Annotated in this window: 39 protein-coding genes (1 of these 39 running past the window's edge); 6 read left to right on the top strand and 33 right to left on the bottom strand. The window is 61.2% G+C overall.

Annotated features, from left to right (window positions below; translation table 11 throughout):
- On the bottom strand, nt 1–502 hold the 5' portion of the coding sequence (locus ACFOTD_RS24290; protein WP_378122529.1) for a HAMP domain-containing protein. Its footprint begins 2,246 nt before the window's first position; only the first 502 of its 2,748 coding nucleotides appear in the window; the start codon lies at nt 500–502; its stop codon lies off the left edge, out of view.
- A gap of 202 nt (nt 503–704) precedes the next feature.
- On the opposite strand from ACFOTD_RS24290, the gene ACFOTD_RS24285 reads away from it, so the two are divergent.
- The gene (locus tag ACFOTD_RS24285; RefSeq protein ID WP_378122528.1) at nt 705–1,091 is read left to right on the top strand and encodes a DUF4280 domain-containing protein; all 387 of its coding nucleotides are present in this window, start codon (nt 705–707) and stop codon (nt 1,089–1,091) included.
- Nucleotides 1,092–1,093: 2 nt separating this feature from the next.
- A complete protein-coding gene (locus tag ACFOTD_RS24280; RefSeq protein ID WP_378122527.1) occupies nt 1,094–3,250 on the top strand; it encodes an MORN repeat-containing protein in 2,157 nt (718 codons plus the stop codon).
- A gap of 453 nt (nt 3,251–3,703) precedes the next feature.
- Here the strand turns inward: ACFOTD_RS24280 and ACFOTD_RS24275 are convergent, their stop codons facing one another.
- From ACFOTD_RS24275 to ACFOTD_RS24230, 10 genes are all read right to left on the bottom strand, one after another.
- Nucleotides 3,704–5,347, bottom strand: a complete 1,644-nt coding sequence (locus ACFOTD_RS24275; protein ID WP_378122526.1) for a hypothetical protein — start codon at nt 5,345–5,347, stop codon at nt 3,704–3,706.
- Nucleotides 5,348–5,396: 49 nt separating this feature from the next.
- Nucleotides 5,397–7,505 carry a phage tail protein gene (locus tag ACFOTD_RS24270; RefSeq protein WP_378122525.1) on the bottom strand — a complete coding sequence of 703 codons (2,109 nt, stop codon included), beginning with the start codon at nt 7,503–7,505 and terminating at the stop codon, nt 5,397–5,399.
- A 34-nt stretch (nt 7,506–7,539) separates the two neighbouring features.
- Entirely contained in the window at nt 7,540–9,831 is a 2,292-nt protein-coding gene (locus tag ACFOTD_RS24265) for a putative baseplate assembly protein (RefSeq protein ID WP_378122524.1), read from the bottom strand.
- A gap of 80 nt (nt 9,832–9,911) precedes the next feature.
- A complete protein-coding gene (locus tag ACFOTD_RS24260; protein ID WP_378122523.1) occupies nt 9,912–13,007 on the bottom strand; it encodes a baseplate J/gp47 family protein in 3,096 nt (1,031 codons plus the stop codon).
- Between the two features lie 30 nt (nt 13,008–13,037).
- Complete coding sequence (locus tag ACFOTD_RS24255) at nt 13,038–13,439, bottom strand: GPW/gp25 family protein (RefSeq protein WP_378122522.1); 402 nt, start codon at nt 13,437–13,439, stop codon at nt 13,038–13,040.
- A 48-nt stretch (nt 13,440–13,487) separates the two neighbouring features.
- Nucleotides 13,488–14,201, bottom strand: coding sequence for a phage baseplate assembly protein V (locus tag ACFOTD_RS24250; RefSeq protein ID WP_378122521.1), 714 nt, complete (start codon nt 14,199–14,201; stop codon nt 13,488–13,490).
- Nucleotides 14,198–15,295, bottom strand: coding sequence for a phage late control D family protein (locus tag ACFOTD_RS24245; RefSeq protein WP_378122520.1), 1,098 nt, complete (start codon nt 15,293–15,295; stop codon nt 14,198–14,200). The genes ACFOTD_RS24250 and ACFOTD_RS24245 overlap by 4 nt, the downstream gene beginning before the upstream one ends.
- A 6-nt stretch (nt 15,296–15,301) precedes the next feature.
- Complete coding sequence (locus ACFOTD_RS24240) at nt 15,302–15,928, bottom strand: CIS tube protein (protein ID WP_378122519.1); 627 nt, start codon at nt 15,926–15,928, stop codon at nt 15,302–15,304.
- Nucleotides 15,929–15,942: 14 nt separating this feature from the next.
- Complete coding sequence (locus tag ACFOTD_RS24235) at nt 15,943–16,560, bottom strand: flagellar biosynthesis protein FlhF (RefSeq protein ID WP_378122518.1); 618 nt, start codon at nt 16,558–16,560, stop codon at nt 15,943–15,945.
- 2,336 nt (nt 16,561–18,896) lie between these two features.
- Entirely contained in the window at nt 18,897–19,043 is a 147-nt protein-coding gene (locus tag ACFOTD_RS24230; protein ID WP_378122517.1) for a hypothetical protein, read from the bottom strand.
- A 1,294-nt stretch (nt 19,044–20,337) separates the two neighbouring features.
- On the opposite strand from ACFOTD_RS24230, the gene ACFOTD_RS24225 reads away from it, so the two are divergent.
- Complete coding sequence (locus ACFOTD_RS24225) at nt 20,338–20,547, top strand: hypothetical protein (protein ID WP_378122516.1); 210 nt, start codon at nt 20,338–20,340, stop codon at nt 20,545–20,547.
- Nucleotides 20,548–21,106: 559 nt separating this feature from the next.
- On the opposite strand, the gene ACFOTD_RS24220 is transcribed toward ACFOTD_RS24225, so the two are convergent.
- The 11 genes from ACFOTD_RS24220 to ACFOTD_RS24170 all read right to left on the bottom strand — a co-directional run bounded on the left by ACFOTD_RS24220 (nt 21,107) and on the right by ACFOTD_RS24170 (nt 30,913).
- Nucleotides 21,107–21,556: a phage tail protein gene (locus ACFOTD_RS24220; RefSeq protein ID WP_378122515.1), complete on the bottom strand. Its 450-nt coding sequence runs from the start codon at nt 21,554–21,556 to the stop codon at nt 21,107–21,109.
- Nucleotides 21,557–21,564: 8 nt separating this feature from the next.
- Nucleotides 21,565–21,816, bottom strand: a complete 252-nt coding sequence (locus ACFOTD_RS24215; RefSeq protein WP_350356218.1) for a DUF6760 family protein — start codon at nt 21,814–21,816, stop codon at nt 21,565–21,567.
- The gene (locus ACFOTD_RS24210; protein WP_277536612.1) at nt 21,756–22,136 is read right to left on the bottom strand and encodes a phage tail assembly protein; all 381 of its coding nucleotides are present in this window, start codon (nt 22,134–22,136) and stop codon (nt 21,756–21,758) included. Before ACFOTD_RS24210 ends, ACFOTD_RS24215 begins: the two co-directional genes overlap by 61 nt.
- Before the next feature lie 287 nt (nt 22,137–22,423).
- Nucleotides 22,424–22,858 (bottom strand): phage tail protein, encoded by a 435-nt coding sequence (locus ACFOTD_RS24205; RefSeq protein WP_090112549.1) that lies wholly within the window; start codon nt 22,856–22,858, stop codon nt 22,424–22,426.
- Between the two features lie 70 nt (nt 22,859–22,928).
- Nucleotides 22,929–24,638, bottom strand: coding sequence for a phage tail sheath family protein (locus ACFOTD_RS24200; protein WP_378122514.1), 1,710 nt, complete (start codon nt 24,636–24,638; stop codon nt 22,929–22,931).
- 306 nt (nt 24,639–24,944) lie between these two features.
- Entirely contained in the window at nt 24,945–25,745 is an 801-nt protein-coding gene (locus ACFOTD_RS24195; RefSeq protein WP_378122513.1) for a hypothetical protein, read from the bottom strand.
- Entirely contained in the window at nt 25,742–26,338 is a 597-nt protein-coding gene (locus tag ACFOTD_RS24190; RefSeq protein WP_378122512.1) for a Pvc16 family protein, read from the bottom strand. The genes ACFOTD_RS24195 and ACFOTD_RS24190 overlap by 4 nt, the downstream gene beginning before the upstream one ends.
- Nucleotides 26,339–26,434: 96 nt before the next feature.
- The gene (locus ACFOTD_RS24185) at nt 26,435–28,660 is read right to left on the bottom strand and encodes an AAA family ATPase (RefSeq protein ID WP_378122511.1); all 2,226 of its coding nucleotides are present in this window, start codon (nt 28,658–28,660) and stop codon (nt 26,435–26,437) included.
- A gap of 16 nt (nt 28,661–28,676) precedes the next feature.
- Nucleotides 28,677–30,041, bottom strand: coding sequence for a PP2C family protein-serine/threonine phosphatase (locus tag ACFOTD_RS24180; protein WP_378122510.1), 1,365 nt, complete (start codon nt 30,039–30,041; stop codon nt 28,677–28,679).
- Nucleotides 30,042–30,104: 63 nt separating this feature from the next.
- Nucleotides 30,105–30,446: an STAS domain-containing protein gene (locus tag ACFOTD_RS24175; protein ID WP_378122509.1), complete on the bottom strand. Its 342-nt coding sequence runs from the start codon at nt 30,444–30,446 to the stop codon at nt 30,105–30,107.
- 14 nt (nt 30,447–30,460) lie between these two features.
- Nucleotides 30,461–30,913, bottom strand: coding sequence for an ATP-binding protein (locus tag ACFOTD_RS24170; RefSeq protein ID WP_378122508.1), 453 nt, complete (start codon nt 30,911–30,913; stop codon nt 30,461–30,463).
- 168 nt (nt 30,914–31,081) lie between these two features.
- Here ACFOTD_RS24170 and ACFOTD_RS24165 point away from each other — a divergent pair, with 168 nt between their 5' ends.
- From ACFOTD_RS24165 to ACFOTD_RS24155, 3 genes are all read left to right on the top strand, one after another.
- Complete coding sequence (locus ACFOTD_RS24165; RefSeq protein WP_378122507.1) at nt 31,082–31,711, top strand: eCIS core domain-containing protein; 630 nt, start codon at nt 31,082–31,084, stop codon at nt 31,709–31,711.
- A gap of 89 nt (nt 31,712–31,800) precedes the next feature.
- Complete coding sequence (locus ACFOTD_RS24160) at nt 31,801–33,795, top strand: hypothetical protein (protein ID WP_378122506.1); 1,995 nt, start codon at nt 31,801–31,803, stop codon at nt 33,793–33,795.
- 64 nt (nt 33,796–33,859) lie between these two features.
- The gene (locus ACFOTD_RS24155) at nt 33,860–34,378 is read left to right on the top strand and encodes a YbjN domain-containing protein (protein ID WP_378122505.1); all 519 of its coding nucleotides are present in this window, start codon (nt 33,860–33,862) and stop codon (nt 34,376–34,378) included.
- A gap of 592 nt (nt 34,379–34,970) precedes the next feature.
- Here ACFOTD_RS24155 and ACFOTD_RS24150 read toward each other — a convergent pair.
- The 11 genes from ACFOTD_RS24150 to ACFOTD_RS24100 form a co-directional block, all read right to left on the bottom strand.
- Entirely contained in the window at nt 34,971–35,786 is an 816-nt protein-coding gene (locus tag ACFOTD_RS24150) for an MBL fold metallo-hydrolase (protein WP_378122504.1), read from the bottom strand.
- A gap of 63 nt (nt 35,787–35,849) precedes the next feature.
- The gene (locus ACFOTD_RS24145; protein ID WP_378122591.1) at nt 35,850–36,524 is read right to left on the bottom strand and encodes a GNAT family N-acetyltransferase; all 675 of its coding nucleotides are present in this window, start codon (nt 36,522–36,524) and stop codon (nt 35,850–35,852) included.
- A gap of 125 nt (nt 36,525–36,649) precedes the next feature.
- Nucleotides 36,650–39,352 carry a family 78 glycoside hydrolase catalytic domain gene (locus ACFOTD_RS24140; RefSeq protein ID WP_378122503.1) on the bottom strand — a complete coding sequence of 901 codons (2,703 nt, stop codon included), beginning with the start codon at nt 39,350–39,352 and terminating at the stop codon, nt 36,650–36,652.
- Nucleotides 39,345–42,416 carry a glycoside hydrolase family 2 protein gene (locus tag ACFOTD_RS24135; protein ID WP_378122502.1) on the bottom strand — a complete coding sequence of 1,024 codons (3,072 nt, stop codon included), beginning with the start codon at nt 42,414–42,416 and terminating at the stop codon, nt 39,345–39,347. Before ACFOTD_RS24135 ends, ACFOTD_RS24140 begins: the two co-directional genes overlap by 8 nt.
- 104 nt (nt 42,417–42,520) lie before the next feature.
- Nucleotides 42,521–44,317: an extracellular solute-binding protein gene (locus ACFOTD_RS24130; protein WP_378122501.1), complete on the bottom strand. Its 1,797-nt coding sequence runs from the start codon at nt 44,315–44,317 to the stop codon at nt 42,521–42,523.
- A gap of 97 nt (nt 44,318–44,414) precedes the next feature.
- Nucleotides 44,415–45,356: a carbohydrate ABC transporter permease gene (locus ACFOTD_RS24125; protein ID WP_378122500.1), complete on the bottom strand. Its 942-nt coding sequence runs from the start codon at nt 45,354–45,356 to the stop codon at nt 44,415–44,417.
- Nucleotides 45,357–45,382: 26 nt separating this feature from the next.
- The gene (locus tag ACFOTD_RS24120; RefSeq protein WP_378122499.1) at nt 45,383–46,327 is read right to left on the bottom strand and encodes an ABC transporter permease; all 945 of its coding nucleotides are present in this window, start codon (nt 46,325–46,327) and stop codon (nt 45,383–45,385) included.
- 600 nt (nt 46,328–46,927) lie between these two features.
- Entirely contained in the window at nt 46,928–51,517 is a 4,590-nt protein-coding gene (locus ACFOTD_RS24115; protein WP_378122498.1) for a chitobiase/beta-hexosaminidase C-terminal domain-containing protein, read from the bottom strand.
- 294 nt (nt 51,518–51,811) lie between these two features.
- Nucleotides 51,812–53,626: a cache domain-containing sensor histidine kinase gene (locus tag ACFOTD_RS24110; RefSeq protein WP_378122497.1), complete on the bottom strand. Its 1,815-nt coding sequence runs from the start codon at nt 53,624–53,626 to the stop codon at nt 51,812–51,814.
- Nucleotides 53,623–55,242 carry a response regulator gene (locus ACFOTD_RS24105; RefSeq protein WP_378122496.1) on the bottom strand — a complete coding sequence of 540 codons (1,620 nt, stop codon included), beginning with the start codon at nt 55,240–55,242 and terminating at the stop codon, nt 53,623–53,625. Before ACFOTD_RS24105 ends, ACFOTD_RS24110 begins: the two co-directional genes overlap by 4 nt.
- Before the next feature lie 231 nt (nt 55,243–55,473).
- Entirely contained in the window at nt 55,474–57,372 is a 1,899-nt protein-coding gene (locus tag ACFOTD_RS24100) for a DUF2961 domain-containing protein (protein ID WP_378122495.1), read from the bottom strand.
- Between the last annotated feature and the right edge of the window lie 299 nt (nt 57,373–57,671).

Raw genomic sequence — 57,671 nt, 5'->3', positions numbered from 1 at the left:
GCTTGTCGGCATCCGCCTCGTAGAAAAACAGCGCGCCGCCCGACAGCTGCAAGCCTTCGATGTGTCCGATCCGCTTGCTCGTACCGTCTCCTTTGCGCTCGTAGAGCACATGGCCTGCCTTCCCGCTGCGGTCGTAACGGACGATGCGCTCGCTTTGCACGTATAAACCGTACGAGTCCAAAACAGTGACCAACGCGTAAATGCGGCCGTCCTCGTCCGCTACCGCTTCATTAAAGTCGACTCGCGCGCCGCGTTCGGCAGGCGAATAAGTCATCTGCCCCAATAGCGTCCCGTCCGCGCCGAGTCGCTTGATCTTCTGCTTGGAATCGCTCACCACCGCAAGCGAGCCGTCACCGCCGGCAGCCGCCAGCGACAAGTTTTGCAGATTATCGGACGACTTCCACGGCGCCGCGCTCCGGTCTACGCGTTCCGCAAGCACGAAGCCGGACCATCCGGACATAATAAGTGAAGCCAACAACAGCAGTACAGCAAGTTTTTTCATCGAAGATCGGCGCCCGCCTTTGTATGCGACTGTTCTTTTTCCATATGAACTTACGACATTTTCTAACTATTTTCATCGTACTACAAGTTCTTCCTTAATTCACCCCCTTACAACTCAAAATGACAGATTTCGAGAATTGAGTTACTATGAATATAGCGTTGACAGCTTCCACCATTTTTCTTAAAGAGAGCGTGAACCGGGCGTGGGACAACTAGTGTGCGGCGGAGCATCGATGCAATGCTCGTTTGGGGCTGCCCCTTCTGTATTAAATGTGCTTCCGGCCAATCGGACGATGACCGCCATGCCGATCGCCAACATCATGGATAACAAGCCTTTCGTGAACATCATGCCGTTCGGAATGTGCAATTCAATGGCCAACCCCATCGTCGCTTCCGCGACTGCCGCGGCGCTAGGCGTCCTGACGCCGATGCCCTGCACGCCGATGACGGCCGCGCCTTGGGCGCCGGGCGCGCCGACCGTGATGGTCGGCAACATGCCGGCCTTGAACAACTCCTCCAAGTGCATGTGCAGCTACGGCGGCGTCATCCAGTTAACCTCGCCAGGACAATTTACGATACAGGTGCCCTAACTATGATCGAGACGATTCTTAAGCCGTTTATCAAGCCGATCCAACGTAAGATCATGCGGCCAATCAAGCAGTCCGCGAAGCTGCCCAAGATGCTGCTCAAATGGCTCATCCAATGGGCGAGGAGCGTGCTCGGCAGCGGACTGCGTTCGCTGGACAATTATTGGAAGATCGGCAGCTACTATATCGCCAAAAAACTCGTCGTACTGATCGTGCTTATCGGCCTCGCGATCGCCTACTTCGGGTTCATTAATCCGCCTGCGTTCGTCGACCGGTGGTTTTCCCGGACGCCTTCGATGGAAGCCTCGGCCGCACTCGAGAAGGGCTATACCGGCAACGCCAAAATCGTGGACGGCGCCGGAAATCTCGTGTATGCAGGCCCGCTCGCCAGCGGTCAGTTCAGCGGCGTGGGCAAGCTTTACAGCGACGGCAAGCTCGTCTACTTCGGCGATTTCGACAAAGGCGTGCGCGCCGGTTCGGGCGAAGCTTATGCCGCCGACGGCACGCTGCTGTACCGCGGCGCATTCGCTTCCGACGCTTACAATGGCGCGGGTACGCTCTACGCGCCGGACGGCAGCGTACTATACGAAGGCGGCTTTGCCGCCGGCAAATACGAAGGCGAAGGCACGCTCTACGCCGACAAGGACAAGCCGCTTTATACCGGCGCATTCGTCAAGGGATTGTACGAAGGCGCAGGCAAGCTTTACGGCGACGACGGCAAGCCCGTCTACGAAGGCGCCTTCGCGGGCGGTCTTTACGCAGGCGCCGGCAAACAGTACAAAGGCGGCGCGCTGCTGTACGAAGGCTTGTTCGCAGGCGGGCTGCTGTCCGGCGAAGGAACCGAATACGCGGCATCCGGAGCGCCGGTGTACAAGGGCGGGTTCGAGCGCGGGCGCTACCAGGGCGCCGGCTCGCTGTTAAGCGAGCAAGGCGTTGCGTTATATACCGGCAACTTCGTGGCCGGCCAGCGCGACGGCGAAGGCGAAGCGTTTAACGCGGACGGCACGCCGCTTTACAAAGGCACATTCCGGGCCGATCAATATCAGGGCTTCGGGGCGCTGCTCGACTCCAACGGCACCGTCGTCTACAAAGGCTTGTTCAGCGCCGGGCAAGCGGATCCAGCCGGATTCCTGGCGATGGCTGCGGCGACGCTGCAAGAGAAGCTTGGCGCGCCGGACGCGCCGGCGACGGGCACGGATGACGGAACGAATGCAGAGCCCGAAGCCGGTGCCGATGAAGAGACCGCAGTGCCTGATGGAACGGACGGCACTACATCTGGCACGGGTACGGGCGGAGATGCCGCCGCAGGCGCAAACGGCGGCACAGCTGCCGGTACAGGCGTCGGGAGCGGCGACGGCGGAGCGACAGCCGGCGCGAACGGCGGTGCAAGCGGCGGCGCGGCTGCAGGCACTGGGGCAGGCAGCGGCGGAGCCGCTTCGGGCGCAGGCGGCGGCGAAGGCGGCGCGGCCGCAGGCGCGAGCGCTGGTGCGGGAACCGGCGCGGACTCCGGGACCGGCAAAAATAGCGGCGCTGCTGCTGGCGCAAGCTCCGGTTCGGATGCCGGCGCCGGAACCGATACAGGCAGCGGGACGGGCTCCGGGTCGAACGGCGGCACGGGAACCGACGCAGGCAGCGGGCAGCAGGGTGCTGCAATGAAAACGGGAGCAAGTGCCGGAACGAGCGGACTTGCCGTCACCAAGACAAATAAAGTCGTCGCGCTGTCCAAATCCCTCTTGGGAACTGCTGCCGCCAACACGCCAACCGCAAGCAGCGGCACCGCCGCTAGCGGAAGTTCGGGCAATAACGCGGCCGCCGCTAACACAGCTCTGCCTTCGACAGACGGCTTGAGCGAAGATCCGGGAACAGTTCCCTCGCTCGCTGCGCCTATCGAACTCGTTTATAGCGGCGTCCAATTCAGCTTTAAGCTGGAGTCCGATCCCGACAATCCGGAAGCATATGCAGTCACGCTCGTCCGCACCTGGAACAAATACGTCATGACGACGCTTCTCGACCGTCTGCAAAAAGCGGCAATCAAAGGCGTTAAAACCGAAAGTAACGGAAAGCTGTACACGATGTCCTACGAATGGAACGGTTATTTATATAACTTCAATTACAACAACGATAAACCCGTTCGATTGACCATCGGTCCGTTTCAGGTTTAAGTACACATTTTCATTTTACCGATGTCCCCTTGTCTCAGGAGCGATCGCGGCTCCTGGGGCAAGGGGATCTATTTGTCATTGATGATTCCATGTACCATCTCTCTCCGGCGGCGGGTTTTGCGAAGTTGCACGGTTTTTCCGTGTACCTCGCCTCTCCCGAGGCGGTTATTGCGGAGTTGCAAGGTTTTTCCGTGTAACTCGCCTCTCCCGAGGCGGTTATTGTGGAGTTGCACGGTTTTTCCGTGTAACTCGTCTCTCCGGCGGCGGTTTTTGCGCTTACGGTCATCGGCACTTGCTTGGGTTCCCCGGACCAGTCTCGGACACAGATGCCGCTAAATCCACTATTCCATCGAGTTTCTCCTCCATTCCAAAACAAGCTAAAATAACAGAGGCTGTCTCTCGGGGACCTTTGCCCCTTAAGACAGCCTCGCCATTGCGAAACCGTTATCTTTGCTATTCCCTGCCTGGCGCCGCCTCTCGATACAGAGCCCGCTCGGCGGATGTCTCGCCGGCTCCGTTCGCCCCCGCGCCTTCCTGCAGTTTTTTGAACGCCCACCAGCGAATGTTCAGCTTGTCCGCCTCGGCCGAGCCGTTGAGACGCATCCCGATGCGGAAGCTGCCGTGCTCGGGATACACGATCGTGCCGAAGTCGACGTTTGGCACGTCCGATTCGTATTCGGTCCCCTTGAACACGTCCTGGACGCCGTAATAGGTGGAAGCCTTTAACGTTTCCTGCGGCGTCAGCCCTACGAGAATCGTTACTTGACCGGTACCGAGCCCATGCTTGATCTCATCCGTCACATAATTGCGACGGCCTCGCGAGAAGAACTTAAGTCCCGTCTTGGCATTAAGCTCGAGCGGAATCTCGATCGTTCCCGTCGCGATCTCGTCCTGAATCGCCTGCGGACGCGGTATGCCGAGTTTGAAGTCGAACGTGTTCCGCTCCGGATGATAGTGGACGTCGAGCTTCGGCCTCGCGTCGTACGCGAGATCGTAAGCCTCGGACTCCGCAAAGAAACGATGAAGCGAGCCCGCGCGGTCCGTATGCGAAAGGCGCTGCAGCAGCGAAGCGTTCGGAACGTACTCTCCGAACGGAACGCGCTCGACCTGCTCGATCATATAGGTCGATCCAAGCTGAAGCAATCCGATTTTCGCGAGACACAGGTCCTGATCTGCCGAGCCTTCGGCCGCCTGATCGAGCGACCGTTCGTACCAGGTTTTCAAAATGCGTTCCATCACCGGCTGAGAAATAATGTCTACGCGGTGCACAGCGGCATGGTCAATCGGCACGCGCTGATCGCCAATCGTCAGCGTTACGGACTGCGGCGGCAAAGCCAGTTTGGCGACCGTATCCGGCCTGTCCTTTACCTTAACGCTATAAGTCAGACGATATTCTGTATCCTGGCCGTCGCCCGGCTCTATGAATTCGACATGCGCGCCATCTCCGCCGACCGGGTCAAAGCCATCGGATTCATAGTCGAAGCTGACCGCCACTCTGGCCGTCTGCAGCGTTTTTTCAACGACCAGCGTTACGTCGACGACGTCGCCGGGATTGACGTATTTGGGCATGCGCTGCGAAATACGGACATGCGCGTCCTGATAGAGAACGGCGACATCCTCCAGCAAGCGCACTTGCTCGAAGCTGGTCGGCGCCGGCGCTTCTTCTTTGACGAATAGCCGGTAAGATTCCAATACGCGATTGTACTCGCTGACCTCCTCGCCCCGGATCGACGAGTTGCCGACGGAATGAACGGGCTCGCGGCCTTTTTCGTCATAGGCGACATACAAATAAACATTCTTTTTGTACTCGTTGTTCGTGAAGCCTTCGATCATGGACAGCTTAAGCGTGACCGGCGAAGGAATGACGACTTCGCGACCCGAATAGTCGATGGCCAGTCCCATCTCCACCGTTACCGTCTTGTCGTCGACGGCGACAACCTGCATGCCAGCGACGACGCCGCTTCCGAACAGCAACCGGTTGAGCAGCCTGCGCTTGTCGTTCAAATATTTTTGCTCCGACTCGAAGTCCCGCACCGTCAACAGCTTGCCGTAAAAATACCGATTGCGCTCGAACGGGTACATCCTCGCTTTTCTCATCCTTCAAGTCCCTCCTCATCATCGGACCCGCGAGGCGGCTCCGCTGTCGTCATTCCATCTCCGAATCCAACCCGAGACGCATATGCGCGTCAAGCCGGCGATTCATATTCGCATCCACGATCAACGTATCGTTAGGCATCGAGCGATCGTCGCCAAGCGTAAAGATCGAAGGCTCGGCCAGTACCGTATTGACGCCCAGATACGTATGCAGATCCAGATACATCCACGGCTGCAGCCACTCGAGCTTCGCTTCCGCATGCGCAGGCTTGATGTCGTCCACCAGCTGTCTGAGCAGCACCTTCTCCATGTCGCTGCGCGCCTGGTCCGGATGCAGCAGCACAGAGAAGGTGAATGGATCGTTCCCGTACAGCCGGTCGACGACTGCGCGCCAATCTCCGCGTTCGCGCAGCGCCTTGTATTGCGCCGGCTCGACAATGATCGGCTTCATGCCGGTCAGCGTCTCGATCGCCCGTTCGATGCCGCGCCGCGTACCGCGGTACCGGTACATATCGGGCGCGGCGCGGATGAGGCGCCGGATCGCATCGTCGCTCCAGTACTCGTTGGTATCGAGCCCGAGCCACGAAGCCAGCCATCGAAGCTGTCCGCCGCCGACCGTCTCCCGGTCGAACTGCCTGGCCATGCCGTCGATTCGTTCCTCCATCTCGTCGAACAGCGTGCCGAATAACGCCAGATAACGCTCCAGAAATCCCCGCCCGCCAGTCTCCTGCTGATAGACCGCGGGCAAGTACGATAGCAGCGTCTGTCTTGGAAAATGAACGCGCAGCCGGCTCAGCGCAGGGGTACTGCGTTCGCTGCCGATCCATTCGACCAGCATCCACAAATACCTTCCCTTCGCCCCGAAAAACAGAGCGTCTCCCGGATTGACGACCGGCTCCGACCAGAATTCGCGCAAGCCCCGAAGCTTTTCGGAAGCCCCGAGATCGGTTCGCGCGATCCAATCGTCGATCCGCCAGATGTTGCCGGCGATCGTCCTGACGCCCGTGTCGTCCGCGAAATAACGCACGCGAAGCTGCGTCCCGTCCGGAATGTCGGCTGCAAGCGTAAACTTGTGCCAAACCGTCTCCCGGTCCGCGCTGTCGAACGCCGAGGAGAGCCAAAAGCCTTCGAGCGCGCCTCCGCCCGGCATCGCGAGCGTCTGGGGCTGCAGATCGAGCACGGCCAGCGTCTGCTGCTCGCCGTTCAAAATGTACATCCGATCCTTGCCGTCGATCAAAATCGCGTCCGCTTTGCCGCGAAACCCGCCGACCTTGCCGATCAGCTCGCCCGACTCCTCGAACTGCAAAATAAAGCGGTCGTCTTCGCCCTCGGATTCCATGCTGCGCGAATCGCCCACGTAAATTTGCCGGCTGGAGTCGACGGCCAGCCCCGCGAAGGACAGGGGCGGCAGCATCATGCGCGTGAGCAGCTCGCCCGCGGCCGAAAAGGCGAACAACGTGCGGCCGAGGCTGTCGTAAACGTACATATCGCCTAGCGGCGATACGGTCAAAAAGGGCTGACCGTGCTTGCCGCCGTCCGGGGGCAGCTTCAGGGCAAATCGATCGTCCTCGATGGCGGCGATCAACCCGCCGGACAGACCCAGCCTTAAAATGCGAAGCGGCGCCTTCCCCGACAGCGTCGTCGATGCCGCCTCCGCCTCAGACGGCTCCTCCGCGAGCGTCAGTACATAGATGCCGCGGTTGTCGGCATAAAGAGCGAGCGGCCGGCAATAGACGCCGTCCATCCACTCTCCCGTTCGGCTCCATCGCGTCTGCCCGCTGTTCACGTCGTAAGCGGCCAGCATCCGTTCGCCGTCCGGATCCGCGACAAGCAGCGTGTCGCCGGTCGACGAAAGCATCGCCGAGGCGGAAAACAAGCCGTGCCTGGAGACGAACAACCGCTCATGATGACGGCTATGCCGGTCATAGGTCCACAGATCGCCGGCGTCGTCGAGCAGAATCAGACGCCCGAACAAGCCGACTGCAAACGCGCTTACCGTGCCTACGCCCTCGAGCTCGCCGAATGAGGCCGTATCCAACACGCCGTACCGCGCGTCGCTGCGCAGCCGCACCGCGTCGCCGATGTCCAGATTTTCCGTCACGCCGCGGCGGCTCCAATGCTCGGGTCTATTTACTGAAAAATATAACGCTTCGTCCTCCATCCGCTCGCCTCCTCTCCGGTTTCTGACGACCTTTTTACAGCTGGGTGCGGCTTAGCAGTTCAATCCGATGCTCGCCGGAATAGACGAGTCCGTTCGGGGGCAGCAGCACGTCGCCGCCCTGGCTCTTGGCGGCATACCGGCCTTCGCCGTCCAGCCATAACTCCTGCACGTACGCCACGCCGCCGATCCGGCTAAGCGCCGCGAACACGTCGCCGCGATAAACCGGCCTTCCGAAGGGCCAGCCCGTCGCGGACTTGAGGCTTCCAGATGGACTGAGCAGCTCATTTAAAACGGCGGCGATCCGCTTCGTTTCGTGCGCGAATTGGGGTTCGACGACGATGACGGCATGGACGGTCACTTTGATGTATTCGGGGGCGATCACATGAACCTCTGTCCCGATGAGCCGGCGCTCGTCGAGATGGCGGGCGACCGTCTGCAAAAATCCCCGGCTCGGCTTCGGCGTCGTCTGACGGCTGAACGGCATCGCCACGACCGTCACCGCATGGGGCACGGGATCGGAACGACCTGGCGCATATCCGGCGATCACATGCACTCTGGCGACTCTGAGTCCCGGCGTCGACTTCGCAAGCGCCGCGTAATCCTCGTCCGTGACGGCGCGGTAAGGCTCATGCCATCGCCGCTGCAGGCGCTCGATGCAGTCGCCCACGCTCTCGCTCTCGGCGCCGCCATAACCATAGCCGGCATTGTTTACGGTCACGCCGTACGCCCGCTGCTCCTCCGACACCCATCCGGTCAGCAGGCTGGGCTTGATATTGCCGCGTTCGCCGCCGCCGAGCACGCAGACGACCAGGCAAAGATTAGATTCTTCGCAGGCCGGCGGTATCGCGCCTCGTTCGTCGTTGCCGAAGCGGATCTCGCAGGTATCGGGATCGAACGTGTAGTGACGGTCGAGCGGACCCGAGCGGTCGAAGTTCTCGACCGGTAGCCAGTCCTCCCATATCCACTCGCCCGCCCGCTCGCCCGGCAAGCCGACCTGAAGCAGGAAGTGCTCTCTGCGGCGGCAAGCCAGATCGTAGACGGTAAACCTCTGCATCGGCAAGCCGTTGCTCCGCCCGATGAAGCGTTTATCCGAAAAAGTCTTGTCCGCATGAATGCGACGCACGGATCCCGGTCCGACCGGCGGACGCATCCCGTGCTCTCCGTTGCCGAAAACGATCTGCGTTCCGCCTTCTTGCGGCAGCCGCACCGCGTAAACGCGGTCGTCCGGCCCGGCTTCTCCGGCGTCCGGGACCTCCCGCCACTCCCGCCATCTGCCGTCCGGCTCGCGCACCTGCACGCGCAACAGGCCGTACCGCGATAAATAGGTAGCCGCGGAAAGCGCGACCTCGCCTTCTTCGGGCACGTCGTAATCGATGGTCTCGCTCAAGGTATCCCGCTGAACGACGAGCGCCGTATGGAGCAGAATCCGGTCAATGCGGGGCGGCTCCTCGTAACCTTCCTCCTCGAGCACGCAGCAGATCCACCAGCGCGGACGGTCGTTCGCGGGATGCACGAGCACCGGACGCAGCGGCGCAGTCAGCTTGATCGTCACCCGTCCGCTGAAGCTTAAATGCAGCGTCTCGTCGCAGGCGGTCTCGACCGGCAGCCACCCCGAGGCGCCGGTCTGCTCGTCGTACGCATAGCCCTTCCAGGCGATGCGCGCCGACGGCACGATGACGGGAGGCGCATAAGCCTCCGACGTATCGGCTGGCAGCGCCGCCAGGGCAGCGGTCAGCGGCATTGCATGCCGAGCATCCGGACTGCCGTGGTTTCCTTCCTCCGCAAGCAGAATCGTCAGCTCGATCGGCTCGCCGACAGGAGGCTCCCGGTCGAACGACACGTACAGCCTGCTGCCCGCCCTCGCATCCGCGCCGAACGCATAAAAAGCGACATCTCCTTGCGTATTGGACGCCGTGCGGTCGCTGGCTTCGCGTTCGGTGCGCGTGACGATGCGATCGACGGCGAGCGGTCTAAGCGTCGTAGACGAAGCCGTCTCGAAAGTTTGGTCCTCGGCGAGCAGCTTGGTTCCTTGCGGCAGCACCACCGTCTCGCGGATGTCGTCGAACGAAGCGAGCGCCGCTGCCGAAGTCGCCTGGCGCGGCGATTCGCCGAGCAGCTCGAGAAACTTGCGGCGGTTGCGGTCGGGTACCCGGCTCAAATAGAACTGCTGCATCTCGCTGATCCAAGCAAACAGCTCCAGCATCGTCATACCGGGATCGTGCGCGTTTTCGTCGGTCCACTCCGGCAGGCGCCGCTGAATGCCTTGGCGTGCTTCCAGCAGGATGCTCTCGTAAGTGCGATCGTCAAGCGGCAGCTTGGGCAGCATTGGCGCCTTGCCTCCTTTTTAAGCGAATTTGTATGAAGCTTCAACGTCGGTCTCGCAATTGACGTGCTCGCAAGTTTGTCCTATCTGAGACGCGCCGTCACCTGATGGCTGCCGGATACGACGATGCCGTGCGGCAGGTCGCGGAGCGCGGCTTCGGGCACCTCTCGCGCCTGGCCGTGCTCGATAACGACGACGCTCATATGGAGCAGTTCGACCTCGAGCACCGTACGTACCGATTGGAGCAGGCCGTACAGCGCCGATGAATGAACCGTTTCCCCGATTTGCCAGCCGCGCCCGTCAAGCTGTCCGCCGCGCGTATCGAGGTACCGTTCCAGCGTCTTGAGACAAGCGGCTTCGGTCGGCACGATATCGTCCGCGGCCTCGGTCCGCACGACAGCTTTGACCGATATTTCAAGCAGCGCCGGCGGCATGATCGCGAGCCGGCCGCCCTGCAGCAGCAGATTCGAGGCTTTTTCCCGCAGCGCGGCCTCAATTTTCTTTTTGATCTCCGGAAAAAAAGCGACGCCTTCGCGACCGCCGAGCGGCAGCGCCACGACGACGACCTTGCCGGGCGCGCGCTGCAGGCGGGCATCTCTTCCCGGCAGGCAGCGCACTTGCGCGATCGACGGATCGGCTTCCCGCACGATCCATTCCATATCGGAGGCGGATACCGCGCGTCCGCGGTGACGCGCATGCTGCGGCCCCCGCTCCATCGCGCGCGCGAGCGACTCCGCGTCGCCGCCGCCGACGGCTGCAGACGGATTGCCGACGCTGTCGACGAAGGCGAGCGGCTGCAGCAGCCCCCGAATCGCGCGCGCAGGCACGTTGCCCCTCGCTCCCTCGGTAACCCGGTAGTTCACACGAACTTTGTCCGTGCCCGCGAGCGGAAGTCCCATGCCGGCTTTGCCGTCTCCAAAACGCAGCCGACCGGATGCTTCGTCGATCGTATAATGACGATCGTGCGGCAGCGAGCCGGCCAGCGTCTCTACCGCCTGCCAGCGAATCCAAAGCCGGGTCTGGCGTCCTTCGCTGTCCCGATGCGCCTCGTAGCGGTCCTCGTCCATTTCGGCCAGCGTCTGCTCGTTGACGAATCCCGTTTCCTCCACCCATACCTCTTGAGCCACGACCGGCGCTTCGGACAGCAGCCAGCCGTCGCTCGTCTGCTCGGGATATTCGTCGCGCAGCGTACGACGCTGCACGACGGAGACCGCATTGCGGTCGACGCGCGCAAGCGTCGGGACCGGTGCGCCTATCGCTCCGAACCTCCCGTCCCGGTTGAGCGCGCGAAGCCATACGCGCTCGACGCCGAACAAACTTACCGGCTCCATGCCCGGGGGACCAGCGAACTGAAAAGCGCCGGACTCGGTAAATCCGTTAGTCGTATCCATCCCCTTGAGAGCTACCCAGACGTAGCGCAGACCGTCGCGGACGAGCGCTTCCCATTCGATCCATGGCGCGCCTCCGTCCGCCGGCACCTGCTTGCCGAGCTGAAACGACAGCCGGATCGGTCCTTTGAGCGGCGCCTGATCGAAGCCCAGGTAAACGGCCGGCGACGGACAATCGATCGGCACGAACGGCTTGAACGGCTCTCCGCCTTGGCGCAGCCAAGCGGTCTTGTCCGTCCATTCCGCATTGTTGAGCGTAAAAGCGCTGTCCGGCGCGAGCCGGACGTCGGATGAGTAGGCATACGTAAGCGACATCCGCGACAGATACGGCGTCATGTACTCGACGACCGGCTGATTAACCGTGTCCATCGAAGCGACTCGCACCCGAAGCCACCAATCCCAGGTGCCGTTGACGAACGTCCGCTCCCAATCGACCGGGCAGTCCAGCTCTATCGCGAAGCTGCCGGGATGCGCCTCGGGCAAATCGGCGAACAGCTCTTCGTAGCGGCCGCTTCCGGGCAGGCGCATCCAGCTCTCTCCGTTCCAATACTCCCATAACACGCGGCGAACATAGAGCCGCTGAGGCGGCTTGCGGGCGAAGTCGGCCGAGCGCATGACCATACGCCAGCGAACCTCCGGATCGGGCGCCATGCGCAGCTCCCACGGGTCCCAGCGGGCGTCGAACCGCAGCGTCAGACGGCTGCCATGCTTGCTGAACGCTTCTGGACAAGCCATATGAAACAACGAATACTGGAAAAACTGCTGCCCGAACGGGAAAAAGCCCGCACCGTCCAGACCCAGATCGCCAGAATACAGCAACGCCGGCGGAATTCCGCCGGGATCCGCCGCCGCGTCATGCTCGCCGCGAAGCGACAGCTGCTCGACCTCGGGCAGTCCGGCTAGCGCGGGGGACACGGCGCTTCCGCCTGGATCAGGCTTGACCCGCGCGCGTATCCAGCGACCTTCAGCGTCCCCGATCGCCGAGCTGCCGAAGCGCCCCTGGGACGTCTTCCACAAAGTCACTTCGTTGCGCACGCTCGTCACCCGGTCGAACAACCGCCAATCGCGCGCAGCCTCGTCGTACCAGGACCACTCGAGCCAATCCGTGTCCGCCATGCCGCGCGCCAGCTCGGGCTCGGCGTACCGCTTGGCGGAATTGAACCAGGAAAGCGTCAGCCGCGCAGGATGGTTCAGCTCGAACAACCCGTCGTGCCTGATATACAGCTCGTGCCGCTGAAGATCTTCCCCTTCCGTGCCAAACACCGCGATCTCAGGTGCGGTGCCGGCCGCGGCTTCCACCTCGTAAGCGCCGGAAGCGCGCACGATGATGTCTCGCTGCGGGTGGACGTTAATCCATTCGACGAGTCCGGCGGGCGTTACGAGCAGCGCATGCTCCGTCTCGAACGAGATGTCTTCTCCGCCGTCCGGCGCCTCGGCCGTTAGCTGCGTTCCTTGCGGCACGTAGACTGGTTCATAGGCGCCTTCCGCCAGGCGGAAAACGGCCGTCGCCCGCGCTGCGCGGGCGGGCTGAAGCTTGACGCCCATCAGCTCTAGGAAGGATATGAAGTTGTTCAGCGGCGCGCGGTTCAAGCGTTTGACGTTTTCCTCGAGCATCTCGGCCGCCAGGAAAAACAAAGCGGTGCCTGCGTCGGGATCCTCCGGCGAGAACCGCCATTCCGGCGTATAATGAGGCGCCATCGTCCTGAAACGCTCTTCGAACGCCGCGACGTCGCTGCCGTCGATCGGGGGAGGCAGGCGCATGCCCCTCCTCTCCGTTGAATCTGGCTTCATGCCCTTAAGTCCTCCCGCTGCGCTTGCACGTTATTTGGTGCCTTCGTCCAGATAAAAAGGGTAAACCTGGTTGAAAAGATTGTTCGTCGATCGGACAACGTAATCCACGGACAGCCGGATGCGGCCGGGCTGAGACGGGTCCGTCTCGGCCCGTACCTCCACATCCTTGACGCGAGGCTCCCAGACGACGATCGCCTCCCGCGCATCGCTCTCAAGTAGCCGCAGCGTCGTCTCGTCAAGTCCTGAGAACGCGTATCCGGACAATCCGCTGCCGAAGCCGGGACGCATGACGCGCTCCCCGCGCGAGGTCATGAGCACGATGCGAATCGCCTCCGCGATATCGTCCTCGCCCTCCGACATCAGCATGCGGCCGGTCGTAGCGTCGACCCCTACGGGAAATCGCCAGCCTTTGCCTAAAAACGAAGCCGACATGTCCATCCCTCCTTGCCGCGGACCGCCGGCAGGCGCCGGACGGCCGCGCTAGTTGATCTTGACCAGCGAGCCCTTGATATTGATGATGCCGTCGCTCTTCATGTCGATGCTGGCGGACGCCTTCAGTGTGAGCTGGGCGGAAGCTTCGATCTTCAGCTGCGTGCCTTTGATCTCGACGGCGTTCGGCGCTTCGATCGTAATCTTGCCGCTCTTGTCGAGGGTAATCTTGGCCCCCGCCGATTTGACGACGACCGTGCCTGTCCCGCCTCCGGTCAGCACGACCGACTGATTGCCGTCGCTTGTCGCCACCTCGACCTTGCTTTCCTTTTCGGAAATATCGACTTTAAAGCCCTTGGCCGTCTTAAGCGTAATCTTGCCGTCGCCGTCGGTATCCTGAAAAGACATTTCGTGGCCGCCGCGAGAGCGGATTTTGCGGATGTCGTTTTTGTCGTGCTTGGCCGGCGGCAGGTTGTTTTTGGTCCACAGGCTGCCGATGACATATGGGAGCTTGAGACTTCCCATCTCAAAAGCGACCAGCACCTCGTCTCCGACCTCCGGCACGAACAGCGTTCCTCTGCCGCCGCCCCCCATGAGCGAAGCGATCGGCACCCAGTCGGTTTCATTGTCGTTTTCCCGCACCGCGAACTTGAGCTTGACGCGATTGCGCTTTTCCGGATCGCTGTTGTTCGTAACGGTAGCTACCATAACGCCGTTCACGCTGCCCGCGTTGGGCCGCGAGCCCGAGTAGTCTTGCCCCATCATATGGCGTTCCCCTCCACGTTGAAGCTGGTGATGAATCCGCTCGTATCGATGGCATGCACCACATTGTTCAGCAGCATCGGCTGGTTAAACTGGCGGCCGACGTTTTGCAGCTTGATGAACCGGCCCGCGCGGATCTCGGGGAGTCCGATGCACGTGCCCGAGCCGGTCACCAGCTCCATCGCCTTATCGTTCATGATCGAGTCCGCCAGCTTCTGCGCGGCCGCGACAGTCGTATATTCCATAAATTCCGTTTCGATCAAATAAGACGAGAGAGCGCCCATAATATTCGGGCCTGAACGGCCGTTCGAGCCGATGATGTCGATTGCCTTAGACTTAGCTTCGATCGGCTCGTGCGTATCGGGATCGATGCCTCTCACAACGACCTGCGTCACCTGATTGGAAATGTCCACTTCCGCCGAATAGCTCAGCAAGCTCTTGCCGTACGTGAGCGTGAGCACCTCAGCTGCGGACGGATTGCGTTTTTTAAAATAAAGCTTCGATCCGACGACCATAAAGTCCCGTTCGTTGTCGAACGCTAGGGAGTGCAAAAAATGAAAGTCGCTCACCCGGTGCTGCTCGATTCGCGCGATCGGCGTCATCGTATCGTCGACATCGGGCGTTAGCCCGTATTTTGAAGCGATCTGCCGGGCAACGTCGCTCGCCTTTTTGTCCTTCCATTGACTCGACTGCTTGCTGCGCATCATGAGCATCGACTTGTCCATGCCCTTGACGCTTACGACCGGCAGTCCGCCTGTCGGATAATCGACGCCGACGCCGGTCACGAGTCCTTCGAATACCGTCTCGAACCGATCGGTATAGCCCATCTTGATCGTAATCGACTTGCCCACGTCGACAAGGGAGCCGAGCCAGCTCAGCGAACGGGCGACCGGGTCGAAGGCGTTGACGATGCGAAAGCTGAAGTGGTCCGAAAACATGCCCGTACGGGAAGTCACGCGCAGCCCTTGAACGGCCGCGCCGATCCGCACGAGATTTTGACCGTCGATGAGAATCTCGAATGCCGGCGCGAAAAAAGATCGATACTTGCTCTCAAGCTGCGTCAGATCGTAGGTTGTCGTATCGAACTTGACCGTCACTCGTTCTCACTCCAATCTCGGAATAATCAGCTTGCGCCCCGCCGGCAGCCGCCTCGGATTGTCGATGCCGTTGGCCTCGGCGATCGCCCGCCACTGGGACGGGTCTTCGTATTCTTCGGCCGCGAGCATCCACAGCTGTTCGTCTTGCTTCAGCGTTTTTTGCTTCGTTCGGTCGGCCGATTGGCGCGGCACCTGCTGGTACTGCTCCGTCATGCCGAGCACCGCGCGCAGCGTCACGTTAAGGGTCGCCCGCACCGGAATGCCCGAGTCCAAGAACATCGTAAAACGCTGGGACACCTTCTCCGCGACGCCTTTGAAGTTAAGCGAGCCCCACACGAACCTGCACAATGGCGGCGCGTGCAGATCGCTGTCGACCTGCAGCAGCCCGCTGATTTTCGCCGTATGCGCGCGGACGTCGGTCCCTTTTTCGTAGGTGTCGAAAAAAAGATCCATCGTCAGCGTCGTCGCCTCGCCGCTCACGAACTGGGCGATCGGCGACTGCAAACCGGGCACGGCATGCCACGAATAGCTGTTGCCTGCCTGCAGCATGTATTCGCCCGGATTGAACAGCACGTCGACCGTCTCCTGCGAATTGCTCTTGATGATGACGATTTTGGCTTTGGATAAGGCCATCGTGAATTCCTCCGTCAATATCCGCTAAGACGCTGCTCGAACTTCATTCGGCGCATCAGCGCCGTGTATACGGTGTCGGCCAGCCGCTCTGGATCGAGCTCCGGCATCTCGCGCACCGCCTGCTGGAGCTGCTCGGTGCTAAGTCGCGGCGGCTCCTGCGCGACGGGCTGCATCGGCTGCGGCTGCGCAGGAGCCGCAGCCTTGGGCGTTCGCCGCAGCTCCAGCTCCGCGTTCGGCGCGGCTTGGGGCTGCGGCGCCGGATGGCCGGCTTGCTGCGACCGGCGAAGCCGCAGTTCGGCCGCCGGCGCCTGCCGAGGCTGCGCGCTTGGCGCGCCGGCCTGCCGTGCGCTGCGCTGCAGGAGCGCGGCGGCTGGCGCCATCCCAGTCTCGTCCGCCGGCGCGGCGGTCCGGGACGCTGCGCGGTGAAGCTGCGCGGCGGCTGGGTCGGCGGCGGATACTGCCGCGACGGGTGGATGCGCTCGTGCCGTCGATTGCGCGGCGGCTAGCGGCTTCGCAAGCTCGGGCGGCGCAGCCAAGCGCTGCTCGATACGGCGCAGCTGGACAGTCGTGGCGCCCGCCGAAGCGGTGCGGACATGCAAGCCCGGTGAACGGGCGAATGCCGGCGATCGCACCGTCGATGGCTGACGCGCATTGATAAGCTGGCGCCCGGCGGTTCTCTGCGCTCCATCGATTGGCGAAATGGCATTAGCCGCGGGCGAGCTCGCGCCGCTCGGGACGGCTGCACGACGAGTCGAGCGCGCGGTCAACGCAACCGGCTTAACGGGGCGCAAACGCTCGGCAGCATGTGCATCCTGCCGGCCTGCTTGGCTTCGCGACGTTCGGCCGGCATCTTTCGGTTGCTCACTCGAGAATTTCGTCTCGAGCGGCACACTGGCGCTAGAAGCGCTTGGCGCCGGCCTGTTTGGTGCTAGCCGCTGCGCGGCTGGCGCGTAGGATGCGGTCCGGGCAATATGCGTTCGGTATGTGATCGCACCGTCCCGCCCCGTGTTCAAGACGTTCGCCTCCCGGCTTAACTTTAAGCGCTGTAAAGGACGTGTTTTCGTCCCGTCAAACACCAGCTTCGGTCTCGTCGTTCCTTGAGATGGCATCGCGTCCGCCGCCGATTCCGCCGCCGAATGGCGTTCATTGCCCCGCGCAATTCGATTAAGGTGGCTTTTCGTCCTATCGTTAATCGGCACGTTTGCGAATCCGGCCGCATTCTCGCCGATAATTCGCGTTTTCGGATAAATGACGCTCGGTGCTTCAGTCGAAGCGTTCGCGGCAACGTTCGGCGACGAAGGCAACGGAGGCCGCGTGCCGACCGAAGCTGCTGCTACGCGTAACGGCGCCGCGATCTGTCTCAATGGATCTCGCATCGTAAGCCGCGCCTTCGGCGCAGAAGCCGCTGAATCTTCGCGCCCGCTGCGACTCGGATCCGACGAACGCGTGCCGGCTCCGCTCGCAGCAGGACCATCGGCCTTTTTGGATCGATGAATCGGGTTCATCGTCCGACCTGCCGCATCTTGAAATGCGTAGGGCTTCCTCGGCGTTAAGGCGCCCGATATCGGAAGCGCTTCTCTCAACCCCACGTTGGCGTTTTCCGCATTCGTCACGCGCTTCCGATTTTCGATGACCATGTTTATGGCGCGGTTGCCTGGCTCCGACTGGCCGACCCGGTGCTTGGACCGTTGTGCCGCAATCCCCATCGGGGACGATCCTGCTGCGCCATCGCGTCCTCCTGATTGTCCGGTAGCAGCACCTGGAAAATCGGCCGTCCGGCTAGGCGTAACGCCTGCCGCGAATCGTCCAGCGGCCGCTTTCGTTCCGTCCGTACCGCCGGACGATATGCTGCGTACGGCGCCAAGCTTAAAAACAAGCCGCGGTGCATTTGTTGCTAAACCTTCGCCGGCTCGTTCAAGCGCCGAACGGCTCAGCGAGTCTTGAGCGCCGGAATGACGGATTCCTGCGCCTCTCGAAGCCCGAACGTCTGCGGTTCGACCGCTAATTGCCCTTGGAGCGTTAGACGCGTTTATTCGATCCTGCCTGCCGACGCGTTTGCTTACCGCAGTTCGCCCTTCGGTTGGAAGCCCAAGCCTGTCGTTACGTTTCAGGATCAGGGTCGGTGCCGGTTCCAAACGTAACCCTTCCTTGGAACGAGTCGTCTGTATGCCTCGGAGACGAGCGGATTGCAGCCGCGGTTGGCCGTTGCTTTGCTGAACCGCGGCACGAGTATCTCCCAAGGGAGACGACGCACCGGTCGATACATGCGGTATAGCCAGAGGCGACAGCGCCGAACTGCGAAGCGCTCCCGCCGCCGGCTGACGCTCCTCATTTAAGCCTTGTGACCGCCCCCGACGCGCACGGATGCTGCCCCTTAGTCGACTGCTTGAAGTCCGGTCTTCAGCATCCTCGTGAACGATAAGCGGCATAGGGTCTGATGCATTCGTTAAGTTAGCGGCTCTGGTCTCCGTTTGCCCGCTTGCGATATCGGACTTCGCCGACGCTGCGGCCGCTTCTCCAATCTGCAATGTGAGCGGAGCCTCCCAGGCAGATGGCCAGCGGGAGCCATAGGTTCGATTCAGGGCTGTCGACGGCGCTCCCTGCACGAATGCGCGGCGAGCGACATTATGCACCAATACCTCTCGTCCGGTTGCCTCTTCTCTATTAACTGCTTCTCTCTCAACCGCTCTCGCGGACAACGATAATCGAAACGGCCAGGTAAATGCTTGCTCCGAACCAGGCAGCCGATTTGGATCGGCATGATCGGCAACAAGACCGGAAATCGATCGTTCATTCCCTATCGGCTCTTGCTCGGACGAAGAAGACTCAGGAAGTCCTTCTCCATCGAAAGTCGCCTCCCCGATTTGAGTAAGGCTGCGATTAAACTCGTTTGATGTTTCGTTTCCGCGTCTTACCGACGCTGCGCGAGCAGCCGGATCCCTGTCGACAAACTCACGCTCTTCATGAGTCAGGTCAAAATCCCGCGCTTGTCCGTCCTCGCCCCTGCCGTCGAGTCTTCGTTCGCCCAGACGATGCTGATCCGTCTTCCCCTGCAAGCCGTGATCTCGTCCGGCAGCGGACATACGCTGCGAATTCGGCAGCTTTTGGTCTGCAATCTCGTCCTGTTTGAAAGGACCAAGAGAGCCAGGTCGCTCTTGCGCTATTTCCCCGCTATCCTTCGACTGCCGGCTGTCCGCAACTCCGTAAGCTTGTTCCGAATCATGGCCAGTAGCGGTAAGGCTCATGAATTCGGTTGCGTTCTCCACCGGACGAGCGTCAGCTTCGTAAGCCCCGGTAGTCTGGGCCTTTGAATTCGAAACGTTTGTTTGACTGCCGCTCTCCGGCGTTACCGAATAGCGTTGCAGCGGTTCTACCGGTGGAACGACATTCCAATCATTCCTTCGTTCCGAACTGTTCGCAGAACCGTTCCCCCGCGGATGAAGGACATCCGATTTCTCTCGCCGCGAATCTTCTGAATATTTTGGTTCGTTTGAAGCCGGCTTGCCTGAATGACTCACACGCTCGACTTGAGGTACCGCCGCCGTTCTTACATTAGAAGCGACAGCTCCGCGCCGTTGTCGACGGACGCGTGCATGAACGAATCCGGGCGAAGACAATGTCAGTTGCCGGATCGCGGACAAAGGAGTTCCCCCCGGGCCGGCAGACAGACGGGCAAGCAGCTGGCGAACGGCCGGCTGGGACACTGCGATGCCTTTCATAAGGGCCGGCGTCCTGGCGCCGATGCCGGGCAAGCCTTTATTGACCCGCGAAGGCCGCCGCAAAAATCTCGCGCGCACGCGATCTGCGTTGGAAACAGCTCGGGCCGCACCGAATCGATCCATCTGCCGAGCGTTCGGACTTGCCGATGCATGTTCAGAACCTTTGGAATACGGACCGTTTTCCCGCCCGTCACGGTGCGACGGCTTGTCCTCTGACTGCTTCGCGTCCGAATGGCGCACGCCGCTGCGATGGCCGTCGTCCGGCGTAGCACTCCATTCATTCGCTTCATCGAACGCTAGCTGAGGCTGCGCGCGCTCCTTGCGTTCGGCTTCAGCAGACGAATCATTCGCAGCCGCTTGTTCCGAATGCGAAAGCGGCAGCTCCTCCAGCTGGGATATATGCTCTAGACCCTCAGCTCGCTCCGATAGTTCCGGACCCAAGACAACGTTTTTTCCTTCTCGCCGTTCTGTCGGCTGCCGATCGCGGCCGTTCGAAGCTTCTTGACGAGCCTGCTGCTGCTGCTGCAATGGGGTGCCGTTTTTAAAGGTGTCCGAGCCTCGCTCTTGCGGTCCCCGTTCCTGTCTGTTCCGATCCGGCGTGCTCTCCTGTCGGCCGCGCTCCGCTCCGATACGACCTGGCGGTAGCTGAAGCTCACCTTGCTCGCGCGTCTGCGATTTAGGGAGCGGCGCTTGCGATCTATGCATTGGATCGCCCGCTTCAGGGCGACGCTCTTGTTGACGATGTTCGCGCAATTCCGCTTCCGGCTGCCTACGCTCCTGCACAACGCGTCCCTGTTCATTGCGTTTTTGCTCTATTGGGCGCTGCTGATCGTTGGGTACCTGCTCTTTGCGCAACTGCTTGTTGAACTCGCCCGGCTGCGTCCTTCGCTGCTGCTGTAACAGCTCGCGTTCGCCGTTTTCCGGCTGCCGCGAACCCGCTCGTTCTCCGACTTGCGAGCCGCCCGCGTCCTTCCGCACGCTTGCACGCCTTCCGGCATCCGTTCGCGGCTGCGCGGCCGTATACGGTTGACGGACAGCCTGCTCCCGTACGACGCGCTGCTCTCTCACAATACGTTCGACCTCGCGAACGACGATCGTATGCCGCTCGACCACGCGCTCCTTGACGATCGTACGGACCTCGCTGCGCATCGGAATCCCGGTCGGCTGCATGGAGGACGGAATGGGAAAAGTTCTCTTATGTTCAATCGGCGCATGAGCGGGCCGCGCTCGCTTGGAAGAAGTCGGAACCGCACGGAAAACAAGAGCGGGCCGGGACGATTGCGCCTGACCGCGAAGCGAAACGTATTTGCGCTTGATCGCGTCGGCAAAAGCCCCGTTCTCCGGCTTGGCGCCGGTCGCCGAAAGGCGACGAAGCCCCCCTTTGAATCGCTTCATGCTCTTCCTCCTTCCGCACGGAACGCCTGCAAGCAGCGCGGCCGTAAAACAAGAACGCCTTTTTTTATTTTTTGGAGAAAATCGCCTTTATGCCGTTGTGCACCAGCTCGACCGACTCAATGGCGACATCGCTAGAGCGCGCATCAAGGGACGGACCGGTCCACTTGACCGGATAAGCCTCAAAAAAATTCCAACGGCACAGTTCTTCTCCGTCCTGGCGGTACAGAATGATCGAGCCGCTCTTGCGCGTCACCGAGCCGCGAGAGGTCTGCGCGTACCAGTCCCACAGCGCGGACGACGAGGAAAAGCCGCGACGCAGTACGATTTGAGCGTAACGCGTCCCTTTGGGGAAACGATGCGTATAGCCGTTCACCCCGCCTTCGCGGTATTCCTCGTACTCCGTCTGCGATTCGAGCCCCTGCACGTCGGAGAAGCCGGCCACCAGCATCCCGTCCAGCTCGACGTCGAAACGGAAGCTGCCGAGCACGTCGCTGGTATTGCCGTTTGCCCCCATAGAGCCGGTCACCTCCTGCTGAATACGTCGAACGGGTTGTTTTTATCCGGCTCGTCGTTCAACTTCTTGTTGATCTTCGAAATCTCGTCGCACCAACGTCTGCGTTCGCGATGCTCCATATTCATAATGTCGTCGTGCGGCCAATGGAAGTAATAAGCGATAAAGCCGACCTCCTCGTACAACCGGTCTGCGGCGTACGTTACGAGAGGCCCTCCGCTACGGACAAAAAATCGACTTCCACCTCGAACTCGTGATCGCATTTCGGACATGCCGTTTGCAATTTCGGTGTTTCAAGATCGTTAATCTGACGGTATATATTTTGAAGATAGGACAAGTCTGCCGTAAAAAGCTTCTCGATTACCTTGGTGTCGACGTGCTTCAGCTCGCCAAGTCGCGTCACGACGCGCGCGAGCAGAATGACGGTCAAATAGCTGGCATTTTGCTGGACGCGAGGATCTCTCATGGGCAGGATCTCGTCGGCGGCCGTAGCCAGCCGCATAACGCCGCGTTTGTGCAAATTGCCGGCATCGTCGACATAACCACGGGGAAGCTCGAATTCATATTCGGTTTGAAAGGCCATGATGCTCCTCCAGTCTTAAAATCAATATCGCGATCAGCCATGCGGACAACTTGGTCCGCTGATGCATCCGGCGGTAACGGCGGACTGCAAGAAAAGCGGGTCCCGACAATCGCGACCTGCGCTTCTGGCAGCCGGCTACATAAGCATTGCGCCGCAACGTACAAAATTACGCCGGACATAGCGGTGCAAGCTTAAATCGCTCGGCTTAAATGCGGGAAAGCTGCCGGCAGACGAACATCGCAGCTGCCGGTCAGCTCTCCAGCCGCCCCGAGGGGCATAGGATATTATTATTGCGTGCGCGTCATGCCTTCGTGCGCCAGCTCGAGCAGCTCGATCGCCGCTTCGGAGCCTTGGCCGTTGAAGTTCGGCGCCGTATAACGAACCGGCCAGGCTTCGATAACCTGCCAAGTCGCCACGTCCGTGCCTTCTTCGTCGATGGCGATGATCGTCACCGTCTTGCGCTCGACCGTGCCGTTGACGCAGTCCTGGATCCATTCCCACAGCTCCAGGGAGTCGGTCGCGCCCCATTTGAGGCTGATGTTGCCATAACGCGCGAGCCCAGGGAGCTTGCGCGGCGTAATGACTTCGTTGCCTTCGCGGTATTGGATGACGTCGAACGAAGCGTCGAAGCCCGACACTTCGCTGAAGCCGGCTTGCTGCAAGCCTTCTAGCTCAACGCGGAATCTAAAATTGCGGTACGGATCTGTACGTTCTCCTGTCATGGGTATCCCCTTCCGTGAATATCATGCGCGCCTCCGGGCGGCGGACGGCGCTATGCTGCGTTGCCGTCCTTTATTCGGAGCCCGTCTTCTGCGTGATGCGGAAGATGACGAACTCGGCCGGCTTAACCGGCGCGACACCGATGACGCAGATGAGGCGGCCGTTGTCGATATCGTCCTGTGTCATCGTGGAGCGTCCGATATCGATGAAAAACGCCTCGGACGGGCTGGAGCCGACGAGCGCTCCATCGCGCCATACGCGCGTCAGGAACGCGTCGATCGTCCGCTGAACGCGAGCCCATAGCTGATCGTTGTTCGGTTCGAAGACGACCCAATTCGTGCCGGCCTTGATGGAACCCTCAAGGAAAATGAACAGACGGCGCACGTTGATATACTTCCAGAGCGAGTTGGAAGACGCGGTACGAGCGCCCCATACGCGGATGCCCTGGCCGGTGAACGAGCGGATCAGGTTGACGCCGGCCGGATTCAGGATGTCCTGTTCGCCCGTATTGTACTGAACGTCAAGACCTACGACGCCGCGCAGAACTTCGTTCGCCGGAGCCTTCTGAACGCCGCGCGTCGTATCGGAGCGCGAGTAAATGCCTGCCATCGTACCCGACGGAGGCACGAAAATGTTGCGCTTGTCGAGCGGATCGAACACCGACAGCCACGGATTGTAAAGCGCGGCATAGCTGGAGTCGAACAGGTCGCGGTGCGTCAGCACGTCGGCCACCTTCGTTTTTTCGCGCGGAATGTCAAGAATCGCGAAGCGGCTGCCGAGGTTCTCGCAGTGCGCAACAAGCGACAGCTGGACGTTCGGATCGGTCACGCCGGGAATGGCCATGATGCTGACCACGTCGTTGTCGATGAACGACTGGATGCCCGTGCGTCGGCCCGGACCGCGGTCTTCGCCGATGAAATCGGCGGCGGACAGATTGCCCACGGTGCCGTCGCTGCCGCCCGTCAGGACGAACTCGACCACGCCTTCGGCGTCGCCGGTCAGCTGTTCGAACGGAGCCGTCGCGGACGTCGATGTGACGAGCGCGGACACGTCGACCAGGTTGGAGCGGCTCGCTACCTTGTCCACGTAAGAAGGCGCTTCGGGATTAAGCGATACCTTTTCGAAAATCTCGACTTCGTCTCCGAATACGACGCTAAGCGTAAACTCGCTCGTCGACAGCACCTTGGTCGGCAGCAGCGCCGTATCGACGACATCGCCGTCAAGCGGCTCTGCCAGCTCGATGATATTGTCCTGGACGCTGACGATGCGGGCCAGCTGGACCTCGCCGCCGGCCGCGAAGGAGACGACGTCGCCCGCGTAAAAGCCGTTGGCGTTTTTAACGCGGTAGCGCTTGTCGTTCACTTCGTAAATTTGCGTCTTGGCCTTGCTGGCAGGCGCCAGCGATACGCTGACGAGATTGCCCCAAGCGCCAGGATTCTTAGCGGAGATGGAGATAACGTCCGCCAATTGCTCGCCGTTGGAAGCTGGCTTAGCGTCCGAAGGCGCTACCCGCGTGACGTAGCAGCGCGAGCCGCCGTTCATGAAAAACTGTTCGACCGCATAAGCCAAATAGCGATAGCTGCCGAAGGCGCTCTCGGACAAGTACGAACCGAACGCGCGCTGAAAATCGGCAGGACCGGTCACAAGCAAAGGCAGCCCCTCTACCGCGCCGCGCTGGGCAAGACCGATAAAACCGGCCGTGCTGGTGCTGACGCCCTCAAGCGGTCTGGACCCGCTCTCGAATTCCTCTACATATACCCCAGGCGACAAATAATCTGCCATACTCCCCGGCTCCCTCACGGATGCATCCTGATGTCGTTCTCGATGCGGCATCCGTCAGCGGCCAGTTCCTCCTCTCTGCTGGTGGGTTAAGCGCTGCGGACGAGTAGGCAGCTTGTCCGCAGCCAGAGTCCTCGTTGCCTAGACTCGGAATCTGCGCTCCAAACATGCCTCCCTGACTGCAGCCTTTCGAAAATCTATAACAATCGCCGCCGCGCATGCGGCCGTAGCCGCGTGCGCGACATCGTCATGCCCATTGTCTGCGCGGCAGCCGCCTCTTTGCAGGCGGCGGCCGCTATGGCAACGCCTTCATCCGGCGGGCCATGCGATGATGTCCTGCCGGATCACTGTCCCGCCCGTCGCGGTCCATTCGGCGCGGATGCGCTTCTTCCCAAGCGCGAGCTCCGCGTGAACGCGGAAACGCGTAGGATAAGCGCCGCGCAGCGCGAGCGTCGCGGCGCCATCGGTTCCGGTAAGCGCCACGGCCGCAGGCAGCAACAGCGCGCCGCGCCGCCAGTCGCGCGTTACCGGCGCTTCGAGGGACAGCAATCCTGGCTGTCCCGTGTCCGGACCGACGCCGCACCGCTCCGTCGCCTTCCCGCCGCGCTCCGCGAGGATAAAGTGATCGCCCGGCAGCAGCCGGCCGCCCTCCGCCGCGCAGCGCAGCTTGTCCGACCCGGCCGCCAAATCGTCGGCAAGCCGGCCTCTGCTGCAGCCTTCTTCTTCGGCCCAAGCGTAAATCCTGACGTCCGGAAGGGGCTTGCAGTCCGCGCCGATCACTTGCAGGCCGAGTCCTGTCGCTCCCGGCGGAGCCGGAAATCTGGGACCCGGCAGCACCGGCGCGACGACAACCGGGGACTGCCTCGGGAGCGCCGTCAGATCGACGATCCTGCGCAATAGCAGCCGCAGCGGCGCGGACACGGTCAAGCTGCATTCGGACGCCTGCACGTCCATAAATGCATAACCGCCGTCCGGCGTGCGCAGCGGCTTGTAAGGAAGCCCCTCGAGCCGCACCGTTACGTCGGGTCCGGCAAGCGGCCGTCCCGTCCAGGCGTCGACCGGATACACGACCAGCGAGCACCGCGAGACGAAGGTCGATTCGGCCCTCATCGCGGCTCTCCCTCGCCCATGTCGCGCAGCGTAATGCGCCGCTCGACGACGCGCGGTCCCGGCTTTACCCGGTTCGACTCCAGCAAAATCGGTCCGACCCGATATACGATCGATAGCTTGTAGGGCAGATCGCCGAACTGCCAGAGCCTCACCAGTTGATCCGTGTCCATGTTCTCTGCCGTAATGCGCAGCTCCTCGCCGGACATCGCGAGCGAGCCTTCGAGATAAGGCGCCCGCAGCACGGCGTTGTCGTACAGCGTCTGCATCACCTTGCCCAGCATGAGATGCTCGTCCAACGTTCGGGCGAGCGGCTCCGCGGCCGAATGCGCGGTGACCAGATATGTAAGATCCAGCGCCAGCGGAGGAAAGCGGAGCTGGCCGCCCTGCGCCTGCATCGCGTTTCTCCGGGCTTCCCCGCTCTCGCGGACGCCGACGAGATATAGAGACAAGCTAAGGTCTCCTTTGTCCGCCGGCGAAGCCAGGCCGATCAAGTCCGGACGGGCGATCGGATCGGGCGACAGCTGCTCGCGGAGCAGCTTCAAGAGACTTGCGCCGACCTCCGCGATCGCGGTATAGGAGCCGATGGATGACACCCCTCTCGAAGGCGAAATAATGATAAGCTTGGCCGAAAAGCAGATTGCTACAATTTTCGCCAATAAATTCATTATATCGGCATTTTCTCAAAGTGGCTATCCAAAACTTGCATCGGAATCGCCTTCATAGGGAGCAAAATTATCTTTGACCCAAATCTTCCCCATTTTGCGCAGCTCTTGCGCAGACGCTCGCACCAGATGCGGCATCCCGATCGGCTGATCTTCTCCTGCCGCCAAAAAGGCGGCGGTCAGTACGATATTTTTGATATGGCCGCCGGCCACGTCAAGCCTGGCGGCCAAAAAGGCCAAGTCCAGATCGTCCGCAGCCGGTACGGACGGCGGCAGATGCGTCCTGAAAATGCGCTCGCGGTCCCCGGCGTCCGGCGCGGGAAACTTGATGACCGCGCTCATCCGGCGCAGCAGCGCTTCGTCCATGTTCTGCAGCAGGTTCGTCGCCAAAATCGTCACGCCGTCGTACGCCTCGATCCGCTGCAGCAAGTAAGCGGCTTCCATATTGGCATACTTGTCGTGGGCGTCTTTGACCTCGGTCCGCTTGCCGAACAGCGCGTCGCCTTCGTCGAAAAACAAGATGGCCCCGCTCTGCTCGGCTTCGGCGAACAACTCCCTTAGTCGCTGCTCCGTCTCGCCGATATATTTGCTCACGATGCGAGACAGATCGATCCGGTACATCTCGAGCCCCAGCTCGCCTGCGACGATCTCCGCTGACATCGTCTTGCCGGTTCCCGGAGGTCCGGCGAGCAGCAGGTGAAGTCCGGTGCCGTACGGCAGCTTGTCGCGAAATCCCCACTCCTCGAGCACCCGTCCGCGATGCGCGAACCGGCCGCATGCTTCCCGCAGCAGCGCGAGCGGCTCGGGCGGCAGCACCAGATCGTCCCAGCTTCGCTTGGGCACGATGCGTTCCGCCATCTCGGACAACCTGTGGCGGAACTGGCCGCGCGCGGCTTCCTCCAGATCGGCCGCGGTCGGCCAGGCGCGGCCGGCGCCCGAGGCAAAGGTCCGCGCCTGGCGCCAAGCCTGCTCCGTCTGGCCCGGGGACAGCCTGTATTTCTCGGCGAGCGCCCGGAACTCGCCGTCCTCGTACCGGTGCGGCATCGGCCCCGATATGCCCTCGCGTCCGCCCGTCGCCGACGCCATCCACAGCGTCTCGAGCCTGGCCGCATCCGGCAGGCCGACCTCGGCCTGCCAGAACATCCGCCCTTCGGCGGCGGGCAGGCTATGCGGCGTACGCCGTTCGCGGCTGCACCAGGCGACAAGCGGCTGCGTGGCGTAGGCCGCATAGCTTGCGAGCGCATCGCCGTAGATGCCAAGCAGCGCCGGGTCTGGCGCCTTCGCGCCTTCGCCTTCCGCGAAGCATAACGCAGCGCCGTTCAGCAGCGCCTCCCGGACGAGCCGGGCAAGCGCGGCGGCGAGCTTGCCCGGCTCCGCCGGCAGCCGCTCGACTTGCGCGCAAACCAGCGCCTGTCTCCTTGACGCCGCCAATCGCCGCACGCGCAGCTGCTTGCCGGCGCCGGCCGGCCCCCACAGCTGCACCATCGGCCAGTGCGCGTGCGTCCGGGCTTCCCCCGCATCCGACAGCGGCGCCAGAATGCGCCACGCCTCGTCGCCCTCCGGCAGCTCGGGCAAATCTTCTGCGCTCGTTCCAAAGCCGCGGGCGATGCCGTCAAGACGCGCGTCCAGCGGCTCCGCCCCCAGCACGAAGCTGACGATGCGCGGATCGAGCCGCAGCGGATCGCGGAAGGCGGGCGTCCGCGCGTACGGCTCCTCGCCGGCCTCCAGCAGCAGGCGTCGCAGCAGCGGACTCGCGAGAGAGCGACGCGCCTCGGCGCGCTCGCCCGCGCTGTCGCACAGCAGCCGCAGCGCCAAATCCGGCGTCGCCGCCTTCAGCGTCACGTCGTCGTTCAGGTATCCGAACCACTTTTCATAGCGGCGGCTGCATTCGCCCGCGATCGCGAGCACGACGAGCCTACGCTCCCAGCGCGACAGCCCGAGCCGCGCTTGCAGCGCGGCCAGCGGCAGCGCGATCCCTTCCTCCGCGGTCTGCCGTTCGCGGTCCGCCATCCGAGCTTCCGCGTCGCGCCGCCGGGCGACATAAGCGGCCCACTCCGCCGAAGCCGGCTCATCTTCCGCAGGCTTGCGCAGCAGTTCTTCCGGCGTAACAACGAGCCCCCGCAGCGCAGCCAGCGGATCGGCGAAGGGGTCCTCGCCCGAAGGACCGAGAAGCGTCCGCATGCCTTCTTCCAGCAGCAGCAGCTCGTCCGCAAGCAACAGCGCGCCGTCCCGGTATGTAACGTTGTCGCTCAAGACCGTTCCTCCTTCCCTATCGCCGCATCAGGCTTAGCACCGCGATGTCGTCCGATTGCGGCGCGCCGTCGGCGAACATGAACACGTCCATGAGCAGCGCGTCGATCACCTCGGCGCTCGACATGCCCGGCGTCATCTGCAAAAACCGCTGCAGCCGTCCGCCTCCGTACTGTTCCTGCGCGCCGTTTTCCGCTTCGGTTATGCCGTCCGTATAGAGTACGAGCCGGTCGCCTTCGGACAGCGTCACGACCGTGTCGTAGTAGCTCGACTCGGGCATCGCCGCAAGCGGCAGGCTTTTTCTGAGCTTGAGCGGCTGCACCTCGCCCGTCGCGCGCACGAGATACGGCGTGCAATGTCCGCCTTCGCTAAGCGTCGTCTCGCCGGTATCGGCGTCGAATACGCCGCATACGATCGTCGCGAACAGCATCGGGTCGTCCGCCGCCAGCTCGTCGTTGACCATGCGCAGCAATTCGCCGGGAGACAGATCCGGCTTCATCTTGCCTTTGAGCAATGTCAGCGCGACGGCCATAAACAAAGCCGCAGGTATGCCTTTGTCCGACACGTCGCCCAGCGTAAAGAACAAACGGCTCTGATCGATTTTATAGAAATTGTAGAAATCGCCCCCGACCTCTTTGGCCGACTTAAGCAGTGCGCACACGTCGTACGGCTCCTGGGCCGAGGGCATCGTGCGCGGCAAAAAGCTCATCTGGATGCCGCCGGCGATCTGCAGCTCGCTCTCGAGCCTGTCCTTGATCTTGGTCGTCGCGGCCAGCGCGTGGATAGAGCTCTCGAGCTGCTCGTAAAGCCTGGCGTTCTCGAGCGCTACCGCCATCGGCTGCGCGACCGCTTCGAGGAGCACACGGTCTCGCTCGGTGAACGGCTGGCGGCCGCGTTTGTTGACGACCTGCAGCACGCCTTCCACCAAGCCGCCTTTGACGATCGGCACGGTCAGCAGGTTGCGGGTCTCGAAGCCGGTCGTGTCGGCCACCCTGCTGGACCAGCGCGGATCCGCCGCCGGATCGTTAACGACGATGCTGTCGCCCGATTGCGCCACGAGTCCCGCAATGCCCTCGCCGACCGGCAGCCGGATGCGCTTGACCTCTTCCCCCTTGCCGCCCGTGGCGACCTCGAAAAACAGCTCTTGTCTCTCCCGGTCCAGCAGCAGAACGGAAGCCGCCTCCACCGGCAATATCGTTTTGGCCCGCCCGATGATCAGCTCGATCTGCTCGCTGCGCCGGAGCGTCGAGTTCAGCTGCAAGCTGATATCGAGCAGCGTGCGAGCCTGCCGCACGCGGGACCGGCAGACCGCATAAACGGCCGCGCCGCCGGCAAGACCTCCCGCCGCGACCGCCGGAACGATCGCCGCCCACAGCATGTCCATCGTCTTCATCCCCCTCCGCGCACGCGGCCCGAGCCGGCGTACGCCTACTGCGGCTCCGTTCCGTTATCTGGCCGCCAGCGCCGCCGCCGCCTGATCCGCCGTATCCGCCGTCTCCAGAATGCCCAGCAGCCCCGACATCTCGAACACTTCGCGCACCGCTTCGCTCATGCCGGCGCAGATCAGGCTTCCTTTAAGCGCCTTCGTTTTCTTGGCGGCCACGAGCACGACCCGGAGCCCGGCGCTGCTTATATATTGGAGAGCAGTAAAGTCGAGCACGAACCGGCTATGCCCTTCGCCGGCCAAACGAACGAACGCCGCTTCCGCTTCCGACGCGTTCTGCCCGTCGAGCCTTCCTTCTATAGAGAGAACGGCGACGCCGTCCTTCACCGTTGACTTCAAATCCATTTGTCGCACCTCGCCTATTCGTATTTTATCATCGTCAGCCTGTTGCCCGAAGGGAGCCGTTCGTACCGCAGCTCGTCCATCAGCTTTTTGACGAAATAAACGCCCAGACCGCCGATCTGACGGCTGTCCAGATCCTGCGTTAGGTCGGGGTCGGCCTTCGCGATCGGATCGAACGAGGCGGCGTTGTCCTCCAGCACGAGCCTGACGCCCCCGGCCACTTCCGCGATCGTCAGGCGAATCCGCGGATCGCCTCCGTCCGGATAGCCGTAGGACACGATATTCGTCAGCAATTCCTCGCAAGCCAGCGTCAACTGAAGCTTCATGCGTTCGGACCATCCCAGGCGCCCGCCCGTCGCGTCCATGAAACGATGAAGCGAATCAATCGCGGACAAGCCTTCGTCCAGCGCAACCGCGCAGCTCCCGTCCGCTTCGGGTTCCTGGCGCACATTGTCGTTCCAAGCGGTCAATGGCTTCCCTCCGTCCGCCGTCAGGCGATGACAAGACGTTATTATTCACGCGTATCATACCATAATCCGACAAAAAAATAGCCGTTTACGGCAAACGAATCGTATTTGCGGGGGAAAATATAAGCTATAATAGAAAACAAATCTAAGAACGGAAAAGAGGTCGCGACCTTGAGCCGCCTTTACGCCCATAACCGCCAGCAATCCGCTTCCCGGACCGGCGCTTCCGAGAAGCCGCAGCAGGGCAAGCCCGTCCAGATGCTCGCGATGCAGCGCGCCGTAGGCAACCGGGCCGTCCTGCAGATGATGCGCGCAGGCGAGCTGTCGCCGGAAGAGTCGGCCGCTCCCGCCCAGCGCAAGCAGGAACGCCCCGGCGCGCTGCCGCTCGACGTGCAGGCCAAGATGGAAAAAGTGATGGGCGCCGATTTTTCCAACGTCAACGTCCATGCCAATTCCTCGCAGGCTTCTAGCGTAGGCGCGCTCGCCTACGCGCAGGGCAACGACATCCACTTTGCCCCCGGACAATACAATCCCGACTCGCAGAGCGGCCAGAAGATCATCGGGCACGAGCTGGCGCACGTCGTTCAGCAGCGTCAAGGACGCGTGCTGCCGACCGCACAGCTTAAGAGCGGCATGCGCCTGAACGACGATCCCGCGCTAGAGAAGGAAGCGGACGCGCTCGGCGACAAGGCGGCGGCGACGCCGGACCAGGCCGAGCCGACCATCCAGCGGATGGCCGATCGTCCGACGCCCGGCCTCCCCGAGCATGTCGCTCCCTTTATGCCGGTACAGCATTCTTGACCGTACGCCGTACATATTTCGGAGCATTTCCGGTCCGGCCGTCTTAATCATTCATTGCCACTCGCCTATCGCTAAGGAGTCGTGCATTTATGAGTTCATTTCAAGCCAAATCCCGCCCGTCGGGAGCCGCCGCACAGACCGCGCAGGCCAAGTCAGCCTCTTCGCGGGCATCCGCCGCTCCGACGGCGGCGACGCTGCAGCGCATGCAGTCGCCCGCCGGCATATTGCAGCTCCAGCGCGCCCTCGGCAACGCGGCCCTGATCCAGATGCTGACCGACCCGGCCAAGATGCCTGCCTCGATGCCATCTCCGAACGCTTCGAAGCAGACGTCGCTGGCCGGCGCTCATTTGCGCAGCTTCAAAAAGGAGACTGACGCCGGCGGCACCGAGTCCTTCGAGGTCGACGAAAGCACGATGGTCGGCGGCAAGATCAAGTATCGCGGAGAGCTGGACGTCTACGAGGTGTACGACAAGACGGGCGGCTGGAAGCTCGCGAAGTTCGGCTCCGATTACGGCTTCATCCGCAAGGACAAAGTGAAGGCGCTCGGCGGCATCGCCGGCGCGCGGGACAAGCTGGCCGATATCAAGCAACAGCAGTCCGGCGCCGCGCTGTCTACCGTCGGCACCAACCCCGAGGCGGAAGAAGGAACGGAAGAAAACGTCGAGACCGCGGATAACCTCAAAGAGCTCGGCACCCTCGTGCCGGGCACCAAGTCCGAACAGCTCGAGGATGCGATCGACAACCTGAAGGGCGTGGAGGGCGCCGAGGACCAAAAGGAAGCGCTCGAAAACCAAAAGAGCCACCTCGACGTCGGCACCAATCCGCTCGAATTCGTCATGTCCGGGGTAGGCGGTCTCATCGCCATGAAAAAAACGATCGGCGCGTACAAAGACCCCGAAAAGTCCAAGATGGACGTCGCAGAGGGCGTCATCGACACCGCCGACGCCGGGACGAAGATGGTGGAAAGCAGCTCGGGCCTTATTAATGACGCGGGCGTCGTCCACGGGACGGGAGAAGTCGGCGATGCGGGCGCGGTCAGCGACTGGGCCGGCTCGGTCGGAGAAGCGATCGCCGCGATCAAGAGCGCGTTCAGCGTCGTCAAGGGCATTTACGATATGTTCAAAAAGGGCATGAGCGACGAAGGCCTGAGCAAGGACGAAGCGGTAACCGGGACGCTGGACGCGCTGGAAAACAGTCTTCAAGCCGCCCAGGGCGTCCTGAAGACCGTAAAGGCGATCAAGGACATACTGGATATGGGTACCGCAGGCCTCGCCGCCGCCATTCCGGGCGTAGGCATCGCCATCAGCGGCATATCCATCACGATCAAGACGTACAACGCGGTCAAAGCGACGGTATCCGCCATGAAGATGACGACGGCCAAGCGGGATTTCAAGTCCGCTTACGGCGCCGGCGGCAAAAACAAGGATTATGTCACGGCGGGGAAAAAACGCACGCTCGGCGGCGTCCATCTGTGGACGACGAACGCGGGCACCGATCCGGCCAAGCTCAAGCAGCGCAAGGACGAGCTGACAGCGCTCGGCACGACGGCTTCGCCGGAGGAAGTGCAGGAGCTCAAGGATATCACGGACTACGAGCTCGCCAAGGAAATGAAATACATCAATCGCAAGCGACAGGTTCGCGGGACGATCGAGATCGGCCTGGAGATGACCAACATCGCCGGCGATATCGCGACGCTCACCGGCGTCGGCGCGCAGGTCGGCATTCCGCTTAAGGCGGCCGCCGGCGGCGCCGGCGCGGCGATGAAGGTGGCGCGTACGGTCAAGCAAGCCGGCCGGGACCGTGCCTCCAAGGCGGGCGCATGGGGCATCACGAAGGCCGTCTTCAATGCGGACAAGTCTTCCTCCGCCAAGATGGCCAAGCGTATCCAGCACAGCAATCTGATCTTGGAGATGGTGGCCGCGCTGCCGGAATACCGTCCTGGCGACGATGGTATTATCAAGCAATACAAGCGCGTCGAGAACTTCATTTCTGCCAGCGGCGTGTCTACTGCCGAATTGTACCGCCTAAACGGAAATGTAGAGAAACAGCGCGAGCTGCTCGTAAACGGCATGAAGCAGCGCTGATCGTACGCCATGACGAACAGCGCGGCGCAGATTTTGCATTTACTCCGATTGAGAAGGTGAGCTTATGGACAATTTTACGAATGCGCGGGACTTGGCGGAGCTCGGCTTTTTGCAGCAAGCGCTGGAGGAAGCCGGCCTGCCCTCACGCCTGATCGAACCGAATGCGGAGGTACCGATCCCCGCCCTGCTCGCTTCGCCGGACACCGACGACGACAGCGGAGAACAGTATTTGACTTTTACTTTCGTGCCGCTGGATGACGAGGATATCGGCGACCTGCGTCTGCTGCAGGTTTACACCGTCGTCGCCCCTTCCGTCGTATCCGAAGCGCGCGCCGGAGCGGCCGAGCTGCTCATGGCAGTCAACAGCCGCCTCCCGCTCGGACATTTTAGCCTGAACGACGCCGGAGAGCTGTATTATCGCTATGTCTGGGCGATCGGCAGCGCGCACAAACTGCCGCAGCCCGAGGCGCTGCATGTCATCGATCTGTTCCTTATGACGCTCGGCATGTTCGCAAGCACGATCGGCGAAGTCGCTTCGGGCAGCCGTCCCGCGGCCGAGGCGATCGCGGCCTTGAATTCTTAAAAAGGGCGCTGGCACAATGAAAGCTTGCTTCGATTTATTTCCATTATATTGAAGATGTTCCATATGGAATTACTTGGCCGCGATTGCGGTGCGATTCAGCAAAGTAGTCCTATATGGAACTTCTTTGCCGCGGTCGGCGGTGCGATTCGGCAAAGTAGTCCTATATGGAACCTCTTGGCCGCGGTCGGCGGTGCGTTCGGCAAAGTAGTCCTATATGGAACCTCTTGGCCGCGGTCGGCGGTGCGAATCGACAAAGTAGTCCTATATGAAACCTCTTAGCCGCGGTCGGCGGTGCGATTCAGCAAAGTAGTCCTATATGGAACCTCTTGGCCGCGATCGGCGGTGCGAATCGGCAAAGTAGTCCTATATGGAACCTCTTAGCCGCGGTCGGCGGTGCGATTCAGCAAAGTAGTCCTAGATGGAACCTCTTGGCCGCGGTCGCGGTGCGATTCGAAATGGTAGTTCTATATGGAACTTCTTTGCCGCAGCCCGTAACGTGATACAACAAAGAGGCTCTATACGGAGCCTCTTTGTGTCGGTTTTAAGCGTGGTCCCGCAGCAATCGTTTGTGCACGTTGAAGCTCGGTATCGCCTATCTTTTTGCCGCGGATACCCGCAGCTCCATGCCTTCTGCTGCAAAGCGCGCCCATGCGGGCAATCCGTAATCCCGCCTGAAGTCGATATCGTGGGACATGTGGGTGAACACGACCGCAGGCGCGCCGACCTCCTCGGTCAATTGCAGCCCTTCTTTGACGTCGTACAAGGACCGCGTCTCCATCGGGTACGGCTCCTCGTAAAAGCTCGTGCCGAGTATCAGCAGCGACAGCCCATGCAGCGGCTCTTTCTGCTCGTCCGACAGGTCGATCGAGTCGGGACAATACGCGAACGATCCGCCTTCGGGATGATCGAACCGATACGCGTACGAATAGCCGTTTTTGCCGTGGTTCACCTTCCATGCCCGAATCGACCAGCCGCCGTAAGCAAGCTCGCCGGCCTGCTCGAGCGGCCGATGGAGAAGCCGCCCCCCGATCCACGGATAGCGCGTGGCGACGTCCTGCAGCACTTCGGAAGGTCCGTACAGCTCGGCCGTCATTTCCAGCCAGCGGCAGGCGTCCGCCCATTCGGCGAGCCCGCCGATATGATCGACATGCGCGTGCGTCAGCAGCGCCCGCTCCACCCGCCTTGCACCGAGCCGCTCCATCTGATGTCGCCAGTCCGGCCCGCAATCCACGAGTAGCGGGAGCTCGTCTCCCGTATTGAGCCAGATGGACGAACGCCGTCTGACGTTCAGCCCGCCTCCGCGAGCCTCCTCGCAGACGGCGCATTCGCAGTAGACGCGCGGCGTGCCCAGGGAATCCCCGTTCCCCAGCACCTTGATGATCAAATCCTGATGTTGCGTTGCAGACACCTTGCTTACCTTCCTTCTGTAAGTCGGAGACTATTGAGAACCTTCGCTGCCCTGCGGCTTCGCTTAGATCGGCAACAGCTCGACGTTATCCAGCGCCTCTAGACGCGAGACCATCGTCTCCCAAGCTTCCGGCTTGTTAGGGAGCGCGGCGTAATACCAGCGAAGAAAACCCGCGGCAAGCGATGCAGGCAGCGTAGTCAGCGCATCGTCCAAGGGCCTGAAGCACAAATCGAGGCCTTCTACAGCCTTGCCCTCATGATCCCACGACGGATGCACGTATGCGATATTCAGACGCTTGAAGCCAAGATGCGACAGCACCTCGCGCCTGACGGCGGGATGCATCGGGCCGACCGGACCGGCGGCTTCCCCGTCGCCAAGCTGCGCCGGATCGTAAATCTCCGCGAACATGCCGAGCATCGGCACGCCGCTCTCCGCTTCCAGCCGTTTCAAGTGCGCCTCGCGCTGTACAAGCAAAAATCGTCCGATATCGAGTCCCGGGCGCCCGACGATCGTAAAGTCGGTCATCGCCACCGCGAATTCCGGCCGGTAGCGGTATTCGGTCGCGCCGACCACTTCCCCGTCAAGCACGGCGATAAAAACCTGGATCGTCGGATCCAGCAGCGGCTCCCGCCACAGCTCGAATGCCAGAACCTCCTCCGGCGGGAATACGCGTCCCATCAATTCATGCATTTTCAAAAAATACGGATCCTCGATCGATTCGATCTTGCGGTATTCCAATGCCATGTCGATTCCTCCTTATCCGGCCATAAAAAGAGGAAGACGGGCGGCATGCATCCCCGTCTTCCCCTGCGATCGCCAGCTCATGAAAACAAGCGTAATGGAATCGAATCGTCTTGTAAAGTTTATTCTGCCGCCGCGGCTGTTAACGCCACATCAAAAGCATGACATCCTGGACCGACGATACGCTCTTCGGAAACCGTGGCGGCATTACCGTTAAAATTCGGCAGCACGACCACAGCCGTCGCTCCAACCGGAATTACGACTTCGAGCCTCAGCGCGTCCCCTTCTTTTGTCCAATCGGAGACGATCTCGCCCCTCGCCGTCTTCAGCCGCGTGCGAACCCATTGCAGGCGCGAAGGCACGATCGGGCGGATCCTGATCGATTCGTAGCCGGGAGAGAGCGGCTCGATGCCGCCAAGACGCGTGTAAAAGGAGGCTCCGATGCCGCCGAACATCGCATGATCGTGCGAATGCATGCCGCCTTTTTCGCTCCACTGCTCCCAGAGCGTCGTCGCGCCCTGCGCGATTTGATAGCCGAAGCCTGGGTATTCGGGTTGCGTCAAAAGCGAGAGCGCCAGATCGATATGACCGTAGTCCGCAAGCACGTCCATCAAATAACGCGTGCCGTAGATGCCCGTATCCAGACGCCGGCCCTTCGCCTCGATCGCCGCGAGCAGTCCCTGTACCGCCTTCCCGACGCAGGATGCGGGCACCAGGCCGAATGCGAGCGGCATTAATTGCGCGGTCTGCGAGCCGCTGCCGTAGATGCCGGCGCCGTCATGAAAACGGGACTGAAAGGCCTCGCCGATCCGGTCCGCGAGCGCCGAGAAGCGCATGGCCTCTTCCGCGCGTCCGCAAACTGCCGCGGCTTGAGACACGATACGCGCGAACCGCCAGTACAACGCCGAATTCACGATCTCAACTTCGTTGAAGTAATTTTCCCAGCCGTCGTCGTTCGGTACGCACCAGTCGCCGAAGCCCTCTTCGACGATGCCGGCCGGCCACTTCGCGCCCAGCGCTTCGACGTATGCGGACATGCTCGGATAGTAAGCTTCCAGCGTCTCGCGATCGCCGTAATATTGGTATAGATACCACGGCAGCGTCACCTTGTCCCCGCTCCAGTCGGGATTGCCGGCGTCGTGGCTAATATCGCCGAGCCATTTGCGGTAATACGCCTGCATGCCGAAGTTGTGGATCGCGGCTTCCTCGACGACCGCCGAATCCATGAGGCAAGGCGTGCGCTCGTCCCGCTGGCAGCAGTCGGTCGGAATGCTGTACAGATTGTTCAGAATCGACCAGCGGAGGTTGCGCTGGATACGGGCAAGCGTCTCGTCCGAGCTGCTAAATTCGCCGGCTTCATCGACATTGGCATGCACCGGCACCGCGAGCAGCTCCAGCAGCTCGGCATCGCCCGTCGCTTCTACGTAGCGGAAGCCGTGATAAGTAAACCTGGGCTCGTAAGTCTCTCGTTCGGCCTCGCCGCCTAGGATGTAAACGTCGGTCGCCTTGGCGTTACGGTTCGTCCACGGATCGATCGCGCCGTCTCCGTCGATGAGCTCGCTATAGCGAAGCACGATCCGCGCTCCCGCCGGTCCTCTGACTGCGGCTCTCGCCCAGCCGGCGATATTTTGCCCGAAATCGTAAACGGACGTACCCTCCCGCGGCCGCAGCACGCGAATCGGCTGCAGCGTTGCGTGAGCAATGACCGACGGTTGTTGGTTCGGCGCTAGCTCGCCTTCTGGCGGCTCGGCGCGCACCGCGTGCCCCCATCCTTCGGCCGGGAACCCCGGCAGATCCCATCCCGGCTGCGCAAGCCGGGCATCGAACGTTTCGCCGTCGTAAATGTCGTTGGCGAGGAGCGGGCTCGGCTTCGTCAGCCAGCTCTCGTCCGTCGCTACGATAATCGCCGTCGAACCGTCCGCAAGCGTGGCCTTCAGCTCCAAAGCGACCGCTTTGCCGCGTTTCCACTTCCAGCCCCAACGCGAATAGTTCATATTGTAGCCGTTGCCAAGCCAGAGTCCGATTGCGTTCGTTCCGGTATTCAATAGGTCTGTCACTTCGTAAACGTCGTAAAGCAGCCTGCGATCGTAAGGAGAATTCGCGGGCGTCAGCAAGCGGGCATCGGGCTTCGCGCCGTTGACGCTCAGCTCGTACCAGCCGAGGGCGTAAACGCGGAGCTCCGCCTGCTCGACGGCAGACGGCAGCTCGAAGTCCTTGCGCAGCAGCGGGCTGTCGGGCGCGACAGGCGCCTCGCAAATGGCCAGGACGTTCTCGTCCAGGCGCAAGCCGCTTCCCGAGCCGTCGATGCGACCGCCGCCGAATTGGATCGCGGCGGGATCGTAAAACCGGTTGACGTACAGGATGCGTCCGTCCGGCGCAAAAACGCGCAGATCCCGGCAGACGGCTGCGCCTCCGCTCCCGGCTTTGAAGCCGATCGTGCCGGATTCGCGCTCTGGCTCGCGGGCGCTTAGTACGGTACGTCCGCCGATGACGACGGCGATGTCCTCGGCGCTCCGCTCAAGCCTGATCCGAATGGAGCTCGGCAGGTTGTCAAGCTCGGGCGCGACCGCTTCAGCCAACGCTTGGCGAGTGCCGTCCTCATTGACGAACAACGTCACGCCGCCGGACGCAGCATCCAGCGAGCAGCCGCTATAGCGCGTTTCCGACCTAACGCCGAACAGAATTTCCAACGTGCCCGCCTCTAAAAATACGTTCAGCTCGATCGCATATTCGTCCCAATCCCGATGGCCGGCGACAGGGGCGGCGATCCAGGCCGCTTCTTTGAATACATCGTGTCTTACGAGTTGGCTGGCTTGGTCAGTCATGGCTGCGTCCTCCTTGGTTGCGGTCTTTCGGCTTTTCGATTGCCTGCGCGCCCAGCGCATGCTCGGCAGGAATTGCCGGCGCATTCCAAGCGTCAGCCGTCAATCCGGCAAGCGCCGTTCCGTCCGGCGCTTCATAGCCAATCGCCCGCTCCTCCCCGGGGCGCAGCCCGAACGCGTTGTCCGCAAGATAACAGTTCCAGGCAACCGGGAATCCGGAGAGCGTCACGCGAATCGCGGGCACGACGCCCGTGTTGCGGATCCGGATAAGCCCGCCGCCGTCGGAAGGCTCGACCGACAATTCGAGGGAAGTTCGGGGCAAACGGCGCATCGGCGCATCCGGCAATCCTGCGTACAGCGCGAACGCCTCTTCGGCGACCGCCCCCGGATATTCGTTGCCGTCATGCAGATGCGCTTGCTCGAACGCGATCAGCTCTTCCGTTTTCGGCTGCGCGTTAAATTCATACCATTGATCGGAAATCAATTGATCGGAAATCGCCTGATCTGTAATTGCTTGATCGGAAATCGCCTGGCCGGAGCTCGCCGCGCCCGCTTTGCGCTGCAATCTCACCGCCAGCAAAAACGGCGTCAGCCGTTCGGCCTCGCCGGGCAGCTCAAATGCGACCCGGCCCAGTTTAAAGCGGCCGTTCGCCTCCAGTTCGACCTCGTAGCGGCCGGTCCAAAGCTCGTTTAACCCGCTATCGTATACCGTCGCAACCGCTTCTGCGTCAAGCAGCGCTTGGTTCGTATCGTTGGCGGCATGCAGCTCCGCTTCGAACGTCTCGCCCGCCTTCCATCCGCCGATCCGGTCGTAGGTCGCGAACGCGGACTGCGGACTGCAAGCCCGTTTCGCGTCATAATAGGACAGCTTCGGCGTTCCGTAGAAATCGACGATGCCCCAGGAATGTCCGGGGAACAGATCCGTGAATTTGTAATACCAAAACCCGGTCTTCCCGTCCGCCGCGCCGGCGCGCTGAATCTCCGCGGTAAAGCGGATCGACTCTCCCTGCGCCGCCTGGGAATAGGCGATATACGAGTCCCAATCCCGTATCGGACCATATGCGCCGTAACGCATGACCTTGATGACGTCCTTCAGCGAGAACTGATGGAAATGCGCCAGCCAGCCCCGGCTATCCTCCGTCGGCGGCCACGCGGTCAAAGCCTCCTCGGGCACGAATCGGACGCAGCTCGCACGCGCGGGCATGCTCGGCACCCCGTATTCTCCGTAAAATACCGACGGCATCGCAAGCGTCGCCGCGTCGAGCGGCTCTCCGCCGTGATATACGTTCCAATTATGCGCGCTGCCGCCCCACGGATCGGTCCGGTGGAACGTCCGGGACGGATCGATTCCGCGGCAGCGGCGGCCGACCAGATGCAGCCCCTCGTCCGCGCCGCCGTGCTCGCCGTTTTCGTTGCCGCCGCCCCACATGGCAAGCGACGGGTGATTGCGCAGCCGTTTCACCGATCTCGTCACCTGCCGGTCGAGGACGCCGAGATCGGTGTGCGGCGCGTCCATCGGTCCCCAGCATAGCGGGAACTCCTGGTACACCAGAATGCCCGCCTCGTCGCAAAGCCGGTACAATACGTCCTCCTCGACGATGCCGCCGCCCCAGGCGCGCAGCATTTGCACATGCCCGCGCCGCGCCAAGCCGATCAGCCGCGCGTACAGATCCTCGCGCTGTTCGAGCATCGGATCCGGCCAGCACCAGTTCGCGCCTTTGATGAACATCGGCACGCCGTTGACGACGAACTGCCAGCGGTAATCGGCTTCCGGACGGGCGCCCTGCGCGGCAGCCATCTCGACCGTGCGCACGCCAAACGTCGTCTCCGTGCAGCCGACCATGAGCGTAGACGGCACCTCTTCGCAGTCGCCGCCGTCCGCGGCTTCCTGTCCGAGCCCGTTCGCGCCAGCCGCTGCGGTTTGCCTGATGCCCAGCTTCAAACGATATAGCGCCTGCTCGCCATATTCCGCCGGCCACCATAGCGACGGATTGCGCAATGTCACCTCGGCGACGTAACGGCTGCGTCCGTTAGGCGCTTCCAGCCTGCAAAAGAATCTGACAGGATGGCCCTCGTTTGCGCCGATACTGCCGGCACGACGCCCATCGCCGTCCTCCCCCTGCCGCCGAATCTCTCCCTCGACCGTCAGCGCGACAGGCTCGGCGAGCGAGTTGTCCACGTCATAAGTGATCTCCAGCACGGCGACCTCGGGACCGATTGATCGGGTGACTACGAACGGATCGCAAATCGCGACGTCGGGCTCGGCCGCGAGCCAGACGTCCTTCCAGATCCCGAGCGAGATCAGATGCCCGTAGTGCCAGCCAAAGCCGGGACTGCCTTTCATGAGGCCGTTCCAGGACTGGGACGCTTGATCGATGCGGACGACCAGCTCATTGAGCCGATCGAAGTCGACGAGCCGCGTTACGTCAAGATCGGGACCGCCGAACATGCCCGCGTGATGGCCGAGCGACATGCCGTTCAGGAACACCGTGCCCGAATAGTCGATGCCGTCGAACCTCAGCGTCAGACGGCGCCCCCGCCACTGTGCCGGCGCGTCGAAGCTGCGCGCGAACCACCAGTCGCTGCGCTCCGCGCGCGTCCGGCGGAACCAAACGGGCGTTTCCTTCGGCTGGCCGTGCGTTTCCAGCTCGTCGATCGAATTCGTATCCCAGTACGGATCCGCGAGCTCGCCGAGACCGACAAGCGCGCGCTGCACGGTCGTCGGCACCGTCACCTCGCGCCAGTCGCCGCGATCGAATCCCCGCGCGTACCACTTCTCCGCCATCCCCCGGCTTGCCTTCGCCTTGCGACCGAACCAGCCCGTATTCGGCGCCGGATCGCCGGGGTCGGTGGGATCGCTGTCCTGCATGCGCCAACTGCCCGACAGGGACATTCGTTCCTGCCTGTGACCGTCCATCGCGCAGTCGACTTCTCCATCGCCCTCGGCAAGCGTCGCTGCCACCGTTCGCGCAGGCCGGGATGCCTCCGCCTCGCAGGCCGCGTCTCCGTATAACGAGGATTTGCGGTACGCTTCGTCCTGCAAGTCATCCAAATATCGTTCCGTCATGCTGCGGCACTCCTATCCGTTTGATTTCATCGAACGAACAGGGAGCCGAAGCCTCTCTCGGCTCCGGCTCCCTGTCATGGCGGCTTTGCCGCGCGCGGCGGCCTTTATTGCAGGCTGTGCTCCGCTCTCAGTCTTTGAACTTCGTCGTTGTAGAACTTCGTGAAATCGTCCGCGCCCGCTTTTTTGAAGGCGTCGAGCGCTTCGGCCTTCGCTTTGTTGTATGCCGCTTCGTCCTTCGCCAAGATGATCTTGGCCGCCTGGCGCGTAGCGAGCTCCTTGAGCGAAGCCTCTTTCTTTTTCCAGTCGTCCGTCAGCGTTACGCCCGGGACCGTGTTTTCCTTGAGCACTTGGTCCTCGCTCATATTGTCCATCCAGGTCGTGGCGGACACGAGCTTGCCTTCCTTGATGAGCTTGCCGAATACTTCGCCGGAGTAAGACGCCCCATAGTGCTGGGCGAAGTCTTTTTCAAGCGGCGTCGCAGCCTTGACGAGCGCTTCTTCGGTATTGAACAGGTTGAGCGGCTGGCCGTCCTGCGGGTTGGCGACGTCGCCGCCGAGGCCGATGATGTTCAGGTCGAGCGACATGCCCGAAGTTTCGAGCGGAATGCCGCCCGTCGCCTTGAGCGCCAGTGAGTCCTCGGTCAGCGTCGGCTTGCCGTCCGTCAGGTTCCAGTTCTGTCCTTCGACGCCGCTGTACATCGTTCTTGCGCCTTCGTAGGAATAAATATAATTCAGGAACTCCATCGCCTTCTCCGGATTTTTGGAGCTCTTGGAGATGCTGTACGATTTGTCCTGCCAGCCGAGCGGGCGAATCTCGCCCGTCCAGGCGTACTTGCCCGCCGGGATGACGATAAAGCCTTTGCCGTCGTTCGTATGCTGCGCGTTGAAGTCGCCCATCGCCCAGGTTGCCGGTCCGACGACGATCTGGCCGGAGGTCGCCTTGGCCATGTAATCGTTGTTTTTCATCGTCAGGCTATCCGGATCGAGCAGCCCGCGCTGGTTGGCGTTGAAGTAGAACTTCATCGCGGTCCAGAAGTTGGAGGTCTCGTCGGTCAGCGTGCTGATGAACTTTGTGCTGCCGGTCTCGTGCATCGTCAGATCGCTCGTCACGCCAGCCATGTTGTTGAAAATGATCGGCGGGATCGTGTACGGCCACAAGCCCCAATCCTGCCACATCGAAACGCCGTACACCTTTTTGCCGTCGTCGGTCTTCGGATGCTTCTGAACGATCTGGTCGACGACGTTCAGCAGATCGTCCATCGTCTTGACGTCCGGCGCGCCGACTTCCTTGTACCAATCCCAGCGGATCGTCGGGCCGATCGTGATCGGACGGACGAACTTGCCCGACTTCGCCTGAACCTGCGGCGGCAGGAAGTAGAGCTTGCCGGTGCCGTTGCTCCAATTTTTCTTGCTGAAGTCGACGACCGTCGGAATGTTTGCGGTAATGTCTTTGCCATGTTCGGCGAGGAGATCGTCCATCGGGACGACGAGATTGCCTTCGATCAGCTGCTTTTGATATTTGTTGACGTCCGAACGGACGATATCGGGCAGGTCGCCGCTGGCCAGCATGACGTTAAATTTATTTTCGTCGGCTTCGACGTATTCGATCTTGACTCCGATCTTGTCGGCGATCGCTTTGGCTACCGGGCTTTCGTTGTACTTGTTCCACTTGGTGCCCGGCTCCATGACCAGCACGCGGAGCGTGACCAGATCCTTGGCCGCTTCGGCCGAAGCGCTCGGACTTGCGGCGGCCGAGCTTGCTCCTGCGCTTGCCGATGCTGTCGCGGACGGCGAAGCGTTGTTTCCATTGTTGCCGTTGTTGCCGCCGGAACAGGCGGACAGGAGCAGCGAAGTCGTTGCCAGCATCATGGCCCCCAGCTTAAGGGTAGCTTTCTTTCTCATTGTAACCCTCCTATAAATAGTCGAGATTTATAATTATCGGCGATAACGCCGGATAATCCAAGCTTGTCGGTTGAAAACCGCTGCGTGCGTCCGAACGTCAGCCTTTGACCGCGCCCATCATGATGCCTTTGACAAAGTAGCGCTGCAGCATCGGGTAGACGAGCACGATCGGCAGCGTCACGAGCATCGTGATCGCCATCCGGATCGACTGCGGCGTCAGCGTGCGGACCAGATCGCCGCGGTTGAGCTGCTCCGTCGTCGCGTTGGACAGGTTGCTCGATTGATTCAGGAAGTTGTAGAGCACGAGCTGAAGCGTTTGCAATTTCGGATTTTCGACGAGAAAGTAGTTATCGAACCACGTATTCCACTGCCCGACGGCGGCGAACACGGCGATCGTCGCGATGATCGGCATCGACAGCGGGAAGATGATGCTCGTGTAAATCTTGAAGTAGCCCGCGCCGTCGATCTTGGCGGATTCCTCGAGCGAAGCCGGCAGCTGCTCGATAAACGTCTTGATCAGAATGACGTTAAAGCCCGCAAGCGCCGTCGGCAGCACGTACAGCAGGAAGCTGTTTTGCAGTCCGTACGTTTTCATCGTCAGGTACCAGGGGATGAAACCGGCGTTGAAGTACATCGTGACGAGAACGAACCGGTAGATCGTTTTGCGAAAAGGCAGCTCTTCTTTCGTGATCAGATAGGCGAAGAACGAGCAGCAGAAAACCGTAATGAACGTGCCGACGACGGTCCGCGACAGCGATACGAAGGCGGCGTCCATGATGCCCGGCAGTTGTACCGTGGTCTCGTAAGCCTTGAGCGAGAGGCCCGCCGGCCAGAAGGTGACGCCCTTCTGCGCCTCGATCGAGTCGCTGATCGAATAAATGAAGATATAGTAAAAGGGATAGATGGTCGCAAGCACGAGCACCGTCAAAATCAGGTAATTGAAAAAGTTGAACGTCAGGTCCTTGTAGTCGACCGGCCGCTTTCGCCGCTCCGGCTTCGAAGCGACGGCCGCCGGCTTGGATGCGGTATGCGTGTTCATGTGGAAGCCCCTTTCCGATCAGACGGTCAAACGATGCCTTGGCCGCGGAATTTTTTGGATAACAGGTTGACGGTGAACAGCAGCACGATGCTGATGATCGACTTGAACATCCCTACGGCCGTCGAGTACGAGTAATCGCCGGTGACCAGCCCGAGCCGGTAGACGTACAAATCGAGCACCTCGATGCGATCCGCGACCATCACGTTGCTGAACACGAGGTATTGCTCGAATCCCGCGGACAGCAGATTGCTGATGGATAGCAGCAGCAGCACGATAAACGTCGGCATGATGCTCGGCAGCGTAATGTGCCAGATCGTGCGCCGTCTGCCCGCGCCGTCGACCTTGGCGGCGTCGTACTGCTCGCTGTCGATGCTCACGATGGCGGCCAGGTATATAATTGCGCTCCAGCCGACGGATTTCCACAGCAGCAGCAGCGTCTGCACGGTCCATACGCGCTCGTAGTTGCCGAGCACGTCGACGGGCGCGCCGCCGAGTCCCAGCTTCATCAGGAACGTGTTGACCGCCCCTTCCGTGCTGAACATGCTGAACGCCAGCGCGTACACGATGATCCAGCTGATATAATGCGGCAGCGTGGAGACGGTCTGCACGAGCCGCTTGAACCAGCCGCTGCGCACCTCGGATACCATGATGGCGAACAGCATCGGGATCGGCGCGGTCAAAATCGACAGAAAGCTCAGCGCCAGCGTATTCAGCAGCACGGGCCCCATCCGGGGATCGCTGAACATTTCCTTGAACCGGTCGAGGCCGGAAAATGGCGTCTTGGACAACGGGATGCCGGGGTGATAGTCGAAAAAGGCGTAAATCCAGCCAAACAGCGGCACGTAGCTAAAGGCGAATGCGATCAGAAGGAACGGCAGCGCCGCAAGCAGCAGCTTGTACCCGTCCTTTCGCCGGTGACTCGATTTGAAGCGCCGCTTTTTGCCGGTCTGGCTCGCAGTCGTGATTTCCATAGCGGTTCTCCTTTGCTCCTATAGTCTCTCTCTTGATGTCCTCATTATAGAAGGCCTCGGGACCGTGTCGAATGAAGGATCTCTCGATCTCGTTGAAATAATTAGAGGCGCGCATGCGGCGGATTGAACGATTTTGCGGCCGGTTGAACAAAAGCGCGGGGGCCGGGGGCGAACGGGGATCGCGCGACATTGGGATTTTGGCGGCGGGTATGGTCGTTTCAATGGTTGCATCCGCAATTTTTGCGGTTACAGGGGTTGGCAAAGTTGTTTTGGTTCCTGTAGCCGCAGTTTTTGCGGTTACAAGGTTGGCAAGGTGGTTTCGGTGCCTGTTGCCGTATTTTTTGCGGTTATAGGAGCCGGCAAGGTGGTTTTGGTGCCTGTAGCCGCATTTTTTGCGGTTACAAGGGCCGGCTAGTGTGCTGTAAGCGAGAAATGCGTCGCTGGAGCTGGGCGTTTCGGCGGATCGCGGGCCGTAAGCGAGGTTTGGGCGGTTGCAGCACCGAAGGCTTGTTTGAAAACAAAAAGCCGCCTTGGCTCCGGCTTCGCCGGCTCGCCAAAACGGCTCGCTTGAATAACCTGATATTACTTGCTTTCCATAACCTACTTCGTCACTAGCACGACCAGCGTCTCGCTTGTCGTCGCGCCAGCCGCGTTGGACAGCTCGGCGCGGTATTCATAGGTGCCCGGCGTCCTTGCCGAGATCGCCGTCGTTACAGCCTGGGCGGACGGCGTGCCCGGAGTCAATGCTTTCGTATCGATCAGCACGCCGTTTTCGTACAAACGATACGCGCTTCCGTTCGTCCCCCACCACATGTTCATCGCCACGTCGTAGTTGCCGTCCCCGTCCCAATTGTTCGCGGACAGCACCGGCTTGCCCGGCTTCGCGTCTTTGACGACTATGGTCAGAACCTCGCTCGTCGTCGCCCCTTTAGCATTGATCAGCTCGGCACGGTAACGAAAGGTGCCGTCGACTCGCCCCGAGATTTGCGTAAATGCCGTTTGCGCGGCCGGAGAAGCGCTTGCAAGCCGCTGCGTATCGATCATGACGTCGTTCTCGTACAGCTTGTAAAGGGTTGCATTTTCGCCGTACCAGAGGTTCATCGAAATTTTATAATCGCCGTCGAGCAGGCCGGTGTCGTAACCATTGTCGCTGGACAACACCGGCATGCCCGGCTTCGCGGCAGCCTGCGGCTCGGCAGCAAGACCCGCGCGCGCCGCCGTCAACACCGACAGCGCGGCGTCGATTTGCTTCTGCGTGGACGCCTCGTTTGCGAGCGTCGCGCCCGCCGCCGCCAGCGCCGTCTGAAGCGCGGACCAGCTGCCTGCCGTATAGGCGGCTTCGTTCAAGCCTTCGGCCGTGATCGCCTCATGCTTGGCCTGAAGCTGCGTCCGGTCCGCGGGCGGCTCGACCTGCTGCACGACGATCGCGTCCAGGAAGGCCGTATTGTCGCCGGAAGCGTTGGTCGTCACGAAGCGAATCCCATGATTGCCCGCCGTCGCCGTAAAGATCGGCGTCTCGAATGCGGCAAAACCCGTCTTGTTCGACGGCGAGAAAGAGGCCAGCAGCGTCGTATCGTAATAGACGTCGAAGGCGACCTGACCGCCGAAATCCCGGCGCGCAGCCTGGAAGGATACCGTATAGGTGTTCGCAGTGAAACGGATCGTCTGCGACAGCTCGCCTTGCGCGCCGTTTTTGGACGTGATCAGCGCGGTTTGCGTCCCGTCCGGCGCTGTCGGCGCGCCGAACACGGAGCCGTTTTTCTGCACGCCGGAGAGGCCGTTGAACGTCCAGTCGTACGTCATCGGTCCGACCCGGTAGCTCGTGACGGCAGGCGATTCGAAGCCGCCGTTCGCAAGCGACGGCACGAACGCCGCGAGTCCCGCGCGCGCTGCGGTCAGCCCCGACAAAGCCGCATCCGTCTCGGCTTGCGTCGCATACGCGTCGGACAGCACGGCATTCGCCGCCGTCAGCGCGTTTTGCAGCGCCGCCCAGCTTGCGTCCGTGTAGTCGGCCGCCAGCAGGTTTTCAGAGACGATCTCGCTCTTCTTGCTTGCTAGCGCGCTCTGGTTCGCGACCTCCTCGATCAGGATCACCTTAACGTCGTCGATAAACGCCGTGTTGTCGCCGCTCGTCGTCGCCGCCGCGAATTTGATCGTATGGCTGCCGGTCGTCGAGACCTCGAAGCCGCCGGTTTTAAACGCCTTGAAATCTTGCGACGTCGGCGAGTAAGAACCGATTGCCGTATTGTCGAAGTAGACGTCAAAGCTCTGCTGGCCTCCATAGCCGCGTCGCGCGGCCTGGAAGGAAAGCTTATAACGGCCTGCCGGGAAGCCGAGCGTCTGCTTGATCTCGCCCGCAAGACCGCCGTTCGTCTGAATCAAAGCGGTCTGAACGCCTTCCGGCGCGTCCTTCGCCCCGAACGCCGAACCGTTTTTCTGAATGCCGGCCCGGTTGTTGAACGACCAGCCGTCCGCGAAGGCGCCCGCCTTCACGCCGCTCGATGCCGTTACAGCCGGCGACTCGAAGCCCGCGTTGAGCAGCGTCGCCGGCTCCGGCGGCTTGGGCAGGCCGATCTCGACCGCGTCGATAAAGGCCGTGTTGTCGCCCGTATGCGAGGTGGCCTGGAACTTGATCGTATGCTTGCCGCCCGCCGTCTCGAAGCTGTCGGTGCGGAACGTCGTGTAAGAGCCCGAAGGCGCGAAGCTGCCGATCAAGGCGTTGTCGAAATAGACGTCGAACGTCTGCTGCCCGCCGAAGCTCGTGCGGTTGGCCGCTTTAAAGGAAACCTGGTATTCGCCGGGCTTGAAGTTAATCTCCTGATAGAAGCTGCCGTCGATGCCGCCGTCCGTTTTAAGATACATGCTCTGCACCCCTTGCGGCGCGGGCGGCGGAGCGAACGCGCTCGTATTGCTGTGCACGCCCGTATGGTCGCTGAACACCCAGCCGTTAGTAAACGGCCCGTTCCGGTAGCTCGCGACCGCCGGCTTTTCAAAGCCCGCATTGTAGAAGGTGACGAGCGGCAGCTCATCCGGTACGTCCTCGCTGTAGTAGCAGCGCTTGGGCGCGCCCGGATTCGGGTCGCCGAATACAGCGGCTGTACAGTCTGTGCCGCCTGTCGCGATCTTGTAGTTGAACAGACCGTCCGCCCCGTAGGCGACGATGCCCTCGCCTTCATAGTAGCACTCGCCGCCCTCGTATGCGCAGAACTGATAGCCGTCCGGAGCGACGCTGACATCGAGAATGCGGTAGAACGCGGACGTCGTACCGGACGGATCGAGCCCGGCCTTGAAGGCCCTGGCCTTAAACAGCTGCGTCGTGGACGTCTTCAAAATGACCGGCCGCTCGTACAGCGGCGAAGCCGCCGTCGGCGTGCTGCCGTCGATCGTATACCGGATCTCTGCGCCAGGCGTACCCGTCGTGACCGTGACGGCCTCCGACGAATCGTAAACGCCGTACGGCAGGCTTAGCACGGGCGCGTCGACCCGAGTCGGCAGCGGTCGCGGCGTCACCGTGACGCTGGCGATATTGTAGCCGTCCGGATCCGACTGGCTTATCGCCTTGATCGCCACCTGACGCTCCGTGTCCACGTCGGGCGCCGTATACAGGCCGTTCGCGTCGATCGTGCCGTTGCCGGTCCCGACGACGGTCCAGCTCACGCCGGCCGAATTGTCAATGACGTCCGCCGTCAACTGAAGCGTATCGCCGCCCGCCACCTTGGCTTCGACCGGCGTCAATTTGACCTGCGTCTGCGAAGCTTCGGTCGTATAGATCGCGAAGTTGTAGTCCGCGCCTACGTCTTCGTCGCGGAACGCGTCCGTCGCGGCGAAGCTGCCGGAAGCGGGCGGAAGCAGCGCGTTGCCGTCTCTTACAACCGCGTCGCTGTACGCATGCTTCACGAACGTCTTGCCGATCGCCGTACCGCCGAAGTCGAACGTTATGTCTTTGGGCGCGCCGGCCTTGCTCTCGACGAGAATCGCATAATCGCCGCCAGCCGTCTTGAAGGCGGCCGCGCGAACGTCCGGCGAGCTCGATTGCGCTTCGACGACGTCGCTATGCGCGGGCACGTACCGGTTGAGAAGTCCCGCCGAATAAAACGTCCGCTTGGCCGTCAGACCCTGCACGACCGAATCCCACATCGTGTAGTTGCCGTTGACGTCGCCGAGCGGGTCGGTGCTCCAGACGCCGTTCAGCTGCCAGACGAGCGCCGATTGAAGGCCCTCGTTCGCGCCGCGGATGACATAGTTGGCGAAGCCGGAATTCCAGCCGCTGGCATCGTCCGCCGACCAGCCGAACTCCGTCATCTGCACCTTCTTCGGCGAGACGGCCGCCTTGCGGGCCGCGATCTCGCTGCCGAGGCTCTCGTACGATGCGCCGTACATGTGAAAGCTGTAGCCGTCGATATGCGCGTCCGCGAGCGTATGCAGCGCGGTCGTCCAGTCCGTCGCGCTCGTCTCTTCGGGCGCCCAGATGCCGATTCGATCCCGCAAGCCGTCCGATGCGAGCCGCTGGCTGACCTTCGTGACGATGTTGGCGTAGTACTGCTGCTGGTTCGCCTTGTCGCCGCCCGTCTCGAAGTCCCAGCTGCCGTTCGGCTCGTTGTAGAACGTCAGATACTTGATATTGTCGTATCCGCGTTCGTCGATGAGTTCCTGAAGCGTATTCGATGCCGATTCGGCGAAATCGTCGACGTCGGCCGGCGCGCTCGTCCAAGGATCGACGCCCGGCAAGCCGAACCAGTCGTGAATTTCCTCGCCGTTTTTCCAGCCGAAGTTGAGCTCGATCTCGGTGCCCGCCGCCTTGAGCGCATCCAGATACGGATAGACGGCCTCCATCTCCTCGCTGTCGAAGTCATAGATTCCCTTCTCTTTTTCGACCCAATCGACCTGGAACCAGAGCCGCGCGACCTTCGGCTTGATCGTGTCGATCCGCTTCCTGTCGATCTCCCATTCGGGCCCGTCGTAGCCGTAGCTTGCCGACTTCGGCATGAGCGCGAGCGGCATGACGTTCACGCCGACGCCGAGAAAATTATCGTTAATGACGTTGTCCGTATCGATGCTGACCGTAACGTTCTCTGTCGCCGTCGTCGCCTCCGCGACCGCGCTCCCCGTCCCCGGGCCGGCCGGCAGCAGGGCGGACAGCAATAGCGCTGCGGCGCCAAGCGCGCCGAACCTGGATTTCCTGATCATCATCCTCACAATCGCTCCTTTTGAAGGGTGTGTATAAACGGTAACCGCTTACAACTCGTTCCGCCCGATCACCTCCGCTTTTTGATCGACACTCGCGGGCGCCGGTCGGCTCCCCGTCTTCCTCAACATAATCGCTTGGCAAGCGGGTTCATATGAACGATCTCGCGATCCGCTTGAAAAAAGGGCGCCAAGGCCGCGCCTGCCGGTTGAACGATTTTAAAATCCGTTCAAGTCGCAAGGTAAACGACAACGATAAAAGACCCCGCCCATATGGACGAGGCCATGCTATGCCGATTCTCAAGCTTCGCGCTCAGCCTGAAGCGAAGGCATGCGGACCTCAACCTCCGCCCCTTTGTCGCGCGGAACGAACCGCAAGCCATATTGATCGCCGAAGTATAAGCGGATTCGCTTGTTCACGTTGCGCAGCCCGATGCCGCTGCCTCCGCCGGCCGATTCATACGCTTCGCCCGTTTCGAACCTGCGGTTGAGCTCCTCGAGCAGGTCCTGCGGGACGCCGATGCCCGAATCGCTGACGACGATCCGCAGCTCGCCGCCGTCCGATTTCGCGAGAATGGAAATAAAAATTTCCTGTTCTTCCTCGCGCTGTCCAGACGCGATCGAATTTTCCACCAGCGGCTGCAGGATGAAGCGCGGCACAAGGCAGGAAGCGGTCGTCTCGTCCACGTCGATGTCGAATTGGACGCTGTCGTTAAACCGCATGTTGATGATACCGATATAATGCGTCAAGTAAGCCAGCTCGTCCCGCAGCTCGCACATCGGGTCCTTGCTGGAGAATACCGGCCTGAGCAGGTTGCCGAGCGCCACGATGCTCCGTTCGATATCGTCGGTCTTTTTCATGTTCGCCATCCAGCGGACCATGTTGAGCGTATTGTACAGAAAATGCGGGTTGATCTGGTATTGCAGCGATTCGATCTCCGTCTCCCGCTTCTGCTCCTGCATGCTGTTATTTTTATCGATCAGCTCCACGATGCTGAGGGACATCTCGTTGAACCGCCGGATGACCGTCCCGAGCTCGTTGTCCGGCACGCGGTCGAAGGTGACGCCAAGCTCGCCCCGGCTCATGTCCTTCATTTTGCCAGAGAGCACCTGCAGCGGGTTCATGATCTTGCGCAGCCACACGTAGGAGAGCGCGAACATAATGAGGAGGCTGACGATAAAAAAGAGCGCGACGGCCCGCTGCATCTTGTAAATCTGGTCGGCATACAGGCCGAGCGGGACTTCCTTCAAGATGTACCAATCCGCATCCTGCAGCCTGTAATAGACCGTCTGGACGCTCCCGCCCTTCTCGTCGCGGCTTCCGTACGCCGGCGCCCCTTCCTTTTGCGGCACGAACGGACTCGCCTTGCCGATTTTCTCCTTGTTGTTGCTCGATACGATGACGCCGTCCTTGTCCACGATGAACATGTCCCCGTCCACGGGCCTGAGGTCCGACGCGTACATGGAGGCGAGATAACGCTCGTCGATGTTAAAAATCAGCGTGCCGCTCGTCCGCGGCTCGTAAATGCTGCGCACGCCGCGAAGCATGCTGACCAGCGTGGCATCGTTCGCTCCGGTTTTGTACGGATTATAGTACGACTCCTTCACGTTGCCCTGCACGATGAGCTTGGGAAACTCGCGCTGCGAGCGCACGTATGCGTCCGACTTGAAAAAAAGCCGAACCCACTCCTCTTCCGTCTGCACGAGCGTCTGTCCCGCATTGCCGCCGACGACGCCCTGCTGCTCCGCGGTCAGATAAATCGAATGGATATAATTGTAGTTAAAAATAAACGTCTCGATGCGGTTCTGCAGCAGGTTCTGATAGTTGACGAAGTCGACGTTGCGCTTGTCCGAGATGTTCTGGAGCAAATACTGAATCTGCTCGTCGACCCAGAACAGGTTGGACAGCCGGTCAACCTCGCTGACGACGCCGTGGATGTTGTGATCGACCTGCTGGAACTGCTGCAGCAGCAGCCGTTCGTTCTGCGTGCGGATCTGGCTCAGCATAAAGGAATAAACGTAATACGTGCCGGCGGACAGCACGAGCACGCTGATGAGCATGTACGACAGCACGAGCTGCGAACGGAGACTCCGGAAGGCGTGCGGCAGCTTCATTCGACGGCCGCCTGGCCGCTCGTCCGCTGCCTGCGGTAGTCGTTGGGGTTAAGACCCGTCACTTTTTTGAATACCTTGCTGAAGTACGTGTATTCCGGCGAAAAGCCGACTTCGACCGCGATATCGTAAGACTTCATCTGCGTAGCCGCCATCAGCTCCTTGGCCCGCTCGATCCGGTACCGGTTCAGGTAGTCGATGAACGTGATCTGAAGCTCTTTTTTGAACAAAAAGCTCAAATAGCTGAAGCTGAGGTTCACGTGATCGGCGACCGCCTGCAGGCTGATGTTTTCTTTGTAATGCTGCTTGATATACTGGATCGCCTTGGTAATATCGCTGCTCATATGAAGCCTGTTGCGCGTTTCTTCGACGATTTCGGCGAAAAAAACGGATACGCAATCGAGCATCTCGAGCAGCGTGTCCGCCTCCTCGAGCTGTTCCGTGACGTTCATGAGCAGCGTTTTTTCATTTTGTCCGTCGTTGTACAGACTCGTTCCCACCCATTGGAGGAAATGAAAGAGCTGCGACTCGATCGTCTTGCGATCATCGGACAAGGACGCCTCGAGCGACGCCAGATACGCCTCGTATTCCTTCTGCTTGATCGGGGACAGCAGCGTGCGCAGCGGCGCGGATTCCCGAAGACGGGCGATTCGGGCGCGCACGCCTCCCGGATCGGGGGATTGACCGACGCGGTGAAGCTGTCCGGTGCCGGTCAAAAACTTATGCCTCAGCGCCTTTCCGGCATCGGCATATAGCGCGGGAAGGTTTTTGTAGCCGCTGCGGATGCCGCTCACGCCAAACGAAGCCGACGCGCCGAAGTACGTCGAGATCGCTTCCTGTATGCGGCTGAGCATGCCATAGGTTTCCTGCTGAATCGACTGCTCGGACGCCACGTCCTCGAACGACAGCAAAATGACGTAGTGCTTGTCGTCGATGCAGAAAACCTCGCCGCGGCGAGCGGCGGACGCGATCTCCCCGAGTACGTTAAGCAGCGTCATCTTGATCAGATGCCCGTGCTCGTCCTTGAACTTCTCCTGGATCCGCGCGAAGCGGTCAAGCTCCATCTTGCAGGCGACCAGCCGGACCGGTTGAAGGCGCAAGCCGTGCTGGACGACGAAGCGCTCGAATTCATCGGCGGAGAAAATGTTGTAGAACAGAAAATCCTTGAGCATCTTCTCCTTCACCAGATCCAGGTTGGACGGATGGGGCTTGCCTTCGCCCGGTTGGCCGCGCACGCTCTGTTCGTCCAGGCTCCGGCGCACGCCTTCGAGGACGCCGCCGATCTCCGCTTCGGTCATCGTGAGCTTCAATATATAGTTGGAGACGCCAAGCGACATGGCCCGGCGCGCCAGATCGAACTCCTCCAGACAGGAGAGTACGACGATGCGCGTTGCCTTGTCGGCTTCGCGAATCCGTTCGATCAGCTGCATGCCGTCCATCCGCGGCATCCGGATGTCGGTAATGACGATATCGGGCTTTTCTTTTTCGTAATAGTCCCATGCCGCCTGTCCGTCGGGCAGATCGGCCGCGACCTCCATGCCGTATTTGCTCCAGTCGACGGAGCTCCTCAGTCCGACGCGGACGAGCATCTCGTCTTCGACAATCATCACCCTGTACATCGCGGCATCCCTCCGGTCCGATCGGCATTCCTTCGTTCGACCTCGAATATAACCGATTCGCGTTCCGCGGACAAGCTTGCGGGACACAGGGTACGCGTTATCGCGGGGTCGACCGGGTGTTTTAATCATAAAGCGAAGGAAACGGCCGGAGGTTGAACGATTTTACGATTTTCTTGATTTTGCCCGAACGCCGAACAGCCGGCGCATCCAAGCCCGCGCCGGCTTTCTTTTTTATACGAGCGAGTAAACCCAGTAATAAAATTCGTTCCAGACGCGATTCTCGCCTTCCTGCTCGAAGGCAAGGCGCACCGTGATGTCCGTCTTGCCTGCCGTGTACTTGGACGGAATCTCGAATTCGTCCTCCAGCCATCGCTTGTACGGGTTGCGATCCGCGAAATACCAGCTGCGCGCTTCGACGCGCTCGCCGTCGACGTATACATGCGCCCGCTGCCGTCCCGTAATCTGGTCGGACCTGCGCCGCAGCCTGACTCCGGCGTTGCGCGGATCGATCGCGACCGTGAATTCGCTGTAGCCCTCGGTCTCTCTGCCCGTGTCCTTCAGCAGCTCACGGGTGCCGTCCTCGTAGCCGCTTTCCAGCGAATAGCCGCCCCGTGCTCCGTTTGCGGCGTAGCCGTGCGCTTCCTCGGAGCCGCGGTCCCCGACGTCGAGCTCGTCGGTGAGCAGCAGGCCGGGCGCATCTACGCCGTAGTAGAACAAAATGCCCGAATGCCGCAAATATTGATTGTTATAATCTCCGGATTCGATGCCGAAAACGAGCTGCTCCCGGAACGGATAACAATCGCCCGCGCACAGCCGCACCATCGACCACGGGTTGTCCGGCAGCCCGTCGTACCCGCTCGACGGATTCGTCTCCGGCGGCGTCGGGAAGCCCCAGCCGTAGCAGACATAGCTCTCCGAGCCGTCGCTCTCGATCTGCGGCGTCGCGATGCCGTCGATATAGACGCGAACGTCGCCCTCGCAGCTGACGGTCCCGGGCTTGCGGGCAAACGCCGTAACCTGCGCGGCTACCATATGCCCTTTCCCTGCGATGCGCCCGATGACGGCATCCGCTCCGCGCGTCGCCCTGGATTCGCGATAGGACGAGGAACGGAAGTAACCTGCCCGTCCTTCCGAATATCGCTCTAGGGCTGATTCCGCGGACGCGCTGCGAACGTCCCAGCTGGCGATATGAACCGCTTTGTCTCCCTTATTGACGAGTTCGACAAGCGCGCCTCGCCAGAACGGCATCGGGAAGTAGTTGTACGAGACGCCGTCCGCGCGCGTGCCATGGGAAAGGATGCCGATTGCGTTTATCCCCAGCTCGTTGCCGAAGAATGCGCCGATCGGACTTTCCAGATCAGGCGATTCATGCCCGTCCCATGTCGCGCGGATCCACAGATCGTTCGCGCCGATCCCCGGCGTCTTGGCCAGCATCGAGACGATGCAGCCCGCTCCCTGCGCCTCGAATACGACGGCCGAGCCGCCCGGCGGTATCGAGAGATCCCGATGAGCGGTCGCTTCTGACGGCATGACCGGCTTCGGGTCCTCGCCGACGCGGGTCCAGATGTCAATCGTACGGTCATAGGACTCATTCCCCGTGAACGAAATGAGATCGTCGTCTCCCTCCGCGTACGAATGATAGACGACATGTCCCCAGCCGCCGTCGCCTTTGGCCGCTCCCTTCAAGCGAATATCGGTCGTGATCTTGCACGATCTCGCGTACGGCATCGGCACGAAGCTGCGCACGACGCGGATCGGGCCGCGCCCGCCTTCTTCCGGCCCGAGATACGCGCCGGCGAGCGGCGCGACGAACGGCGCCTTCATGCCGAATTCGGAATGCTTGATCTCAAAGCGGGGCGACGCCTCTCCGTCGAAGTAAAATCGAAAAGTCGGCTCCGGGCTGTCCGGATACCGATGCTGCACGAAATTATAAATGCAGCCCGGCCCGTCGACGTCAAATATAACGAACTCGTCGCCATCCTTGTAAAGCAGCCAGTCCCAGTCCGCGTTGTAGCCTTGCTTGTCGATGCTGCCTTCGTAGTGGACCTGTACGCCGTCCCGCAGCAGCGGCAGCAGGTCGAACCGCTCCAGGCTGGCGATGCCCCTCGGCGGCTTTCTATCGTCGTTCATGTACCGTATCCTCCGCGTCAGTCCATAGTGAGCAGCGGCTTCGCGGCCGCTGCGCCTTCACCTATGATAGTTTTTTTCGCGCGAAAACGGCTTGAAGGATTTTCTGATTTTGTTGCTCCCTTGCGTTGGAAATGTCATTTTCGTTTAGATAACTGTTCATGAAACATTTGATCTATATAGACCGCAATTAATATCATAACCGAACAAGCAGACGATCAATGGTCTGCAACGGATGCTTGTTGATCCGCTGCATAAATTGGCTTACATGAAGCCTAATCTTATAAAATTTTTCAAAAAAG

Source organism: Cohnella sp. GCM10012308, assembly GCF_042649185.1.
In the GTDB taxonomy this organism is placed as follows: Bacteria; Bacillota; Bacilli; order Paenibacillales; family Paenibacillaceae; genus Cohnella.
This window is presented reverse-complemented; position numbering and strand designations above follow the sequence as displayed.

What these genes read in the sequence shown, in the direction of transcription:
- ACFOTD_RS24135 (WP_378122502.1), bottom strand. Translation starts at nt 42,416, where the DNA reads ATGACGGAACGATATTTGGATGACTTGCAGGACGAAGCGTACCGCAAA.
- ACFOTD_RS24255 (WP_378122522.1), bottom strand. Translation starts at nt 13,439, where the DNA reads ATGTCGGCTTCGTTTTTAGGCAAAGGCTGGCGATTTCCCGTAGGGGTC.
- ACFOTD_RS24110 (WP_378122497.1), bottom strand. Translation starts at nt 53,626, where the DNA reads ATGAAGCTGCCGCACGCCTTCCGGAGTCTCCGTTCGCAGCTCGTGCTG.
- ACFOTD_RS24125 (WP_378122500.1), bottom strand. Translation starts at nt 45,356, where the DNA reads ATGAACACGCATACCGCATCCAAGCCGGCGGCCGTCGCTTCGAAGCCG.
- ACFOTD_RS24220 (WP_378122515.1), bottom strand. Translation starts at nt 21,556, where the DNA reads ATGGGGGCAAACGGCAATACCAGCGACGTGCTCGGCAGCTTCCGTTTC.
- ACFOTD_RS24105 (WP_378122496.1), bottom strand. Translation starts at nt 55,242, where the DNA reads ATGTACAGGGTGATGATTGTCGAAGACGAGATGCTCGTCCGCGTCGGA.
- ACFOTD_RS24130 (WP_378122501.1), bottom strand. Translation starts at nt 44,317, where the DNA reads ATGAGAAAGAAAGCTACCCTTAAGCTGGGGGCCATGATGCTGGCAACG.
- ACFOTD_RS24100 (WP_378122495.1), bottom strand. Translation starts at nt 57,372, where the DNA reads ATGAACGACGATAGAAAGCCGCCGAGGGGCATCGCCAGCCTGGAGCGG.
- ACFOTD_RS24250 (WP_378122521.1), bottom strand. Translation starts at nt 14,201, where the DNA reads ATGATGGGGCAAGACTACTCGGGCTCGCGGCCCAACGCGGGCAGCGTG.
- ACFOTD_RS24280 (WP_378122527.1), top strand. Translation starts at nt 1,094, where the DNA reads ATGATCGAGACGATTCTTAAGCCGTTTATCAAGCCGATCCAACGTAAG.
- ACFOTD_RS24270 (WP_378122525.1), bottom strand. Translation starts at nt 7,505, where the DNA reads ATGGAGGACGAAGCGTTATATTTTTCAGTAAATAGACCCGAGCATTGG.
- ACFOTD_RS24215 (WP_350356218.1), bottom strand. Translation starts at nt 21,816, where the DNA reads ATGCGATCACGAGTTCGAGGTGGAAGTCGATTTTTTGTCCGTAGCGGA.
- ACFOTD_RS24120 (WP_378122499.1), bottom strand. Translation starts at nt 46,327, where the DNA reads ATGGAAATCACGACTGCGAGCCAGACCGGCAAAAAGCGGCGCTTCAAA.
- ACFOTD_RS24155 (WP_378122505.1), top strand. Translation starts at nt 33,860, where the DNA reads ATGGACAATTTTACGAATGCGCGGGACTTGGCGGAGCTCGGCTTTTTG.
- ACFOTD_RS24180 (WP_378122510.1), bottom strand. Translation starts at nt 30,041, where the DNA reads ATGGACATGCTGTGGGCGGCGATCGTTCCGGCGGTCGCGGCGGGAGGT.
- ACFOTD_RS24205 (WP_090112549.1), bottom strand. Translation starts at nt 22,858, where the DNA reads ATGACAGGAGAACGTACAGATCCGTACCGCAATTTTAGATTCCGCGTT.
- ACFOTD_RS24195 (WP_378122513.1), bottom strand. Translation starts at nt 25,745, where the DNA reads ATGAGGGCCGAATCGACCTTCGTCTCGCGGTGCTCGCTGGTCGTGTAT.
- ACFOTD_RS24175 (WP_378122509.1), bottom strand. Translation starts at nt 30,446, where the DNA reads ATGGATTTGAAGTCAACGGTGAAGGACGGCGTCGCCGTTCTCTCTATA.
- ACFOTD_RS24140 (WP_378122503.1), bottom strand. Translation starts at nt 39,352, where the DNA reads ATGACTGACCAAGCCAGCCAACTCGTAAGACACGATGTATTCAAAGAA.
- ACFOTD_RS24210 (WP_277536612.1), bottom strand. Translation starts at nt 22,136, where the DNA reads ATGGCCTTTCAAACCGAATATGAATTCGAGCTTCCCCGTGGTTATGTC.
- ACFOTD_RS24240 (WP_378122519.1), bottom strand. Translation starts at nt 15,928, where the DNA reads ATGGCCTTATCCAAAGCCAAAATCGTCATCATCAAGAGCAATTCGCAG.
- ACFOTD_RS24200 (WP_378122514.1), bottom strand. Translation starts at nt 24,638, where the DNA reads ATGGCAGATTATTTGTCGCCTGGGGTATATGTAGAGGAATTCGAGAGC.
- ACFOTD_RS24115 (WP_378122498.1), bottom strand. Translation starts at nt 51,517, where the DNA reads ATGATGATCAGGAAATCCAGGTTCGGCGCGCTTGGCGCCGCAGCGCTA.
- ACFOTD_RS24160 (WP_378122506.1), top strand. Translation starts at nt 31,801, where the DNA reads ATGAGTTCATTTCAAGCCAAATCCCGCCCGTCGGGAGCCGCCGCACAG.
- ACFOTD_RS24265 (WP_378122524.1), bottom strand. Translation starts at nt 9,831, where the DNA reads ATGCTGCCCAAGCTGCCGCTTGACGATCGCACTTACGAGAGCATCCTG.
- ACFOTD_RS24260 (WP_378122523.1), bottom strand. Translation starts at nt 13,007, where the DNA reads ATGAAGCCAGATTCAACGGAGAGGAGGGGCATGCGCCTGCCTCCCCCG.
- ACFOTD_RS24275 (WP_378122526.1), bottom strand. Translation starts at nt 5,347, where the DNA reads ATGAGAAAAGCGAGGATGTACCCGTTCGAGCGCAATCGGTATTTTTAC.